Annotated in this window: 51 protein-coding genes; 30 read left to right on the top strand and 21 right to left on the bottom strand. The window is 68.5% G+C overall.

Annotation, left to right across the window (positions count from 1 at the left end; genetic code table 11):
- Window positions 1–99: 99 nt before the first annotated feature.
- Window positions 100–741: a DUF4360 domain-containing protein gene (locus ACZ5IK_RS27540; RefSeq protein ID WP_168214328.1), complete on the bottom strand. Its 642-nt coding sequence runs from the start codon at window positions 739–741 to the stop codon at window positions 100–102.
- Window positions 742–1,211: 470 nt separating this feature from the next.
- Here ACZ5IK_RS27540 and ACZ5IK_RS27535 point away from each other — a divergent pair, with 470 nt between their 5' ends.
- Window positions 1,212–2,201: a malate dehydrogenase gene (locus ACZ5IK_RS27535; RefSeq protein ID WP_465490330.1), complete on the top strand. Its 990-nt coding sequence runs from the start codon at window positions 1,212–1,214 to the stop codon at window positions 2,199–2,201.
- Between the two features lie 59 nt (window positions 2,202–2,260).
- On the opposite strand, the gene ACZ5IK_RS27530 is transcribed toward ACZ5IK_RS27535, so the two are convergent.
- Both ACZ5IK_RS27530 and ACZ5IK_RS27525 read right to left on the bottom strand, forming a co-directional pair.
- The gene (locus ACZ5IK_RS27530) at window positions 2,261–2,689 is read right to left on the bottom strand and encodes a hypothetical protein (RefSeq protein ID WP_465490329.1); all 429 of its coding nucleotides are present in this window, start codon (window positions 2,687–2,689) and stop codon (window positions 2,261–2,263) included.
- The gene (locus tag ACZ5IK_RS27525; protein ID WP_465490328.1) at window positions 2,686–3,051 is read right to left on the bottom strand and encodes a MerR family transcriptional regulator; all 366 of its coding nucleotides are present in this window, start codon (window positions 3,049–3,051) and stop codon (window positions 2,686–2,688) included. The genes ACZ5IK_RS27530 and ACZ5IK_RS27525 overlap by 4 nt, the downstream gene beginning before the upstream one ends.
- Window positions 3,052–3,103: 52 nt before the next feature.
- On the opposite strand from ACZ5IK_RS27525, the gene ACZ5IK_RS27520 reads away from it, so the two are divergent.
- Entirely contained in the window at window positions 3,104–3,940 is an 837-nt protein-coding gene (locus tag ACZ5IK_RS27520) for an NAD(P)-dependent oxidoreductase (protein WP_465490327.1), read from the top strand.
- A 35-nt stretch (window positions 3,941–3,975) separates the two neighbouring features.
- Window positions 3,976–6,423 (top strand): DUF6493 family protein, encoded by a 2,448-nt coding sequence (locus tag ACZ5IK_RS27515; RefSeq protein WP_465490326.1) that lies wholly within the window; start codon window positions 3,976–3,978, stop codon window positions 6,421–6,423.
- Here the strand turns inward: ACZ5IK_RS27515 and ACZ5IK_RS27510 are convergent.
- Window positions 6,406–7,539, bottom strand: coding sequence for an SWIM zinc finger family protein (locus ACZ5IK_RS27510; protein ID WP_465490325.1), 1,134 nt, complete (start codon window positions 7,537–7,539; stop codon window positions 6,406–6,408). The genes ACZ5IK_RS27515 and ACZ5IK_RS27510 overlap by 18 nt on opposite strands.
- A gap of 559 nt (window positions 7,540–8,098) precedes the next feature.
- Between ACZ5IK_RS27510 and ACZ5IK_RS27505 the strand changes: the two genes are divergently transcribed.
- Window positions 8,099–8,971, top strand: coding sequence for a helix-turn-helix domain-containing protein (locus tag ACZ5IK_RS27505; RefSeq protein WP_465490324.1), 873 nt, complete (start codon window positions 8,099–8,101; stop codon window positions 8,969–8,971).
- On the opposite strand, the gene ACZ5IK_RS27500 is transcribed toward ACZ5IK_RS27505, so the two are convergent.
- Window positions 8,972–10,069, bottom strand: a complete 1,098-nt coding sequence (locus ACZ5IK_RS27500; RefSeq protein ID WP_465490323.1) for a HesA/MoeB/ThiF family protein — start codon at window positions 10,067–10,069, stop codon at window positions 8,972–8,974.
- 296 nt (window positions 10,070–10,365) lie between these two features.
- Between ACZ5IK_RS27500 and ACZ5IK_RS27495 the strand changes: the two genes are divergently transcribed.
- Together ACZ5IK_RS27495 and ACZ5IK_RS27490 are read left to right on the top strand one after the other, a co-directional pair.
- Window positions 10,366–11,235 carry a DUF5753 domain-containing protein gene (locus ACZ5IK_RS27495; protein WP_465490322.1) on the top strand — a complete coding sequence of 290 codons (870 nt, stop codon included), beginning with the start codon at window positions 10,366–10,368 and terminating at the stop codon, window positions 11,233–11,235.
- Window positions 11,225–11,458, top strand: coding sequence for a DUF397 domain-containing protein (locus tag ACZ5IK_RS27490; protein ID WP_465490321.1), 234 nt, complete (start codon window positions 11,225–11,227; stop codon window positions 11,456–11,458). Before ACZ5IK_RS27495 ends, ACZ5IK_RS27490 begins: the two co-directional genes overlap by 11 nt.
- A gap of 158 nt (window positions 11,459–11,616) precedes the next feature.
- On the opposite strand, the gene ACZ5IK_RS27485 is transcribed toward ACZ5IK_RS27490, so the two are convergent.
- Window positions 11,617–12,483: a TetR/AcrR family transcriptional regulator gene (locus tag ACZ5IK_RS27485; RefSeq protein WP_465490320.1), complete on the bottom strand. Its 867-nt coding sequence runs from the start codon at window positions 12,481–12,483 to the stop codon at window positions 11,617–11,619.
- 87 nt (window positions 12,484–12,570) lie between these two features.
- Here ACZ5IK_RS27485 and ACZ5IK_RS27480 point away from each other — a divergent pair, with 87 nt between their 5' ends.
- Window positions 12,571–14,364 (top strand): right-handed parallel beta-helix repeat-containing protein, encoded by a 1,794-nt coding sequence (locus ACZ5IK_RS27480; protein WP_465490319.1) that lies wholly within the window; start codon window positions 12,571–12,573, stop codon window positions 14,362–14,364.
- 71 nt (window positions 14,365–14,435) lie between these two features.
- Window positions 14,436–15,065: a hypothetical protein gene (locus ACZ5IK_RS27475; protein ID WP_465490318.1), complete on the top strand. Its 630-nt coding sequence runs from the start codon at window positions 14,436–14,438 to the stop codon at window positions 15,063–15,065.
- 18 nt (window positions 15,066–15,083) lie between these two features.
- On the opposite strand, the gene ACZ5IK_RS27470 is transcribed toward ACZ5IK_RS27475, so the two are convergent.
- Window positions 15,084–16,463, bottom strand: a complete 1,380-nt coding sequence (locus ACZ5IK_RS27470; RefSeq protein ID WP_465490317.1) for an aminotransferase-like domain-containing protein — start codon at window positions 16,461–16,463, stop codon at window positions 15,084–15,086.
- On the opposite strand from ACZ5IK_RS27470, the gene ACZ5IK_RS27465 reads away from it, so the two are divergent.
- A complete protein-coding gene (locus ACZ5IK_RS27465) occupies window positions 16,462–17,685 on the top strand; it encodes an aminotransferase class V-fold PLP-dependent enzyme (RefSeq protein WP_465490316.1) in 1,224 nt (407 codons plus the stop codon). The genes ACZ5IK_RS27470 and ACZ5IK_RS27465 overlap by 2 nt on opposite strands.
- Before the next feature lie 56 nt (window positions 17,686–17,741).
- Here ACZ5IK_RS27465 and ACZ5IK_RS27460 read toward each other — a convergent pair whose 3' ends face one another.
- From ACZ5IK_RS27460 to ACZ5IK_RS27445, 4 genes are all read right to left on the bottom strand, one after another.
- Complete coding sequence (locus tag ACZ5IK_RS27460; protein WP_465490315.1) at window positions 17,742–19,784, bottom strand: M3 family metallopeptidase; 2,043 nt, start codon at window positions 19,782–19,784, stop codon at window positions 17,742–17,744.
- 102 nt (window positions 19,785–19,886) lie between these two features.
- Window positions 19,887–20,597 (bottom strand): histidine phosphatase family protein, encoded by a 711-nt coding sequence (locus tag ACZ5IK_RS27455; protein ID WP_465490314.1) that lies wholly within the window; start codon window positions 20,595–20,597, stop codon window positions 19,887–19,889.
- A 105-nt stretch (window positions 20,598–20,702) separates the two neighbouring features.
- A complete protein-coding gene (locus tag ACZ5IK_RS27450; protein ID WP_465490313.1) occupies window positions 20,703–21,542 on the bottom strand; it encodes an undecaprenyl-diphosphate phosphatase in 840 nt (279 codons plus the stop codon).
- Window positions 21,542–22,588 carry an LLM class F420-dependent oxidoreductase gene (locus ACZ5IK_RS27445; protein WP_465490312.1) on the bottom strand — a complete coding sequence of 349 codons (1,047 nt, stop codon included), beginning with the start codon at window positions 22,586–22,588 and terminating at the stop codon, window positions 21,542–21,544. Before ACZ5IK_RS27445 ends, ACZ5IK_RS27450 begins: the two co-directional genes overlap by 1 nt.
- Window positions 22,589–22,725: 137 nt before the next feature.
- Between ACZ5IK_RS27445 and ACZ5IK_RS27440 the strand changes: the two genes are divergently transcribed.
- The 3 genes from ACZ5IK_RS27440 to ACZ5IK_RS27430 all read left to right on the top strand — a co-directional run bounded on the left by ACZ5IK_RS27440 (window position 22,726) and on the right by ACZ5IK_RS27430 (window position 25,036).
- Complete coding sequence (locus ACZ5IK_RS27440) at window positions 22,726–23,691, top strand: aldo/keto reductase (protein WP_465490311.1); 966 nt, start codon at window positions 22,726–22,728, stop codon at window positions 23,689–23,691.
- 113 nt (window positions 23,692–23,804) lie between these two features.
- On the top strand, window positions 23,805–24,818 hold the full coding sequence (locus tag ACZ5IK_RS27435) for a YncE family protein (RefSeq protein WP_465490310.1): 1,014 nt from the start codon (window positions 23,805–23,807) through the stop codon (window positions 24,816–24,818).
- Window positions 24,815–25,036 carry a DUF5703 family protein gene (locus tag ACZ5IK_RS27430; protein ID WP_016334446.1) on the top strand — a complete coding sequence of 74 codons (222 nt, stop codon included), beginning with the start codon at window positions 24,815–24,817 and terminating at the stop codon, window positions 25,034–25,036. The genes ACZ5IK_RS27435 and ACZ5IK_RS27430 overlap by 4 nt, the downstream gene beginning before the upstream one ends.
- Here the strand turns inward: ACZ5IK_RS27430 and ACZ5IK_RS27425 are convergent.
- The 4 genes from ACZ5IK_RS27425 to ACZ5IK_RS27410 are packed head-to-tail and all read right to left on the bottom strand — an operon-like array spanning window position 25,029 to window position 28,610.
- Window positions 25,029–25,772: an SRPBCC family protein gene (locus ACZ5IK_RS27425; RefSeq protein WP_465490309.1), complete on the bottom strand. Its 744-nt coding sequence runs from the start codon at window positions 25,770–25,772 to the stop codon at window positions 25,029–25,031. The genes ACZ5IK_RS27430 and ACZ5IK_RS27425 overlap by 8 nt on opposite strands.
- The gene (locus tag ACZ5IK_RS27420; RefSeq protein WP_465490308.1) at window positions 25,773–26,369 is read right to left on the bottom strand and encodes a winged helix-turn-helix domain-containing protein; all 597 of its coding nucleotides are present in this window, start codon (window positions 26,367–26,369) and stop codon (window positions 25,773–25,775) included.
- Window positions 26,370–26,409: 40 nt separating this feature from the next.
- A complete protein-coding gene (locus tag ACZ5IK_RS27415) occupies window positions 26,410–27,288 on the bottom strand; it encodes an alpha/beta fold hydrolase (protein WP_465490307.1) in 879 nt (292 codons plus the stop codon).
- On the bottom strand, window positions 27,288–28,610 hold the full coding sequence (locus tag ACZ5IK_RS27410; protein WP_465490306.1) for a M20/M25/M40 family metallo-hydrolase: 1,323 nt from the start codon (window positions 28,608–28,610) through the stop codon (window positions 27,288–27,290). Before ACZ5IK_RS27410 ends, ACZ5IK_RS27415 begins: the two co-directional genes overlap by 1 nt.
- 266 nt (window positions 28,611–28,876) lie before the next feature.
- On the opposite strand from ACZ5IK_RS27410, the gene ACZ5IK_RS27405 reads away from it, so the two are divergent.
- Window positions 28,877–30,523, top strand: a complete 1,647-nt coding sequence (locus tag ACZ5IK_RS27405) for an ArnT family glycosyltransferase (RefSeq protein WP_465490305.1) — start codon at window positions 28,877–28,879, stop codon at window positions 30,521–30,523.
- Window positions 30,520–31,248: a hypothetical protein gene (locus ACZ5IK_RS27400; protein WP_465490304.1), complete on the top strand. Its 729-nt coding sequence runs from the start codon at window positions 30,520–30,522 to the stop codon at window positions 31,246–31,248. Before ACZ5IK_RS27405 ends, ACZ5IK_RS27400 begins: the two co-directional genes overlap by 4 nt.
- A gap of 40 nt (window positions 31,249–31,288) precedes the next feature.
- Here ACZ5IK_RS27400 and ACZ5IK_RS27395 read toward each other — a convergent pair whose 3' ends face one another.
- Window positions 31,289–31,528 (bottom strand): hypothetical protein, encoded by a 240-nt coding sequence (locus tag ACZ5IK_RS27395; RefSeq protein WP_465490303.1) that lies wholly within the window; start codon window positions 31,526–31,528, stop codon window positions 31,289–31,291.
- Here ACZ5IK_RS27395 and ACZ5IK_RS27390 point away from each other — a divergent pair.
- Window positions 31,509–33,491, top strand: a complete 1,983-nt coding sequence (locus ACZ5IK_RS27390; RefSeq protein WP_465490302.1) for a P-loop NTPase fold protein — start codon at window positions 31,509–31,511, stop codon at window positions 33,489–33,491. The genes ACZ5IK_RS27395 and ACZ5IK_RS27390 overlap by 20 nt on opposite strands.
- Before the next feature lie 187 nt (window positions 33,492–33,678).
- On the opposite strand, the gene ACZ5IK_RS27385 is transcribed toward ACZ5IK_RS27390, so the two are convergent.
- Both ACZ5IK_RS27385 and ACZ5IK_RS27380 read right to left on the bottom strand, forming a co-directional pair.
- Window positions 33,679–34,275, bottom strand: coding sequence for an NAD(P)H oxidoreductase (locus tag ACZ5IK_RS27385; protein ID WP_465490301.1), 597 nt, complete (start codon window positions 34,273–34,275; stop codon window positions 33,679–33,681).
- On the bottom strand, window positions 34,275–34,652 hold the full coding sequence (locus tag ACZ5IK_RS27380; protein WP_465490300.1) for a hypothetical protein: 378 nt from the start codon (window positions 34,650–34,652) through the stop codon (window positions 34,275–34,277). Before ACZ5IK_RS27380 ends, ACZ5IK_RS27385 begins: the two co-directional genes overlap by 1 nt.
- A gap of 126 nt (window positions 34,653–34,778) precedes the next feature.
- Here ACZ5IK_RS27380 and ACZ5IK_RS27375 point away from each other — a divergent pair, with 126 nt between their 5' ends.
- Complete coding sequence (locus ACZ5IK_RS27375) at window positions 34,779–38,597, top strand: P-loop domain-containing protein (protein WP_465490299.1); 3,819 nt, start codon at window positions 34,779–34,781, stop codon at window positions 38,595–38,597.
- A 122-nt stretch (window positions 38,598–38,719) separates the two neighbouring features.
- Here ACZ5IK_RS27375 and ACZ5IK_RS27370 read toward each other — a convergent pair whose 3' ends face one another.
- A complete protein-coding gene (locus tag ACZ5IK_RS27370) occupies window positions 38,720–39,466 on the bottom strand; it encodes a DUF4037 domain-containing protein (protein ID WP_465490298.1) in 747 nt (248 codons plus the stop codon).
- On the opposite strand from ACZ5IK_RS27370, the gene ACZ5IK_RS27365 reads away from it, so the two are divergent.
- Both ACZ5IK_RS27365 and ACZ5IK_RS27360 read left to right on the top strand, forming a co-directional pair.
- The gene (locus ACZ5IK_RS27365; protein ID WP_465490297.1) at window positions 39,465–40,166 is read left to right on the top strand and encodes a hypothetical protein; all 702 of its coding nucleotides are present in this window, start codon (window positions 39,465–39,467) and stop codon (window positions 40,164–40,166) included. The two genes, ACZ5IK_RS27370 and ACZ5IK_RS27365, sit on opposite strands and share 2 nt — an antisense overlap.
- Before the next feature lie 22 nt (window positions 40,167–40,188).
- Window positions 40,189–40,896: a hypothetical protein gene (locus ACZ5IK_RS27360; protein WP_465490296.1), complete on the top strand. Its 708-nt coding sequence runs from the start codon at window positions 40,189–40,191 to the stop codon at window positions 40,894–40,896.
- Between the two features lie 350 nt (window positions 40,897–41,246).
- On the opposite strand, the gene ACZ5IK_RS27355 is transcribed toward ACZ5IK_RS27360, so the two are convergent.
- Entirely contained in the window at window positions 41,247–41,711 is a 465-nt protein-coding gene (locus ACZ5IK_RS27355) for a MarR family winged helix-turn-helix transcriptional regulator (protein WP_465490295.1), read from the bottom strand.
- Between the two features lie 123 nt (window positions 41,712–41,834).
- Here ACZ5IK_RS27355 and ACZ5IK_RS27350 point away from each other — a divergent pair, with 123 nt between their 5' ends.
- Both ACZ5IK_RS27350 and ACZ5IK_RS27345 read left to right on the top strand, forming a co-directional pair.
- On the top strand, window positions 41,835–42,482 hold the full coding sequence (locus ACZ5IK_RS27350) for a hydrolase (RefSeq protein WP_465490294.1): 648 nt from the start codon (window positions 41,835–41,837) through the stop codon (window positions 42,480–42,482).
- A gap of 29 nt (window positions 42,483–42,511) precedes the next feature.
- Window positions 42,512–43,441: a DUF5996 family protein gene (locus ACZ5IK_RS27345; protein WP_465490293.1), complete on the top strand. Its 930-nt coding sequence runs from the start codon at window positions 42,512–42,514 to the stop codon at window positions 43,439–43,441.
- Window positions 43,442–43,469: 28 nt separating this feature from the next.
- Here the strand turns inward: ACZ5IK_RS27345 and ACZ5IK_RS27340 are convergent, their stop codons facing one another.
- Window positions 43,470–44,327 (bottom strand): hypothetical protein, encoded by an 858-nt coding sequence (locus tag ACZ5IK_RS27340; RefSeq protein ID WP_465490292.1) that lies wholly within the window; start codon window positions 44,325–44,327, stop codon window positions 43,470–43,472.
- A gap of 137 nt (window positions 44,328–44,464) precedes the next feature.
- Between ACZ5IK_RS27340 and ACZ5IK_RS27335 the strand changes: the two genes are divergently transcribed.
- From ACZ5IK_RS27335 to ACZ5IK_RS27290, 10 genes are all read left to right on the top strand, one after another.
- Window positions 44,465–46,510: an MDR family MFS transporter gene (locus ACZ5IK_RS27335; protein WP_465490291.1), complete on the top strand. Its 2,046-nt coding sequence runs from the start codon at window positions 44,465–44,467 to the stop codon at window positions 46,508–46,510.
- Window positions 46,511–46,662: 152 nt separating this feature from the next.
- Entirely contained in the window at window positions 46,663–47,487 is an 825-nt protein-coding gene (locus tag ACZ5IK_RS27330) for a S1 family peptidase (RefSeq protein ID WP_465490290.1), read from the top strand.
- A 263-nt stretch (window positions 47,488–47,750) separates the two neighbouring features.
- Window positions 47,751–48,701, top strand: coding sequence for a hypothetical protein (locus ACZ5IK_RS27325; protein ID WP_465490289.1), 951 nt, complete (start codon window positions 47,751–47,753; stop codon window positions 48,699–48,701).
- A gap of 101 nt (window positions 48,702–48,802) precedes the next feature.
- Window positions 48,803–49,147 (top strand): hypothetical protein, encoded by a 345-nt coding sequence (locus ACZ5IK_RS27320; protein WP_465490288.1) that lies wholly within the window; start codon window positions 48,803–48,805, stop codon window positions 49,145–49,147.
- A complete protein-coding gene (locus ACZ5IK_RS27315) occupies window positions 49,144–49,374 on the top strand; it encodes a hypothetical protein (protein WP_410601112.1) in 231 nt (76 codons plus the stop codon). The genes ACZ5IK_RS27320 and ACZ5IK_RS27315 overlap by 4 nt, the downstream gene beginning before the upstream one ends.
- 254 nt (window positions 49,375–49,628) lie before the next feature.
- Window positions 49,629–52,508 carry a type 2 lanthipeptide synthetase LanM family protein gene (locus ACZ5IK_RS27310; protein WP_465490287.1) on the top strand — a complete coding sequence of 960 codons (2,880 nt, stop codon included), beginning with the start codon at window positions 49,629–49,631 and terminating at the stop codon, window positions 52,506–52,508.
- Window positions 52,509–52,521: 13 nt separating this feature from the next.
- Window positions 52,522–52,716, top strand: a complete 195-nt coding sequence (locus tag ACZ5IK_RS27305; protein WP_101608033.1) for a hypothetical protein — start codon at window positions 52,522–52,524, stop codon at window positions 52,714–52,716.
- An 89-nt stretch (window positions 52,717–52,805) separates the two neighbouring features.
- Window positions 52,806–55,694 (top strand): ATP-binding protein, encoded by a 2,889-nt coding sequence (locus ACZ5IK_RS27300; protein ID WP_465490286.1) that lies wholly within the window; start codon window positions 52,806–52,808, stop codon window positions 55,692–55,694.
- A 3-nt stretch (window positions 55,695–55,697) separates the two neighbouring features.
- On the top strand, window positions 55,698–55,937 hold the full coding sequence (locus ACZ5IK_RS27295) for a glutaredoxin family protein (protein WP_465490285.1): 240 nt from the start codon (window positions 55,698–55,700) through the stop codon (window positions 55,935–55,937).
- Window positions 55,934–56,143, top strand: coding sequence for a putative acetyltransferase (locus tag ACZ5IK_RS27290; RefSeq protein ID WP_465490284.1), 210 nt, complete (start codon window positions 55,934–55,936; stop codon window positions 56,141–56,143). Before ACZ5IK_RS27295 ends, ACZ5IK_RS27290 begins: the two co-directional genes overlap by 4 nt.
- Window positions 56,144–56,770: the final 627 nt, after the last annotated feature.

The raw sequence follows: 56,770 nt of genomic DNA, 5'->3' as shown, positions 1-56,770 counted from the left end.
GCCGCGAAGTCCTCGTCAGGGCGGCCAAGGCCCTGACCAGGCATGGGTGGGACGGCCTTCTTCCGGGCGGGGAAGCAGGCCGTCACCCTGGAGACGATGTCAGGCGGTCGGGCAGGTCTTCCACGAGAAGTGATAGGTGGTCCTGAACCCGCCGTCGGTCGAGTCCATCGTGATGAAACTGGTGGTCTTCTTCGGATCCGAAGTTCCGGCCCCGACCCGCAGTTCCGTGTTCACGTTGAGATTGCGGTCCTCGCCGCACGGCTTGTAGATGATGACGCCGCCCTCGGCCTCGTCGCGGAACTGCCAGTTGTCCGACAGCGGCCCGTTGACGGGGTGACTCACCTGCGCTGTCGGCGAATTTCCCTGGAAGTAGTAATTCGCCCGCTGCAGCGCCTTGGAGCCCGATTCGAGCGAGGCGAAACCGCGGTAGTCGGCACTGGCGATACCGTAGGTGAATCCCTGCGGCACGTGGATGTTGAGGTTGAGCTGGCAATTCTTTCGGAAGTCGGTGGGCTTCGCGCCGACACCGACCTGGGCGGTGTATTCACTGTAGGTCACCGTGAAAGCACTGTTGTCCTTGGCGACGGCGACCGCGGACGAACCGGGCGGGCAGCCGGAACCATTGACGGTGATCACGTCGATGGTGACGCGGTCCGGCGGCGGTCCAGGAGGAGGCGCCAAGCTATTCGGTGTTATTATCGATGAGAAAAGCGATACGGCGGCAACCACTGCGGTGAGCATGGGGTCCTTCCCAAAACTTCCACACGGGGGGCGGGGAACTGGGCGGACTCATGTTAGCGAAACGATCATCATGGTGCCGCCCGCCGATCGGACGCAACCGTACTGGCAATTGGTTCATGAAATTGCCTTATGGGCATGTAACCGTTTTCCGAGGTCGATGAAAACACCATCGGCCCGGAAAACACCATTCGGTTCGCACGATATGGAAATGTGTTCCCCGGAGTCGGTGTTGACGATTCCGGAGAGACAAACCGCGATCAGCCGGCGGTGAGGGTCGCGGCCGTCGACGCGAGCTCCCGGCCACCCCGACCAACGCGGTTCCGGCGCATGGCCTGTGTCACGCCTCACCGCGAACGTGACCGGTAGCGGCATCGATCAAGACAAAGGTGACTGGACGCACCCGAACGGCGACTCGGGACAGGACTAGCATCGCGGTACAAGTCGATGTCGCCTCAAGCTGGAGAACCGCAATGACCCAAGCCCCTGTCAACGTCACCGTCACCGGTGCGGCCGGCCAGATCGGCTACGCGCTGCTCTTCCGCATCGCGTCCGGTCAGCTGCTCGGCCCGGACACCCCGGTGAAGCTGCGGCTCCTGGAGATCCCGCAGGCGGTCAAGGCGGCTGAGGGCACCGCGATGGAGCTCGAAGACGGCGCGTTCTCGCTGCTGGCGGGCATCGACATCTTCGACGACCCGAAGCAGGCCTTCGAGGGCGCGAACGTCGCCCTGCTGGTCGGCGCCCGTCCCCGCGCCAAGGGCATGGAGCGCGGCGACCTGCTCGAGGCCAACGGTGGCATCTTCAAGCCGCAGGGTGAGGCCATCAACGCCGGCGCGGCGAGCGACATCAAGGTCCTCGTCGTCGGCAACCCCGCCAACACCAACGCCCTCATCGCGCAGGCGCACGCGCCCGACGTCCCGGCCGACCGCTTCACCGCGATGACCCGCCTCGACCACAACCGCGCCCTCGCGCAGCTGTCGAAGAAGCTGGGCGTACCGGTGACCGAGCTGAAGAAGGTCGCAATCTGGGGCAACCACTCCGCGACCCAGTACCCGTCGATCGCGCACGCCGAGGTGTCCGGCAAGGCCGCGACCGAGGTCATCACCGACCAGGAGTGGCTGACCGAGAACTTCATCCCGACCGTCGCCAAGCGCGGCGCGGCGATCATCGAGGCCCGCGGCCTGTCCTCCGCGGCGTCGGCCGCCTCCGCGGCGATCGACCACGTCCACACCTGGGTCAACGGCACCCCCGAGAGTGACTGGACCTCGGCGGCGGTCGTGTCCGACGGCTCCTACGGTGTCCCGGAGGGCCTGATCTCCTCGTTCCCGGTCACCGCCGCGAACGGCGAGTACAAGATCGTCCAGGGCCTGGAGATCGACGACTTCTCGCGCGCCCGCATCGACGCTTCGGTCAACGAGCTGGCCGAAGAGCGCGACGCGGTGAAGAAGCTCGGCCTCATCTGAGCCTGAACAACCCGCGAAAGGCGGCCGTGTCCCGAGGGGCACGGCCGCCTTTTCGTTCGTCAGGCGAAGAAGTCCCGCGCGGGCCGGGGCACCCACAACAGCGCGACCAGCACCACCTGGGCGAGGACGACGACCGGGATCACCGCGTGGAACATCGACGAAGACGTCCACGAGAACACGCTGAACACCACCGAAAGCAGTTGCGTGGCCGTGGTCAGTCGCCGCGTCCAGCGCCGTCCCGTCGCGAGCTTCCACGCCGGAACCACGCACAGCACCAGCAGGATCCCGTGGAACACGGCCCCGGACTCGATCGCGACCGCGGCCGAGCGGCCGACCTCGGCCTGCCCGAAACCCGGGTACCGCGCCGCGATCTCCGCGCGCAACGCCGCCTCGTTCGCCCACATCACCAGCGGAACCACCAGGTGGCTCACCGCCACCGCGAACAGCAACGCCCGGGACGACCGGACCACACCCGGCACCGTGCTCATGTCACCTCACCCGCCTGATCCGCGCCGATGATCGTGTCGAGGTTCGCACGAGTGATCTCCAGCTCGCCGATCGCCTCGTCGATCCGGTTCCGCTGCTGCCGCAAAGCGTCGACGAGCTCCGGGCAATCCGGCGTCAGCCAGCCGTCCTCGTCGACGATGCACGGCAGGATCTCCAGGATCTGCGCGGTGTTCAACCCGGCCGCGAGCAGGATCCTGATCCGCCGCACCGCCGCCACGTCGGCCTCGCCGTACACGCGATAACCGCTCGGCCGCCGCTCCGGCGTCAGCAATCCTTGTGCCTCGTAGTACCGCAGCGCGCGTTCGCTGACGCCACTCCGCCGCGCGAGTTCCCCGATCCGCATCCGCACCCCAGACTTGACTCTGACGTCAATGTCAAGGTTTAGCTTAGCCGCCATGACCTTCGTGACCGTCCTCGGACTCGGCCCCATGGGCCACGCTCTCGCCGCCGCCTTCATCGCCGCCGGCCACCCCACCACCGTGTGGAATCGCACCCCTGGCAAGGAAAACGGGCTCGACGCAGCCGTCGCCGCGACCGCCGGCCAGGCGATCGCAGCCAGTCCTCTTGTCGTCGTCTGCGTCCGGGACTACGCGGTGGCCGAGTCCATCCTCGACACCGACGCGCTCAAAGGCCGGACTCTGGTCAACGTCAGCGGCGGCTCACCGCGGCAAGCCCGCGAGATGGCCTCCTGGGCGGCGGACCACGGGATCAACTACCTCGACGGTGTGATCGTCGCGACCACCGAAGCCATCGGAGGCCCGGAAGCCACCCTGTTCTACAGCGGCCCGGCCGACGTCTACGAGAAGCACCGCGGCACACTGGCCGCGCTCGGCGAGAACGCGAACCACCTCGGCGAGGACCCCGGCCGCGCGGCCGCGTTCGACGCCTCCCTGCAGGACATGCTCTGGACCTCGATGAGCGGGGTGATCCACATGTTCGCGCTCGCCAAAGCGGAGCACATCGGCGCCGACGCCATCGCCGGACACGCCAAGGCGATGCTCGGCTTCTTCCCCGACATGATCGACCTGCTCGCCGCCCAGGTCACCGCGGACCACTACCCCGGCGACGCGGGCACACTCGAGTCCACGGCCGCGACGATGGACCACATCCTCGAGGCGATCCGGGCACGAAATCTCGACAACGGCGTTCTCACCGCGGCCCGAACCCAAGTGGGCCAAGCGATCGACGCCGGCCACGGGTCCGAGGGATTCGGCAGGCTCGCCGCACTCTAGGACGGCACGGCACCAACGAACGCTAAATTGACCAAGTGCAGCTCAACGCGCTCCTCACCGGCCAACCGTCGGAAGTCCTCACCCGGACCCTCGAGCTCTCCCAAGCCGAGCGGAAGGCCCTGCTCCCCGACCTCCTGGCCGCGTTCAAGGGCAGCAGCGAGTTCATCGAGATCAAGCCCGACACCTACGGCGCCCGAGACCCGCTCAAGGGACAGCAAGCCGCGACCGCCCTCTGGGCCATCCTCCCCGCGAGCGACCCCCTGCTGCGCAGACTCTGGATCGCCTCACCCACGATCCTCGAACGCGTCCTCCAAGACCGGTCACTCGCTGAACGCAAGACGATCGCCCTCCGCATGATCGGTCACCAAACCGCCTGGGAAGCGATCCGCCGCATGATCCTCGACGGCGACCTCGAACCCATCAAGACCGCCGACTACCACGCCGGCTGGTTCCGCTGGGCCGGACGCTTCCGCGGACAGTCCTTGGCCGAACGCCTCCGCACCGAACCCGAAGCACTCACCGAACTCTGGGAACTGCTCGCGACCGAAGGCAACGGCGACGCCAGCTTCGCCGCCTTCGACAAATACGTCCGCGACGAGGACAAGTGGTCCACCGCGCTGCTCGAACTGATCGGAACTGGCGAACTCGACCGCACCCGACTCTTCGACCTCACCCTCGACATCCTCGCCCGCGACTTCGCAGCCTTCCGCGCCCAGTGGTACGCGGCGCTCCACGAGGCCCTCGAGCCCACTCCCGACGAGCGCACGACAGCGCAGAACCGCTACGCCCGGCTGTGCGGAAGCGGCCTCCCCCGCACCGTCTCCTTCGCCGTCAAGGCACTGTCCCTAGTGGACAAACAAGGCACGCTCGACGACGAAGTCGCCCTCCGGCATCTCCCCGCGGCAGCGGCCGGACGCGGCGCCGCCACCGCCAAACTCGCACTCAAACTCGCCGACCGCATCGCCGACCGGCGACCCGAACTGACCGACCTCGCCGACGAAGTCTTCGAAGCGGCGCTCACCCACGAAGCCTCCGACGTCCGCGCCCTCGCCACCGCCAGACTCGGCGTCACCCCGGACACCCCGGCCGTCATCGAGACCGTCGAGTACCCGGAACCCGTGCGACCGCCCTGGCACCAGCGCGAGACGCTCACCATCCCGCTCCAAATCCCGGACACCCCGGCCGCGGTCGCGGAAGCCCTCTCCTCCCTCCTGGCCGACCCAGACCAGGCCGACCTTCTCCTGGCCGTCCTCGACGGCACCCACCGCGTCGCCGCCGAACTCAAGGACGCCCTCAAACCGCTCGTCAAACGCGCCACCAAAATCACGAACGAGAAATACAGCGCGGCCGTCCCCAAACTGCTCGCCACCCTCATCCTCGGCCTCAGCGGCCGCGACGTCGCCCACCCGCCCCAGGTCGACGGCTGGCGCCGACCACTCCACCACCGGGTCACCGCCCTGCTCGAGGGCACCGCCGTGCCCGTCTCCGCGGCCACCCACCAAGGCGGCTGGCTCGACCCGGTCGTCTTCGTCTCCCGCATGCTCGAACACCCCGAAGCAGCCGAGGACGACGTCGCCGACGCACTGCTCCGGCTCGCCCCGGACACCCGGACCGAAGCACTCACGCACGCCGACGCGCTCACCGGACCGCACGCCGACCACATCCGCTACGCCCTCGGCGGACCTCCGATCTCCGAAACCGGCTGGACCGCCCTCGCCGCGGCCCGCGCACGGCACCCGGAATCCGCAGACCCCGCCGCCGCCTTGCGCGGTGAACCCGGACCGCCGATGACCTGGTCGGCGAAGGTCGGCCCCAACGCATACGGCCTGAACTCACTGGACCTCGACGAAACCCCGGAAGCCGTCTCACCGAAGGCTCCCTGGCTAGGCGTGCTCTACGACGGCCCGGATCCCGAGTGGCTCGGCTTCACCGAATGCCACGAGGCGGTGTCCTCGCCGTACGACCGCGACTACCTGGAAGCCGCGGTCGCCGGGAACCTGTTCTTCAACGACGTCGAGGTCGGCTATCCCGTCGAGAAGGCCGTACTGCCCCCATTCCTCGAGAGTCCGTCGATACCGGGATTCCCCGGCACGATGCTCATCGCCACCACGCTCGTGCTGAAACGACCGACAGCCTCCCAGCTGGGCACGGACGCCGCGCTGACCCTGTTGGACCAGCGGCTGCTCGGCCCTCGCGCGCTCGGCGAAGCACTGGGAGTGCTCGGTCCTCATCTCATTCCGACGAGGCTGGCACCCCGGCTCTCGATCATCGCGAACGAACACCCGATCGCCGTACTGTCCACTCTGGACACCTTGCTGCCTGCCTTGGAACCTTCCCACCGGGGCCTCTTCGCGCTGTTGGAACTCGCCGCGGACCTGGTGGAACGTGGAGCAGGCGCGATCAGCGCCGAAACGAAGGAATGGCTGGCGGGGTTCAAGGGCAGTTCGAAGGCAGCGAAGGCGGCATCACGCCTCAACCGCTGACATCCGGGCCGCCAGCACGTGTGAACACGGACCTCGGTTCTCCTGGTGCTTGGCCCACCAGGCACAGGTGCACCCGGGCGGCGAGAGCCGCACACGCTGCACCGACCCGGCGCGAGCGATCTCGTAGCCGCCGTCCGGCAACGACCGGACGGCTCCGGCGGCGACGAGCTCACGGGCCTTCGCCAGCCGCCGGTTCTCCGGGCCACGCCCGCTCAGGAGCTCGCGCGAGAACCACGTGCCGTCGACGACGTCGTGGCCGGCGCGGCCCACGACGAGTTCCGTCGCTTCGAGGCCGGCCGCCAGCGAGTTCAGCCAGCCGCCCTCACCGGAGAAGCCGCGAGACGGTTCAGGGGACAGCGTCACGATCAGCCGCGCGCGCTCCAGCTCGAGCACCCAGCTCGCGACCTCACTGCCCGGCCGTGTGTAGACGGTCAGGCCTCGGGCGAACCGGATCAGCGGCTCGACGATCCGGAGCCGATGCAGCCCGGACGCCGGTATCGAGTCCTGGCCCGCTCGTGCGGTCAACCGGAGTCCACGGCCGGACGCCACCGCCCACGACTTCCCGACGGCGGTGGGAAGCCTCCGCAGAAAGGCGCGTGCTTCGAGCTTGTCCAGCTCCGCCTTCTTCACCGCGCCCGCCGTGACAGCGGCGACTTCAGCGAAGCCCGCCACCCAGCGATCCGGCAGTGGCACGAGCGACTCGTCGTTCTGCCCGTCGAGAGTGCGGAGGTGGATTCCGTCCCCACGAACGGTCAGGTGCAACGGATCTTGCGCCACCACCCCGGCCAGCACCGTCCTCGTCGCCTCGGACAGGTCCACATTGGTGCATCCCTCACCGAGCTCGCCCGCTTCCAGCAGATCGAGCCTGGCGTAGACGCCGCAGCACGGCGAAAACGCCTCCGCGCGCAGCGTCGTCCGGTCCGCGGTGAACACCGGATCGGACTCGGCGATGAGCCGGTTCACCATCGACGGTGGCATCCAGAACCGCGTGCGCGCGACTTTCCCCAGGAGCAGCAGAGCCTGCGCCGCCTGCGCCCCGGGTTCGACGAAACCGTCGAAAAGCACTGGTACCCGGACGTCTTCTTCAACCGGCTCCAGCAAGATCTCGGTGATCACCGGGCCACCCTAGCCAGAGCCCCTGACACTCTTTGCGGGTTTTGGCCAGTCGTGTTTGAAGTTGATCTTGTTTTTTGCCAGGATGTATAGGGCGTTATACATTCAAGTCAACGGCAGACCCCGGGATTGCCATCCGAGGCCTGCCGCCGCCCTCCCCCCGGTCGTTGGCCTACCGGGCCGATCTTCTCGAAACGACCGGGTCCGACTCCCCTGTCACGAAAAAGGCGTCGCGAGAGCGTTCCTGAACCAGGCCGCGATGCCCCATCGCGACCCCTCCCCCAAAGGACGCACGTTCGTCCCGACGGGAAACCCGCCCGGCCCCGAAGCCGATTGCCAGCCCCAGTGGCAACAACGCGAGTTCGGCGATCTGTATCCAGTTGGCGAACATCGGACTCCCTCTGCTCAGCTTGACCCTCTCCCGATCGCCTCATGCTATTCGCAAACTATTCGCACTTGAAGCGGCTATCCGTGTACTATTCGCGATCTAGTGCTATCTGGGGGTAGCATGATCATGCTTCGAGCAACAGCTCCGCCCGCCTCGACCCTGCGAAAGAAGCTCATGCCCACGTCGTCGCCCCACCCTGGTTCCGACCGCGCCCGGCTCGCCACGAAGCTTCGCGAGATCCGGGCCGCCACCGGACTGTCCGGCAACCAGTTCGCCAAGACCTTGGGCTGGCCCCAATCGCGGGTGTCCAAGATAGAGACCGCGGCGCAATTCCCGACCGGCGAAGACGTCATGAGATGGCTCGCCGCTGCCGACGCCGTCACCGAGGAAGACGTCGTCACCGAGCTACTCAAGCGTGCCCGCGTGGAATCAGTGTCGTTTCGCCAAGAGTTCCGGAAGTCCGGCGGGGCTACCGCACGACAACGATCGGTCCGCGAGCTGGAGCGGCAGGCGTCCCGCGTCGCCACGTTTCAGCCGGCCTTGCTTCCCGGTCTCGTGCAGACGCCGGGTTTCATGCGTGAGCTGCTCGCACTCCCCTCTGGCCCCGCGAGCACCGGCGGCGCCTCCGACGCTGATGTCGAGCACATGGTGGCCGTCCGGATAGAACGACAGTCTCAGCTGTACGAACCGGGCAGAGCCATGCCGATAGTCATCGGTGAGGCCGCTTTGTGGATCCGGATAGGCGATCTCGAGACACAACTCGGCCAGCTGGACAGACTTCGCTCACTAGTCGGCCTTCGCACGGTCGACCTGCGGATCATGCCCTTCAGCGCCGCCATGCCGATCGCTCCGCTGCACGGCTTCAGAATCCATGATTCCGACTTCGTCATCGTGGAGATGTTCGCCAGTGAGCACCTGATCATGGATCCGCACGAGATCTCCGTGTACGAGCACATGTTCAGCCGGCTACAAGCCGAAGCCGTGGCCGGTGACGAAGCGGCCCGGCTGATCCAGAGCGTGTCCCGGCGTCTGACAGGCGAGCCCTGATCACACCGCGGTCCGGCACGTCCGGCACTCCGCGTGCGACTCTTCCAAGCTGGTGATGAAACTGTGGTCCATGGTGGCGAGACTGAAACCGTACTGACTGTTCAGCGCGAGCTTCGGCGCGTTCGTGATCAAGCGCATCACCGCGTGCGCGACCAAGTTGCCCGAGACGCCGGCCGTCACCGCGTTGGCCGCGTGCGCCGGAAGGGTCGCCGCGGGTCTCCACGTTGCCAACGGCGGCCGCTGAGCGTCCCGATCCTGCTCGGCGAGACGCGCGCACTCGTAGCACGGTCCCGCCCCGGGACGGTAGATGCCCAGATTGACCTGCGGGCCGTGATATCCCCCGTACACCCAGGGCGTTCCGGTCGACGCGCACGCTTGGTTCGTCCACGTCCGGAGTTCCGGAGGGTGGTCGGCGGTCATGATCAAGACGTCACAATCGGCGGCAAGTCTCCGCAGCGACGCGACGCTCTCGATCCGCGTCGGCTCCCCCGTGACTTCGACGTCCGAATTGGCCGCACGCAGCCTGTCCACTGCCACGTCCACCTTCAGCAGGCCGAGATGCTGCTCGGTATAGAGAATCTGCCTGCTGAGGTTCGAGAGCTCGACCACGTCCGGTTCGACGCAATGCAACCGCCCCACCCCTGACATGACCAGGCCCAGGGCGGCCGTGCACCCGACGCCACCCACGCCGACCAGCACCACCCGCGCCCGGGCCAGGGAAACCTGGAAGTCCCAGCTCGAACTTCTTCGCGTCAGATCGATCCACCGGTACAGCGACCGGCCTCTCGAGTGACGCTCGAGTTGTCGCGCGGTCAACGCGATACACACCGGCTCGTCGGCGTCTTCGACGTAGCCGTGTTCGATCAACGTCTCGATGGCGGCAGTGGCCTTTTCAGGACAGGAAGCCGGGATTCGATCAGCCAGGTCGGCGACGACCTGGCTGATCGTTCGCGTTCCGTCGAGAAGGTCCAGCAACGCCCACACGGCACCATCGGTGTCTCTCATTTCGGCGGCTATGCCGAAGACTTCCCCGCCGATCCGGATCCAGCCGTCGCCGAAGCGGACCGGTCGATGCTCGTCTTTGATACGTGGACGCACCGGAACCCCTCCTCGGTCAGCCGTTGTCTCCGCTGTAAACGTGGCGAATCGCGTCAACGCGCTCCACCATCACGATCTCGATCATCACCAACCACCCCCTCTCCCCCGACAGAGCCGCATCTCCCGCCGACCCGCCGCCCCACCTATCGGCGGTCCCACCTCCACAATGTAAACTCGGCGTTTGTAGATGACCCAAATGTAGAACTCTACATTGTGGTCGTCTATAGTCGTTTCTAGACTAAGCGGGTGATCCTGGGGGTCACCCTCCGTGTTGAGGCTGGGGAGGTGGCGACTTCGTGGGCACGCTGAACCCCACTGCGGTCAAGCGCTGGATCGCGCTCGAGATGAAGCGCCTCCGGGAAGCCGCCGGCTACGACAGAGCGGCTGCGGCCGAGCGCATCGGCAAGGCCACGACGGTCATCGCGCACATCGAGACCTCGCGGAACCTACCGGCGCCTGCCGACCTCGAAATTCTGCTCGATTTCTACGGAGTACCAGAACGGGCGTCGTTTTTCCGCGATCTCACGAGGCGGGCGAAACGCGGCCGGGACTGGTGGATCAAGTTCGACCAGGGGGTATACGAATGGTTCAACCTGTACCTGGGCCTGGAGACCGGCGCCGCGCGGATCAGCACGGTTGACCTGGTCGTTCTGCCCGGACTGTTCCAGACTCGCGGTTACGCCCACGCGGTCATCCGAGAGGGTCGCCGATGGAGCAGCGAGGCCGAACTCGACACCATGGTCGAACTGCGGATGGCGCGACAAGAGATAGTGAATCGCCCCGAAGACGCGCCGCATATCTGGTCGATACTGGACGAGAGTGTCCTACACCGCCAGACAGGCGGCCCGAAGGTCATGCGTGACCAGTTGCACCACTTGATGGATTTGTCCGAACGACCGAATATCGACATCCAGATTCTCCCCTTCGCCGCAGGGGCCCACGGCGCCTCGGACGGCATGTTCGTGCTCTTGGACTATCCTCCCGAATTTGGCGGGGATCCCGGAACTGTTTATGTCGAGAATCGACGTGAAGGTCTTTATTACGAGGACAGGGAAGACCTGCTTCGATTTCGGAAAACGTTCGAACGCCTCCAGGCACAAGCAGAAAACCCTGGGCGGACACGGGATTTCATCCAAAACTTGACAAGGGAAGTCAATGATCAATGATACGTCTCGACCCACTCTCGTCGGCCTGACCGGCTGGTGGAAGTCGAGCTACAGTGCGGGCACGTCCGGCTGCGTCGAGGTCAACAATACCGTCCCCGGCTTTGTGGGCGTGCGAGACTCGAAACTCGGCGAGCAGAGCCCGATCCTCGTATTCGAACGACATGAAATGCGAGCGTTCGTACTTGGCGCCAAGAGCGGCGAATTCGACAACCTGCTCACCTGACCGCTAGGTGGTCCGCTCCGGCCGGAGCGGACCACCTTTCTTTGCGGGGATACGGCAAAGATGGTGTGGCGCTCACGATCCACCAGATCACCCGATCCGCCACACACCCCGCACATCACTCCGGCCGTCCCGACTGGGCCCAGCCGCGCGGAACAGCGTCAAGACCGTGCCTGACGTTGGCGATACGCACGTTGCTGACAAGCCCTCGAGCAGTAGTCCCGCGGCCTGCCTCGCACTCCCCCGTCCAGGGGCTTACCGCACATGACACACTCCCCTCCCCTGGTTTCGTCACGCGTTACCTCACTCGCCCTGCCTTCGACCAGCGCTTGGACGCCGTCGAGAGTGCTGCGCAGCCCGAACTCGAAGGGATCGAGCGGGGTATCCATCCCCCCGCTTTTCCACAGCCGCTCCAAGGCCGGGTAGCCGTTGAGGCGCTCGAACAGGGACTCGCGCTCGCTCCACCAGCGCTCATGGGACACACCCGTGCTCCGCTGGAGCTCCACGGTGTCCGCTGCCTGCCGAGCGACGGACTCGACGAATCCGCCCACCAGATTCACCACCGCGATCACCTCCGCGGGCGCCAGACCACTGCGTGACGCGACGTCGAGGGCGTGGTCGTAGCCAGCCATGATGTTCGGACCGGGCAGCCGCCTGGTCCCGGCGCTGTGAACCAGCCACGGGTGCCGCTGGTGGATTCCCCACGCTCGCCGCGACCAGCGTTCGAGACCCTCACGCCAGCCGAGCCCGTCCGAAGGCTCCATCGGGAACTCGCCGTACACGGCGTCCCGCATGAGTTCCACCAGTTCCGCCTTGCCGGGAACGTACCGGTAGAGCGACATCGTGGTGGTACCGAACCGTTCCGCGACCTTGCGCATCGACAGCGCGGCAAGCCCTTCGGCGTCCGCGACCTCGACCGCCGCCGTGACGATCCGGCCGAGGCTCAATCCCGGCCGATCCGGCTCGGGCGCTCCCCACAGCAGCTCGATCGCGCGCTCCGGATCCGGCTGCGCGTCGTCTTTCGCCACCACTACTCCCTTGACGCTCGACGCTCTCGCGTGTTTAGCTGATAAACCTCAGTATATCTCATAAACAACTCCCAGGAGCGCTTCAGCATGCCTGAAATCAGGTTGTACGTGTCCCCCGACGGCCAGGACGACTGGCCTGGCACCGTCGACCAGCCCTTCGCCACCCCGAGAGCGGCGCAAGAAGCCGTCCGCGCCGCCACCGCCGGGATGACCGGGGACATCGTCGTCGCCTTCACTGCCGGTGTCCATCACTTGCGAGAACCCCTGGTTTTCGACGACAAGCTGGCGGATTCCGGCACGAACGGCTTCCGCGTGATCTACCAGGCAGACGGCTACGGAACGCCCGCACAGGCGAAGGTCGAACTGAGCGGCGGCCGCGAGATCTCCGGCTGGTCGGCAGGCGACGACGGCGTCTGGACGGCGCCGGTCGGCGAACTGGCACCACGACGGCTCACCGTGGACGGCCGGCCCGCGGCACGAGCGGCCCGCGTGACCGGATTGCCGGGTTCCGTGACGAAAACCGGGACTGGTTACGTCACGGACAGCGTCGAACCCCAGTCCTGGCCGGATCCCTCCGGGCTGGAGTTCGTCTATCCCGGCGTCTACCCGTGGTCCGAAGCCCGGCTCGCGGTCGCATCGGTTTCCGGCGACGCCTCGTCGACGACCATCACCATGGTCCAGCCCGCCTTCGACAACGCCAAGTCCCTCTACGACTCGAAGTGGTACGCAGCAGGCGGAGACGGGACGTGGGACGGTCTCGCCGCCCCTTCCGTACTCGAGAACAACGTGGCGTTCCTGACCGAGCCGGGCACCTTCGCCGTCAGCCGCGGCGAGCAGGGCGAACACGTCCTGCATTACCGCCCACGCCCCGGCGAAGAAATCGGCAAGACCACCGTCCTCGCGCCGGTGCTCGAAACGCTCGTCAGCGGGAAGGGTGTGCACGACCTCGTGCTCCGCGGCTTCACTCTCGCCGACGCGGCCTGGTCGGGCCCCGCGCACACCGGTGGCTACCTGCACTATCACGGGAACTCCCGCTACGAGCAGGGCGAGTTCCGGAAGATCGACATGGGCGCGGACGTGGGCTACGTCCATGTTCCGGCCAGTCCGGTTCAGCTGCCCGCCAACGTCAGCCTCGCGTCGGTCAGGCGAGTCACGCTGGAGGGCAACCACTTCACCCGGCTCGGCGCGGGCGGGCTGCTGATCGAGGACGGCACCGACGTCGAGATCCGGGGATGTGTCTTCGACGAGATCTCGGGCAGCGGGATCGCCGTCCACGAGAGCACCCAGGTCTCGCTCGAGGACAACCTCGTCCACCACATCGGCACCGAGTACCGCGGCTCGTCCGCCGTCATCGTGGTCGAGTCCGAAGAAACGACCGTGGCGCACAACGAGATCCACGACGTCCCGCACAACGGCATCGTGATCACCGGCGGCGAGCGGGCCAAGGGCACCCAGGTGATCGCGAACCTCGTCGAACGCAGCATGGGGAAGCTCATGGACGGTGGCGGGATCTACCTCTCCGCGCCGCAGGGGTCCTCGTTCGCCGGCGGCGCGGTCGTCCGCGGCAACGTGATCCGGGATGTCCTCACCTCGTTCAACTTCGGGCTCTACACCGACTACGGCGCCGCGTGGATCACCGTCGTCGGCAACATCGTCCACGGCGCCGACACGCCGATCGTGCTCCAGGTCGGCCCGCCGCTGGAGAACGTCGCCTTTCTCGGCAACTTCTGGGACGTCCAGCCGGACGGCGAAGCGCCCGAGACGGTGACGATGGCCGGGAACACCTTGCTCTCCAAGGAGAACTTCGACAAGGAAGTACAGGCCGATCCGGCGGGCGCCGACATCCTCGCGCGGGCGGGCCGACGGGGTCTGGAACGATGATCACCGCTCCTGCCGGGCGCTCGCCCGGCAGGAGCCGTTCCGCCCACGATCCCCCGAGGAGACCACCCGCCATGCCGACCCAGTCCACGGACTCCCCCGGGACACGCCATCGCCTCGCGAGGATCGCGACCGAGGTGCTCGCCCCCTGGGTCTGGGTGCTCGGCCTGCCGCTGATCGTCGCTTGGAAGGTCACCGGCTACCACCTCGGCGAGACGGTGTTGTGGGGACTCATCGTCGGCGTCACCGGCTCACTGATTCCGATGGCCGTGATCGTGCGGGGCGCGCGGAAGGGCAAGTGGGACAGCCACCATGTGACCGACCGGGCCGGACGACTCGTCCCGTTCGCGGTCTGCATCGGCTCGCTGGCCGCCGGATTCGTCATCCTGATCGCCGGTGGCGCTCCGCACGAGATGATCGCGCTCGCGGCCGCCGAGCTCGTCTGCCTGATCGCCGCGCTGGCGATCACCTTCGGCTTCAAGTTCAAGATCTCCATGCACGCGATGGTGGCGGCGGGTGCGGCCGTCATGCTGATCCGGGTCTACGGCCCCTGGCTCGCCCTGGTCTTCCTCGGCGTCGGCTGGGTCTGCTGGTCTCGCGTCGAACTCGGCGACCACACGAAGGCCGAGGTCACGGTGGGGACGATCGCCGGTGTCGTCCTCGGCGGTGGTGTTTATCTGGTCCTCGAAGCTTTTTTGGCCTGAGCGACGCCGTATAGGTCGTTATACATCTCTCAAGCGCCGGATGCCTTCGGTGAGTTCGGCGAGGTCGGCCGTCGCGGCGAAGCCCAGGCGCAGGAACGGCCCGGACGGCTCGGTGGCGAAGAACCGCTCCCCTGCCCCGACGACGACTCCCCGCTCTCTCGCGGCGCGGGCGAGCGCGTTCGCGTCGCTCCCCGCCGGTAGCCGCACCCACAGGTGCAGCCCGCCCGCGGGAAGGCGTGCGACAGTCCATTCAGGACACTCCCCCGCCAGCGCCGCGGCCGCTTTCACGCACCGTTCCCGCAGTTCGGCGCCCAGTTTCCGCACGTGACGTTCCCAGGACGGCGCGCTGAGGAGTTCGAGCGCCGCTTCCTGCAGTGGACGGGAGACGAAGAAGTCGTCGACCCGCCGGATCGCCTTCATCCGGTCGAGTACCGGTCCTCGCGCGATCAGCGCCCCGATCCGCAGGCTCGGCGCCGCCGCTTTCGTCACCGACGTCAGGTGGACGACCGTGCCGTCGCGGTCGTCGGCGATCAGCGGACGCGGTGCCGTGGATTCGTGCGACAGGTAACGGGCGAAGTCGTCCTCGAGCACGAACGCGCCCGCCGCCCGCGCCACCTCCAGCACCTGAACGCGACGTTCGGCGGCCAGCACGGTCCCGGTCGGATTGTGGAAGGTGGGCTGACAGTAGAAGAGCCGGGCGCCGGTCATCGCGAACGCCTCGGCGAGCAGGTCCGGACGGACACCGTCCTCGTCGATCGGGACCGGCACCGGACGGAGTCCCGCCGCTCGGGCCGCGGCGAGCGCGCCCGGATAGGTCGGCGACTCGACCAGCACAGGACTTCCCGGAGCGGCGATGGCCCGGAACGCCATCGACAGCCCGCTCTGTCCGCCGGACGTGATCAGGACGTCGTCCGGCGACGCTGAAGCCGGTCCCGCGAACACCGACCTCAGCGCGGCCAGCCCGGTGGCGGGCGCGCGATCCCAGGCGTCCGGACGACGGCCCGCCCGCGCGAGCGCCGCGCTCAAGAACCGGGCCGCCTGCAGTGATCGGTGCGGATAGCCGCCGTCGAGCAGGATCGCGCCGTCCGGCGGCGGGCCCAGGGTGCCGGTGAGGGACCGGGTGTCGACGCTGCGATCGGTCAGCGCGACGGTCTGCCAGGCCGTGTCGAGCGGCTCTCCCGCCGTCCTCGGCTTCGTCGCCACGTACGTCCCACTGCCGGGACGGGTCACGACAGCGCCTTCCGCGGCCAGCAGGGCGATCGCGCGCGAGACCGTCACCGGGCCGACCCGGTAGCGCTCGATCAGCTCCCGGCTACTGGGCAACCGGTCCCCCGGCGCCGCCGCACGGACCAAGGAACGCAGCTGGGCCACGAGCGCGGAAGTGCTACTATCCGACATGAAAGAACATGATAGTGCTACTGGAAACCGCGCGGAATCACTACTGGACATTCCAGCGCTGCGAGCCGATACCCCCGGTAGCGAGAAGGTCGTCCACTTCAACAACGCGGGCTGCGGTCTCGTCGCCAAACCGGTGCTGGCCACGATGCTCGACCACCTGAATCTCGAAGCCGAGATCGGCGGCTACGAGGCCGCCGCCGTACGGGCCGACGAGGTCGCCGGGTTCTACCGTGAGATCGCCGCGTTGATCAACGCGGCGCCGCGCAACATCGCCTTCGCGGCCAGTGCCACTCACGCCTATTCCACAGCGCTGTCCTCGATCCGGTTCGAAACCGGCGACGTCGTCCTCACCACCCGCAACGACTTCATCTCCAACCAGATCGCGTTCCTGTCACTGCGAAAGCGGTTCGGTGTCCAGGTCGTGCACGCACCGGACACGCCGGAAGGCGGTGTCGACGTCGAGGCCATGGCGGCGCTCATGCGCAGCAGGAAGCCGAAACTGGTGGCGGCCACGCATATCCCGACCAATTCGGGACTGGTCCAGCCGGTCGCCGAGATCGGGCGGCACTGCCGGGAACTCGGTCTGCTGTACCTGGTCGACGCCTGCCAATCGATCGGCCAGTACCCCGTCGACGTCGAGGAGATCGGCGCCGACCTGCTCACCTCGACGTGCCGCAAGTTCCTGCGCGGTCCCCGCGGCTCCGGCTTCCTGTTCGTCTCCGATCGCTTCCTCGCGGACGGCCACGAGCCGCTGTTCATCGACATGCACGGCGCCCGCTGGTCCGCGCCGAGGAAGTACGAGCCCGCGGAATCGGCCGTCCGGTTCGAAGAATGGGAATTCCCGTACGCCACGGTGCTCGGCTGTGCGCGAGCGGCGCGCTACGCCCGAGAGGTCGGCCTGGAGGCGATCTCACGGCGGACGCCCGCGCTCGCGTCGAGACTGCGTGACGGGCTCGCCGCCCTTCCCGGCGTCGAGGTGCTCGACCGGGGCCGGAAACTGGGCGCGCTGGTGACGTTCTCGATCAAAGGCTGGGAGGCCGTCCCGTTCAAGGCGGTGATGGACGCCCGGCGGATCAACTCGGCGCTCAGCTACCGGGAGTTCGCCCAGTTCGACTTCGGCGACAAGAACGTCGACTGGTGCCTGCGGCTGAGCCCGCACTACTACAACACCGAACAAGAGGTGGACGACGTGACCGCGGCCGTCGCCGAACTCGCCGCCTGATCGCGGTTTCCCTGCCTGGGCACTGGGGGTGCCCGGGCAGGGAGACCGTCAGAGTGTCAGGCGCCGGCGAGACCGCGGCGCTGCAGCAGCGGCTCGATCTCCGGGTCACGGCCGCGGAACGCGCGGAAGGCGTCCATCGGGTCGATGCTGCCACCGCGCCCGAGCAGCTCGCGGCGGAAGTGGTCGCCGTTCTCCCTGGTGAGCCCGCCGTTCTCGCGGAACCACTGGACGGTGTCGGCGTCGAGGACCTCGCTCCAGATGTAGGAGTAGTACCCGGCGCTGTAGCCACCGCTGAAAACGTGCGCGAAGTAGGTGGTGCGATACCGCGGCGGCACGGCTTCCAGCGCGACTCCGGCCTTGGTCAGCGCCTCGGCCTCGAACCGCTGGACGTCTTCGACGTGGTCCTCGGTGCCGAGCGCGTGCCACGCCTGGTCCAAGAGGGCCGCGGCGAGGTACTCGGTCGTGGAGAAGCCTTCGCCGTACTGCTGCGACGCCAGGAGCTTGTCGATCTGCTCCTGCGGAAGCGGCTCCCCGGTCACGTGGTGCTTGGCGTAGTTGGCCAGGACCTCGGGCCAGAGCATCCACATCTCGTTGACCTGCGAGGGGTACTCGACGAAGTCACGCGGGACGCTGGTGCCGGAGAACGTCGGGTACTGCACGTCCGAAAGCAGCGAGTGGAGCGCGTGCCCGAACTCGTGGAACGCGGTGACGACCTCGTCGAAGGTCAGCAGGGTCGGCTCGCCCGCCGGAGGCTTGGCGACGTTGAGCACGTTCACCACGACCGTCTTGGTGCCCAGCACTGTCGTCTGGTCGACGAAGTTGTTCATCCAGGCGCCGCCGCGCTTCGAGTCGCGGGCGTAGTAGTCGAGCAGGAACAGGCCGAGTGCCGTGCCGTCGGTGTCGAAGACCTCGAAGATGCGGACCTCGGGGTGGTACTTCGGCAGGTCTTCCCGCTCGGTGAAGCTCAAGCCGTACAGCTTGGACGCGGCGAAGAAGACCCCGTCGGTCAGCACCCGGTTCAGCTCGAAGTACGGGCGGAGCGCCGCGGTGTCGACCTCGAACCGGTCCTTGCGGACGCGCTCGGCGTAGAACGCCCAGTCCCACGGCCGCAGGACGGCGCCGGGGATGTCGGCTTCGAGGTAGCGCTGCAGTTCTTCGGCCTCCGCCTTGGCGTTGGCCACGGCGACCGGCGCGAGGCGTTCCAGCAGCCCGGCAGCGGCGGCGGCCGTCTTCGCGGTCTCGTCTTCGATGACGTAGGAGGCGTGGTCGGGGAAGCCGAGCACGGCGGCCCGCTCGGCGCGCAACCGGACCAGCCGGGCGACGATCTCGTTGTTGTCGAACTCGTTGCCCCGGTTGCCCCGCGACACCGACGCGGTGAAGATCCGCTCGCGCAGCGCGCGGTCCTCCAGCGTGGCCAGCGCCGCCTGCGCTGTCGGCAGGGTCAGCTTGAGGACGTACTTGCCCTCCTCGCCCGCTGTCTCGGCGGCGGTCGCGATCTCGTCCCCGCCCAACCCGGTGAGTTCCGCGACGTCCTCGACGACGACGGCGAGTTCGTTGGTGTCCTTCAGCAGGTTCTGCTGGAACCTGGTCGACAGGGTCGAAAGCTGCTCGTTCAGCTCGCGCAGGCGCTTCTGGTCGGCTTCGGGAAGCCCCGCGCCGGCACGGCGGACGTCGGTGTGGTGACGCTCGAGGAGGCGGAGCGACTCGGTGTCGAGGCCGAGCTCGTCCTTGCGCTCGAACAGCGTGTTGATCCGGGCGAACAACGCCGGGTTCAGGTTGACGGCATCGGCGTGCGCCGCCAGCCGCGGCGCCATTTCGGCCTGCACTCGCTGGATCTCGTCGTTCGCGTTCGATCCGGAGAGGTTGTAGAACACGCTGGAGACGCGGGACAGCAGCCTGCCGGACTTCTCCAGCGCGGCGATGGTGTTCTCGAACGTCGGCGGCTCGGCGGAACCGGCGATCGCGTCGATTTCGGCGGCGTGCTCGGCCAGGCCCGCTTCGAAGGCCGGCAGGAAGTGTTCGTCGGCGATTCGGTCGAACGGCGGAAGGGCGTAGGGCAGCTCACTCGGCGCGGCGAACGGGTTGTCCTGCGAAATCATCGGTGTTGCTCCCGGGTCGTCGAATCTGCTGTTCAGGCCACCTTACGGGCAGTCAGGGGCCGGTGGATGCCGTCCGTGGCGTGACGCCGCAGGCGGCGACGGTCACGCTCCGGTGGTACCGCCCACCACCGCGTCGGAGCTCTGCTTTCCCTTGCCGCGCTTGGCTTTGGCCTTGGGCGCCGGTGGGGCGATCCCGGCCAGGTCACCGCCGTTGTCGTTGACGCGCAACACGAACGGACGAGTCTCGGTGTAGCGGACCACCGAAACCGACGCCGGGTCGACCACGATCCGCTGGAACGCGTCGAGATGCTGGCCGAGCGCGTCGGCGAGGATCGACTTGATCACGTCGCCGTGGCTGCACAGGAGCCAGACCGCGTTCTCGCCGTGTTTCGCGGTGATCCGGGCGTCGTGCGCGCGAACGGCCGCGACCGAACGCGCCTGCATCGCGGCCAGTCCTTCCCCGCCGGGGAAGACCGCGGCCGAGGGGTGCGCCTGCACGACCCGCCACAAGGGTTCCTTGAACAGATCCTTGAGCGCGCGACCGGTCCATTCGCCGTAGTCCACTTCGGACAATCCGGGCTCTTTGACCTTGTCGAGACCGCGTGCCTCGGCCAGCTTCGCGACCGTCTGGCGGCAGCGGAGCATCGGCGAGACCACCAGCTCGGCGAGAGGAACCGGCGCCAAGCGCTCGACGAGCGCCGCCGCCTGTGCCCGGCCGGTGTCGTCAAGCCCGACCTTGGGCGTGCGGCCGGCCAGGACGCCCGAACCGTTCGCCGTGGACTTGCCATGGCGCAGAAGGATCACAGTACTCACGTGGCCCACCCTACGTGTCCGTGCTTTGCCCGCTCCCGCGTTTCGTCCTCTGGATGCGGTGGTTGCGTGTGCAAGGACCGCATCCAGAGGACTGGATGCGGGGGTTTACAGGTGCGGGCCCGCGCCGGGGTCGAGGACGCCGGTGAAGATCAGCACGAACAGCAGGACCCCGAGCACGAGCCGGTAGATCACGAACGGCACGAAGCTCTTGGTCTTGATGTAGGACATCAGCCAGGCGATGACGGCGTAGCCGACGCCGAACGCGACCAGGGTCGCCAGGATCGTCGGCCCCCACTGGGCCGGGGCGCCGTCCTTGCCGATGTCGGTCAGCTTGTACAGGCCCGAGCCGAACACCGCCGGCAGCGCCAGCAGGAAGGAGTACTCCGCCGCCTCCGCGCGGGTGTAGCCGAGCAGCAGCCCGGCGCTGGTGGTGCCGCCGGAGCGGGAGACGCCCGGGATCAGCGCCAGCGCCTGCGCGAACCCGAACCCGAGGCCGTGCGGCACGGTCAGGTGGTCCAGCGTCCGTTCCTGCCGCACGATCCGGTCGGCCAGCAGGAGGATGAGGCCGAACACGATCAGCGTGGTCGCGGTGATCCGCAGATCGCGGAAGGTCTCGTCGATCGCGTCCTGCAGCAGCAGGCCCAGCACCACGATCGGCAGCGAGCCGATGATGATCAGCCAGCCGAGGCGCGCGTCCGGGTCTTGCCGCCAGTCCTTCTTGTAGATCGAGAAGAACCAGGCGCGGAGGATCTTCCCGATCTTGCTCGAGAAGTACAGGATGACGGCGAGTTCGGTGCCGATCTGGGTCACCGCGGTGAAGGCGGCGCCCGGGTCGTCCCAGCCGGCGAGCGCCGCGGTGATCCGCAGGTGCGCGCTGGAGGAGATCGGCAGGAACTCCGTGAGGCCCTGGACGAGTCCCAGGACCAGTGCTTCGAACCATCCCATCAGGCGACACCGGCCAGTTCGATCGCCTCGGCCGCGACTTCGAGAGCGTGTGCGGAGCTCTCGGGGTCCGGCATGGAGAGCGCGACGGTCAGCGTCGTGACCCCCGCACCGGCGAAGGCCTGCATCCGTTCGGCGATCCGCTCCTTGGGCCCCAGCAGCGACGTCGCGTCGATGAACTCCAGCGGGACGGCCGCCATCGCGCCTTCGTAGTCCTTGCCCAGGTACTTCTGCTGGACGTCGGCGGCTTCGCGCTCGAAGCCCATCCGACAGGCGAGCTGGTTGTAGAAGTTCTTCTCCCGGCTGCCCATCCCGCCGAGGTACAGCGCCGCGTACCCGCGGACCGCGTCGGCGCAGTCCTTCCAGTCGTCACCGATCACGAGCGGGACGGTGGGGACGACGTCGAAGCCGTCGAGGGACCGTTCGGCCTTCTCCGCGCCCGCCTGGATCAGCTTCAGCTGCTCTCCGGCGTGCTCGGGCGAGAAGAACACGGGCAGCCAGCCGTTCGCGATCTCGCCGGTCAGTTCGAGGTTCTTCGGGCCGATGGCGGCCAGGTACACGGGGATCTCTTCGCGCACGGGGTGCACGGTCAGCGTCAGTGCCTTGCCGGGCCCGCCGGGCAGCGGGAGCTCGAAGTGCTCGCCTTCGTACTTCAGCCGCTCACGGGACAGCGCCTTGCGGACGATCTCGACGTATTCGCGCGTCCGGCCGAGGGGTGACGCGAACTTCACGCCGTGCCAGCCTTCGGAGACCTGCGGGCCGGAGACGCCGAGGCCGAGGCGGAACCGGCCACCCGACAGCGTGTCCAGGGTCGCGGCGGTCATCGCGGTCATCGCGGGCGTCCTCGCCGGGATCTGCAGCACCGCGCTGCCCACGTCGATCCGTGAGGTCTGCGCCGCCACCCACGCCAGCACCGTCGGCGCGTCCGAGCCGTACGCCTCCGCCGCCCAGACGACCGCGTAGTCCAGTTCGTCCGCCTTCTTCGCCAATGCCAGGTTGGCCGCGTCGTTGCCCGCGCCCCAATAGCCCAAGTTCAGTCCGAGTCGCACGGCGTGAATGTATCCATCGGAGTGTCACTCCTCCGTTCAGGGTGTTGACACCGCGGTGACCCGGCCGGTGGTACTCGATCACGACACGCTCACCTGCTCCGCGTCCCGCACCGGCCTTCCGGCTAGGCTCGCCCGTCGTGGAAAAACGACAGCTCGGCCGGTCGGGACTGCGGGTCTCGCGGATGGCCCTCGGGACCATGACGTGGGGTGGCGACACCGACTCGGAGGAGGCGGCCAGCCAGCTGGTCGCGTTCGTCGACGCCGGGGGCACCCTGGTCGACACCGCCGACATCTACAGCGAGGGCGAGAGCGAACGCGTTCTCGGCGCGCTGCTCGGCGACCTCGTCCCGCGTGACGACATCGTGCTCGCCACCAAGGCGGTCGCCCGCCGCACCGACGGCCCGTTCGGTGGTGGTGCCTCTCGCGGCGCTCTGCTGAGTGCGCTCGAAGGTTCGCTGCGCCGCCTCGGCACCGACCACATCGACCTCTGGCAGCTGCACGCCTGGGACACCACCGTGCCGGTCGACGAGACCCTCGCGGCCCTCGACTACGCCGTGACCAGCGGAAAGGCCCGCTACGTCGGCGTCTCCAACTACTCCGGCTGGCAGCTCGCGACCGCCGCGGCCCGCAGTTCCGCCGTCGCCCCGCTGGTCTCGACGCAGGTCGAGTACTCGCTGCTGGAGCGCGGAGTGGACCGCGAGGTCGTGCCCGCCTCGGAGCACCACGGCATCGGGATCCTGCCCTGGGCCCCGCTCGGCCGGGGCGTGCTCACCGGCAAGTACCGCACCGGGACACCCGCCGATTCCCGTGGCGCTTCGAGTGTTTTCGCGGGCTATGTCGAACATCACCGGACCGATCGCGCGGCCAGGATCGTGCAGGCGGTCGCGACCGCCGCCGACGGGCTGGGCACCTCGCCGCTGGCCGTCGCGCTGGCCTGGGTCCGCGACCGGCCGGGAGTGGTCGCGCCCGTGGTCGGAGCCCGTGACACCGGCCAGCTCACCGGATCGCTCACGGCCGAGGAGATCATGCTCCCGCCCGCCATCCGATCGGCGCTCGACGACGTCAGCGCGATCGAGGTCGGGTACCCCGAACGCGGCCTTTGAGCCGTCTCGATTACTGGATTAGGTGACTGTTAGGTGACACAGACGTGACGCGGTGGGGTTCCTGGGGGATGCTGGACAGGTCCGTTCGACGAGTAGCAGGTGGAGGCACCAAGGTGGGTCGGCTGTCCGCCGTTTCCCGGATCGCGATCCCGCTCGCCGGTGCCCTGGTGCTCTCGTCCTGCGGTACGGACGACACCCCGAACGACACGCTCCAGATCGTGCAGAACCCCGTCGCGGTGACGGCTGCCGTCTCCCCCGCGGTGACGGCCAAGCCCGCCGGTTCGGTGTTCGCCGGGCCCGGGGTGAAGGCGCTGGCCACCGACGAGGCGAGCAAGACGCTGATCGTCGCCGTCTCGGAGCCGCCTTCGCTGCGCATCTACGATCTCTCGGCCCTGGAGGCCCCGAAGACGACCGTGGCCTTGCCCGGCCCCGCCGAGCGGCTCACGGTCTCGGGTGGCCAGGTGCTCGCCAGCGTCCCCGGCAAGAGCCTGCTGGCGAAGGTCTCCCTGCCCGGCGGCGCGCTGGAGACCGTCCCTGTCGCGGGGCAGCCTTCCGCCGGTCTCGCCGACGGAAACTCGACGCTGGTCTCGGTCCGTGATCGCAAGGTCGTCGAGGTGCTGTCCGCCAACGCGGGCCCGAAGACCATCACCGGCCAGATCTACAGCGCCGACGACGTGCTGAACACCGGCGACGGCGTGGTCGTCCTGGACAAACTGCGCACCGCCTTGTTCTCGGTCGACCTCGCGGAGGGCAAGGTCGGCGAGGGCCTGCGGGCAGGCGACGGCGCGGCCAACGCGGTCACCGACGATCTCGGGCGCGTTTTCGTCACCGACGCGCGAGCGGGCGCGCTGCTGGCGTTCTCCACGACGCCGCTGCTGCTGCGCCAGCGGTACCCCGTCCCCGGCGGGGCGTACGGCATCGCCTACGACCGCGCCCGGGGCCTCGCCTGGGTCACCCTCACCGAGCGCAACGAGGTCGTCGGCTTCGACGTCCGCGGCGGAGAGCCGATCGAGAAGCACCGGTTCCCCACCCTGCGGCAGCCAGATTCGGTCACCGTCGACGAGCAGGGCGGCCGTGTGGTCGTCGGCTCGGCCATCGGAGAAGGGATCCAGGTGATCACGCCATGACAGTTGTGGACGAGGCGGTGGTCGAAGGGGATTGGGAGTACCGGCGGCTGCAGTTGCCTCCCGGTGTTTCCCGGCGGGCGGCGGCGACACAGTTGTCGATCCACGCCGAGTTCGCCGGCTGGGAGCTCTCGACCGTCCGGCTCTACTCCGACGGGACCCGGAGGGTGTGGTTGCGCCGCAAGCGCACCGCCACACCCCTGCCCGGCCTGATCACCTGAAGACCCGGCCGAGCCAGTCCGCCCAGAGCTCGTCCTGTTCCGCGGGGTCGACGTCGCCGAACAGGTGATGCATCGCGAGCATCGGCCCGCGGAAACCACGGACGAAGCGCAGAAGCGCGTCCGCGGTCCGGATCCCGACCGTCTGCTCGTTCGCCAGATAGACCTCTCCGTCCACTGTGGACATCGACCCCGTGCTCAGCCGGACCCGGTCGCCCGTGTCCGGCCGCCCGGCGAGACCCAGTTCCCGGCCCAGCGCCAGCCACGCGCGGTCCCAGTCGTCGATCGCCGGCCCGAACACCGTCACCGGCACCGCTTTCCGGCCCGCGAACCCGTTGAGGTACTCGACCAGGGTGCGGAGGAACAGCTCGCCGCCACCGCGCATCGCCTCGAACTCTTCTTCCCAGTCGTCGCCGGGCAGGAAGCCGCTCGTCACGGTCCGCAGCACGGTGCTGCCGCCGGCACGGCCCTCGATGAGGAACTCGTAGGCCACGAACCGCCCGTCCGGATCGGGCTCCTCGCCGTAGACGAGGCGCTCCAGCGGATCCCACGCGGTGATCGCGGACGCGGGTTCGTAGCCGCCGAACGCGGTCTTCACCGTGCCGCCGACGCCACCGTCCACCTCACTGCGTCCCATGAACCATGACGTGATCCCCGGCCCGGTCGCGATGGCGTCCCAGACCTGCTCCGGCGTCGCGTCGACCTCGACGCGTTCGGCGATCTCGAATTCGTGCCCCACTCAGCGCTCCTCGGTCTCGGTTTCGACGCTCGGGTGGACGGCGACGACGATCCGGTGATCGCGGCCCTGTTCGGCGCCTTCGTCGTGGTACTTGCTCACCAGGTTCGTGATGGCGACGGTGAGTTCTTCGGCGAACGCGGCCCTGTCGGCCGCGTTCGAGAACCGCACCTCGCCGTCGATCGCGAAGGTCGCGACCCGCTTGCGCGCCTTGGTGGAGCCGGTGATCAGCAGGCCGACGTCGCGCACCAGCCTGCCCGCGACCGCGAGCAGCCAGCGCGCGGACAGGCGGTCCGGCGACTCGGCAGGGTCGGGCTGGACCGCGGAGAGCGCGGTCGGCGAGATGACGTAGGACGCCGCTGTCGCGCGCATCATGCGTTCGGTGACGTTGCCCTTGCGCCGCTCTTCGACGAGCTCGACCAGGCCGTGCTTTTCCAGCGCGCGCAGGTGATAGTTCACCTTCTGCCGCGGCAGATCCACCCGCGCGGCCAGCATCGTGGCCGACGCGGGCTCCGCGAGTTCGGACAGCAGCCGGGCCCGGACCGGGTCCAGCGACACTTCGGCCGCTTCCGCGTCCTCGATCACCGCTACGGAGAACATGGCAAGAAGGTGCCACCGAAAAGAGAAATTGTCAAGGAAGTCAGTCTTGTCGGCGGGCTCTGGTCGCCAGGGCGAGCAGCCGGGGCACCACCTGCGGGGCCGCCTCCAGCGGGACGACGTGCCCCACCCCGGGCAGTACCACCGACGTCCCGTTCTCCACCGCGCCCGCCAGTTCTTCGACGTCGGCGGTGGGCACCAGTTTGTCGCGCTCCCCCACGATCGCCGTCACCGGCACCGCGCCGACCTGCGACAACGCCGATTCCCGCGTGTAGGCGTCCAGTGCCGGGCGGAACGCGGACACCGTCTGGGGCCAGTTGCCGCGGATCATCCGGACGGTCAGTTCGACGTCGCCGGGCACCGGGTCGTCCCCGAAGAGCCACCACCGCAGGCCCGCGGTCACCGCCTTGCTGGTGTGCTCCCGCACCAGGCCGATCAGCTTCGTCCCGAAGACCATTTCGAGGTCCCGGCCGAGTTTCCCGAGCGCGTTCGGCCAGATCGCGTCCGGGGTGACGCCGCCGGCGGACATGGCGAGCAACCCGATCCCCGCCACCCTGTCCGCGAAGACGTCGGGGTGGCGCTGGGCGAGCGAAAGGATCGCGAGCCCGCCCATGTCGTGACCGACCAGGACGACCCGGCCCTCGGGAATCACCTTCTCCAGCACCTCCGCGAGATCGTCGGCGAGATGCCCCATCGTCGCCGACGCGGCCCGGACCTCACCGGATTCGCCGTGCCCGCGCTGGTCGTAGGCCAGCACCGCGATCGGCTCCTCCGCGGCCTCGGCCAGCACCGGCGCGACGGCGCGCCAGCTCCGCCTGTCGAGGGCGTACCCGTGAAGGAGCACCACGGTCACCGGCGCCGACGGATCACCCCAGCGTTCGAAATGCAGGGGTGTTCCGTCGGCGGCCAGCAGACCGGACATCAGGCGGAGCGGAGGAAACGGTCGAGCACCCGCACACCGAACTTCAGCGCGTCGACCGGGACACGCTCGTCGACGCCGTGGAACAGCGCCGAGAAATCGAGGTCCGCGGGCAGCTGCAGCGGGGCGAACCCGAAGTTGCGGATCCCGAGGGACTGGAACGACTTCGCGTCCGTGCCACCGGAGAGCATGTACGGCAGCGTGCGGGCGCCCGGGTCTTCGGCGAGGACCGCCGCGGTCATCGCGTCGACGAGAGCGCCGTCGAAGGTCGTCTCGACCGGCGGCAGCTCCATCCACTCCTTCTCGATGTCCGGGCCGAGGATCTCCTCCAGCTCGGCGTTGAACGCCTCGAGACGGCCAGGAAGGATCCGGCAGTCGACGGAAGCCTCCGCGACCGAGGGGATGACGTTGGACTTGTAGCCCGCGGTGAGCATCGTCGGGTTCGCCGTGTCGCGCAGGGTCGCGCCGATCATCCGGGAAATGTTGCCGAGCTTGGCGACGGAACCCTCGATGTCGTCCTCGGGGAAGTCCCAGCCGGTGATCTCGGTGACGCCGTCCAGGAATTCGCGGACGGAGTCGGTCATGACCAGCGGGAAGCGGTGGTTGCCGAGCCTCGCGACGGCCTCGGACAGCTTGGTGACGGCGTTGTCGCGGTGGATCATCGAACCGTGGCCCGCGGTGCCGCGCACCCGCAGCTTCATCCAGCGGATGCCCTTTTCCGCCGTCTCGATGAGGTACGCGCGGACGTTGTCCTTGAGCGTGATCGAGAAGCCGCCGACCTCGCTGATGGCCTCGGTCACCCCCTCGAACAGCTCGGGCCGGTTCTCCACCAGCCACTGCGCGCCGTACTTCCCGCCCGCCTCCTCGTCGGCGAGGAACGCGAAGACGAGGTCACGCGGCGGCACGATGTTGTTGATCTTGTAGTGGCGGGCCAGCGCGAGCGTCATCGCGCACATGTCTTTCATGTCCACTGCACCGCGGCCCCAGACGTAGTCGTCCTGGATCGCGCCGGAGAACGGGTGCACCGACCACTCCGAGGCGTCGGCCGGGACGGCGTCGAGGTGACCGTGGATCAGGAGCGCGCCCCGCGACGGGTCGGCGCCCGCCAGCCGGACGATCACGTTGTGGCGGTTCTTGCCCCCGGACTCGACGTAGGTGATCTCGTAGCCCGCGTCGGTGAGCTTCTCGGCGACGTACTCCGCCGCGGCGCGTTCACCGACGAGCGTGTCGGGATCACCCGTGTTGGTGGTGTCGATGCGGATCAGTTCACTGGTGAGGGTGACTGCCTCTTCGGCGGCGGCTTCGATCAGATTCGGTTCGGTCACCAGGCATTCCTACCATTGGTGGAGCGTGCCGACCCGTCACGACCGCCGCGTGGACACGTGTGAAGACCCACTCCCGCGGCCGGCGGCACCACCAGGCATGTCCGGCGGCCTGCGAGTCCGATCGGCGGTATGGGTGCCGACCGGTCGTGGATAACGTCGGAGTCCGCGAGAGTTCCGGCCGTAGCGCGCGTGCGGGGGGCGAATTCACGCACTGGGGAATGCACTGAAATGACTCGGCCGGTTTGCCCGCGCCTGGAGGTATCGGAGTGTCCGGAACACTTGCCCGTCTTCCGTCGTCCCAGGACGTCGTGTCCGAAAGCAGGCCCCCTCGCTGGGCGGTGTGGCGTTCGCCGTCCGATCAGCCGCGCTGGGCCCGGCCGGTGTTGCTGGGCATCGCGGCGGTGGCAGCGGTGCTGTACGCGTGGAATCTGCCGTCGGTGGACTTCGCGCCGCTGTATTCGGACGCCGTGAAGAGCATGTCCGGGAGCTGGAAGGCGTTCCTGTTCGGGGCCGTGGACGCGGAGGCGACGTCCACTTTGGACAAGCTGGCCGGGTCGTTCGTGCCACAGGTGGTCTCCGCGAAGATCTTCGGGTTCCATGCCTGGTCGCTGGCGTTGCCGCAGGTGATCGAGGGCGTGATCTCGGTGCTGGTGATGTACCGGGTGGTGCGGCGCTGGGCCGGTGTGGTGCCCGGTCTGCTGGCGGCCGGGATCTTCACGTTGACTCCGGTCGCCGCGTCGATGTTCGGGCACAGCATGCAGGACGGCGCGCTGGTGATGTGCCTGGTGCTGGCCGTCGACGCCTATCAGCGCGCGGTGCTGGAGGGGCGGTTGCGGTCGCTGGTGTGGGCCGGGGTCTGGGTGGGGCTGGGTTTCCAGGCGAAGATGCTGCAGGCGTGGATGGTCTTGCCCGCGCTGGCGATCGGTTACCTGCTGACCGCTCCGGTCGAACTGCGCCGCCGGGTGAAGCACGTGGTGGTCGCCGGTGCGGTGACATTGGCGGTGTCGCTGTCGTGGATCGCGCTGTACACCTTCACCCCGGCCGATGCCCGGCCCTACGTCGACGGCTCCACGAACAACAGCGCCGTCGCCATGGTGTTCGGCTACAACGGCCTCGGGCACCTGGGCATTCAGCTGCCCGGCGCCAGGAAGTTCGACAACGACGGCGGCGCGATCGACCCGCAGCAGCTGGCCGGGCAGCGTGACATCCTTCCCGCCACGCGGGGAAATACCGAGGAGGACCCGACGAAGGCGACGAGCAGGCCGGTCCAGAAGGGCGGGGCCAAGCTGTTCGACGGCCACCTCGCCGTCGCGGTCGGCTGGCTGTACCCGCTCTCGCTGCTGGCCCTGCTGTGCGGACTGTGGTGGCGGCGCAGGGCCGGGCGCGCCGATCCGGTGCGCGGCGGACTGGTGATGTGGGGGGTGTGGCTGCTGACCTTCGGTCTGGTCTTCAGCGTCGCCGAGGTCCCGCACACCGCGTACGTGGCCTCGCTCGCGCCAGCGGTCGCCGCGCTCTCCGCCCTGGGCATCGTGCTGTTCTGGCGCGCGTACCGGGAGGGCGGCAAGCAGGCTTGGCTGTTGCCACTCGCGGTGGCGGCCGAGGTGGCCTGGGCCGCGTGGCTGTGGTCGCACTACCCGAATTTCCTGCCGTGGGCGAAATGGGGCGCGCTCGCGCTGGGCGTGGCCGCTGTCGTCGCCTTGGTCCTGGCGCGCGTGGTCAAGACCACCTCGCCCCGCCTGGTCACCGCCGGGCTCGCCGTCGGGGTCGCGGCCGTGGTGGCCGCGCCCGCCACGTACGCGATCTCCGTGCTGGACCCCGATTACTCCGGCATGTCCTTCGACGCCAACGCCGGCCCGGAGTCGGGCCGGATTCCCGCCGCGCCGCCCACCCCGGCCAACGGGGCGGGTGGGTGAGCCGGGTCGCGATTTCCAGGTTGCTCCTATTCCAGGCCCACGGTGACGCGACTCCGGTGACGATCTCTCATTCCTCCTGGATCGGGCACGATCCTCGAGGCGTCCCGTGTGACGTAAAGTGGGCCGCTGTGCTCAACACAAGACTTTCGGTCGGCCTCTTCGTAGCGGCCGGCGCCCTCGTACTGGCCGCGTGCGACGACTCTGCCGGGCCGGACGCTGCCGGCCTCGACCCCGCGAAGTGCGCTGACCCGAATTTCGCCAGTGCTCACAAGGATTTTTGCGTCGACAACGCCTCCGTGCCGGAGACGCCGGCAGCCGAAGCCGCCACGTTGTCCAACGGCTTGAAGGTCAGGATCGTCTCCGCGAAGTCCGAGACCGTGGATTCGAACGCCTACGACTCCGGCCCGACCGAGAACGTCGTGGTGACAATAGCCACCGAGATCACGAATACCGGCAACGCGACGCTCGTCCTCCCAACGGCGAAGAGCAACGTCCGCACGGAGTTGTTGTACGGCGCCAACCACGCCAAGGCGACGAACTCCGCCGTTCAGAAGAGCGGCCCCACCGACCTTCCGGAGCAGCTCGTTGCGGGCGGATCGGTGACGATGATGTCGACCTTCACGATGCGCGCCGGGGGCGCGGACAACGTCGTCTTCCGGTTCAACCCTGACAGCACCACCACGGACGACATCACCTTCACGAACGTCCAGACCTTGTACAAATAGCGCTCGCGCGCCTTCTCCGCCGGCTACCTGCCGCGGGACGTCACCGCCAGAAGGAAACCAACCAGCACCACCACAGGTGGAACCGCGCTCGGGATTTCTTCATCCGCACGCCGTGATGCCATAGCACCATCACGACTATGGCGCCCGCGCTGAGCAGAGTCAGCACACTGCCCATGACGATCACACCGGTGTGCTTGTCACCTTCGTCGAATTCCGCGCGTCGCTCGTCCGGCCACACCCGGATGTGTACCCGGCCGCCGGTGAAGACGTTCACCGGCACGGCCTATCTCCGGCTGATCGGCGAACTCGCCACCCGGACTCCTCATACCGCGTCCGTGGCGGACGACTCCGTTCCGGAACTGTTTCCCGCTTCAGCCCTGCGTGCGCTACGCAGCCATCTTCTCCCGCTGGAGGTCCCGAACCTGCCGGACCTGATCCGTCGCGCGCTCGGGCCGTCCATTCCCGTGCCCGCGATCGATCACATCACCGATCCATGGAACGCCGTCCAGTTCCTTACGGACTTCAACGCCGGCCCGGACGGAATCCCGCCAGCCATCGCGTTCCTTCGTCTTCTGGCCGAGGAACTCGATGGTCCGACCGGCGTCGTCATCACCGACTGGGTCAGCGAGCAAGCCCATCGCCTTCGTCTGGACCCCAGATTGGTATCGCCGCCCTCACGTCAGGCTGCGACCTCTGAGCAACCAGTCCCGGTTCCTCCCACCACCGAGACCAAAGTCGACTGGGCCAGCGATGCTCCAGCCCTCGACGATCACCTCAGCCGAACGTCACTGGCCGATGTCCTCGCCGCCCAGTTGCACGACGTCCGCGGCAGGGCCCCCTCGACCTCGTTCCTCATCCACCTGGACGGGGCCTGGGGCACAGGCAAAAGCACCTTGCTGAACTTCCTGCAGCTCCGACTCGAGGACGAGTTCACGATCGTGCGGTTTGATGCCTGGCGCCAATCACGTCTCGGACCGCCGTGGTGGGCGCTGCTCTGCGCGACCCGCGGAGCGGTCGCTCGTGAACGCGGCGCCGTCTCAAGGGCCGCGCTCCGTGCCGCCGAAGGAGTCGTGCGTGCCCGGCGAGTCGGCGCGGGCGTCACACTCGCGCTCTTCCTTGTCGCCCTCCTGGTCGCGGGGCTCGCGGTCTTCCTGTTACCCCGTATCGCGGGAGGAGACGCACTCTCCACCCTCGCCAAAGCCGTCACCGCCGTAGTCGTCACCTTGGCGACGCTGTGGGCCGGCGCCCGCGTCGTAGGCCGGACGCTCCTGTGGGACACCGTCCGCGGCGCCCGCCTGTTCGAGCAATCCACTCCCAATCCCATGGATCAGGTCGCCGCCCACTTCGACTGGATGCTGAGCAAAGCCCGCAAACCCGTCGTGTTCTTCATCGACGACCTCGACCGCTGCCCTGGCAGCTACGTGGTGGACCTTCTCGACGCGGTCCAGACCCTGATCCGCGACACCCCGACGCCGACGACGACCGAGCACGCAGCCGCGTACTTCGTCGCCGCCGCCGACGGCGCCTGGCTCCGCAAAAGTTACGAAGACGCCTTCCCGACCTTCCTCGGCTCGGTCTCCACTCCCGGCTACTCCCTGGGCTACCTGTTCTTGGACAAACTGTTCCAGTTGACCGTCCCCGTTCCGATGCCCAGCACCAGAGCGCGCACGACCTACCTCGGGCACCTGCTCAACATCACCGATCCCCACCGCGACGAAGCTCTCGACCAGGAGATCACGGCCGGCAAAACCGCCCTCGCCGACGCCGACGACGAATCCGAGATCCTGGAGATCTTCGACGCCGCCACCCCCGCCGCGCGAGACCAGCTCGCCAGGGACGCCGCCCTCGCCCTCGCCTCACCACAGAACCGCGCCCACACCGAACACAGCCTGGGCAGATTTCTCCCGCTGCTGCACCCCAACCCACGCAACATCAAGAAATTTCTCAACACCTACAGCATTCTGCGGTCGGTCCGCACCCTCGAGCAGAACACCGTCCCCTCCGACGTCCTCGCCCTCTGGACCATCATCCGCGTGCGATGGCCATCCATCGCCGACCACCTCGAAACAAACCCTGACGCGATCCGCGGACTCATCGAACCCCTGTGGGCCTCGGAATGCCTTCCAGCAGAACTCTGCGAACTGGCCACCGACACCGAGCTCCGCGCCGTGATCCTGCACTCCCATGGCGGACCACTGAACGCCGACCTCATCCGGCAATGCGCCGGAACCGAATGGCAATAGGCCTCTTCACCACCCAGTCTCCTGCGGCACACCGGCATCCCCGCCATTCAGCCAAGCTCGCGGAAGACATCTCCGGCAGGTGCGGCCTGCAAAGCTGACCGGCGTCGTCGGCAACTCCGGCGCCAACCTGCCGAGAGACGCCCTGGGAATCCACTCGAGCCGGATTCCGGCCTGGAAGAGCCGACGGTCAGCAAGCACTCCCGATGATCTCGTGGATCACCCCGTCCACCGTGCGCCAGATGTCGGCGCGCACATGGGGATCCGCGGCGTCGACGCTGTCGTAGACGAACCGGGTGCGTGCTTCGGGGATCCGGCAGAACGCCGAGATCTCCACGCGTAGCTGGCGATCGAGGTGTTCGTCTAAACCGGCTTCGACAAAGTCCGCCCGGGAGGTGCCAGCCAGGCCCAGCCACGTCATGGTGCGGACCGTCAGGTCGGAACCAGCTTGGGTGTAGGCGAAGCCATGGGTCCAGGTCCGCTCGATCCAGCCCTTGAGCATCGCGGGCGGCGCCGACCACCAGACCGGGAAGACCGCGACTATGTGGTCGGCGCCACCGATGCGACACATGTGCCTTCGCACCTCGGGCGAATGCACCTTGCCCGGGTCTGCCCAGTCCGGCTCGTCAGCAATCCGCATCCGCGGGTCGAAGTCCTCGGCGTACAGGTCGAGGAAGTCCACCGCGAACCGGGCCGCCACGAGCCGCGCGCGCACGCGTGCCGCGACCTGCGCGGTCAGCGACGTGGCGCGCGGGTGGGCGAGCACCAGCAACACGTTGCGTGCCATCACCGGTTGATGTGGACCTGCTTGTGCCGGGGCATGGTGAAGGTGGCCGGCCGACAGGCGGACGTACAGCGCGCCATCGCGGTCGGGTCGTCCAGGCGCCACGAGGTTTCCACGCTGGTGTACTCGCCGAGATCGGCGATCTTCTCCGGGCGGGAGGTCAACGTGCGGGAGTCCGCGTCGATGGTCTCGACCAGGATCTCGTCGTCGCCGACCGCGAAGTGCTCGTGCAGCAACGTGACGCCGAACCGCAGCAGGGCGCCGTGTTTCGCCAACACGGCGCGGACCTCCGTGAGACACGGCTCGTCCGTCGTCGACAGCGGGGCGACGTCGTCGATGTCGGGGAGCACGGGAAGCGTGGTGCCGCCGATTGTGTTCACTGGTTCCTCCTCGGTCGAAACGTGTGTGTCTGGTCACCGAGTGAAGCTGTTGGTAGCGTCGATCGACGGCGATCCAGAACGTTTCCGAACAGACCAGAACGGCTACGGGGAAGCGAAAGGGAGCGGATGAAGGTCGGCGGACCGGATCCACGGCGAGTCCGGAAGCTGGCGGATCTGGCCGCGGAACTCTCCCTGCTCCTGGTGCGCGCCACGCCCGGCACCGGCCGGTCCAGGGTCAGCCTCGCCGAACTGGCCCGGCGGCTGGGGCTGCCCGCGTCGAGCAAGTCGAGTATGCACAGCTACGTCACCGGCAAGACGCTCGCACCTGCGGACGTGCTGGACGCGATGGTCATCGCGCTCGGCGCCTCCCCTGCCGAGCAGCGGGAGTGGAGCGAGGCCTGGTTCCGGGTCGCAGCGGACAGGCAGCAGGTCCGGCGCCCGGCCGTTCCGCGACGGGAGACCGCACCTGCCGTTGCGGAGTTCGTCGGCCGCACCTGGACGTTCGACCGGATCGCCGCCTGGTTGGCCGGCACTGAACCCATCCTGTTGATCACCGGCGAACCCGGGGCGGGCAAGTCGACGCTGATCGGCAACCTCGTCGCGGTGAGCGATGGCGAGACCGCGCCGTACGGCGCTCTCGGCCCGGGGTGCCTCGCCGCCACGCACTTCTGCCGCCAGCAGGTGGCGGAGTCGGTGGACGCTTTGGCCGTAATCCGATTGCTGGCGGCCAGGCTGTGCGAGTCGGTGCCGGGGTTCACGGATGCACTACGCGTCGGCGGGCCGTCCACTCTGCACATCGAGGAGTTCCTGCGCGCGGAGTCGGTGCCACGTCAGGCTTACGACAAGTACATCCGGCAGCCACTGCGCCTGCTGGCGGCGCCGACGGTCCTCGTCGCCATCGACGGCCTGGACGAGGCGGTCGAGGGCGGCGCCGGGTACCGGCTGGTGACCATGCTGGCCAGGGAGTCCCAGCTCCACACGCCAGGTCTACGGCTTCTGTTGACGAGCCGTCCCGGCCGGGCGATCCAGCACCTGACCGCCGCGTCCCGGCTCGACCTCATCGACGACGAACCCCTGGTAGGCGAGGACGTCCGCGCCTACATCGAAGGCAAGCTGCTGGCCGGTGACGTGCCATCGGCGAGCGTGCTCGCCCGGAGGATCGCGGCGACCGGGCGCGGCAACTTCCTCTACGCGCGGTTCGTGGTGGACGACCTGCTGTCCAGCCCTCGGCCGATCATCCCGTCGAAGGTGCGGCTGCCCGCCGGGCTAGCGGGACTGTACCGCGAGTTCCTCGACCGGGAGATCGCCGCGATCGAACCGGAGTGGCGGGAGCGCCACCGCCCGGTGCTCGGGCTGCTCGCCCAGGCGCGCGGCGACGGGTTCACCGTCGAGCAGTTGAGCGGGCTCACCGGGCTGCCACGCTCGGCGGTGGCGGACTCGATCACGTTGTGCGCGCCCTACCTGCGAGAACACCCGGAGTCCTTCGCGCAGCGGCTGTTCCATCAGTCGTTCCGGGACTATCTGCGTGCGGGCGGCCCGCACCACGTCTACCCCGACGAGGCGAACGGGCGCATCGTAGCGGCGCTGGCCGGCGCGATGACCACGGTGTCCCCGCTCAGCGCGTACGCTACGCGCCACCTCCTCCGTCATCTGGCCGAGCCGACCAACCGGGACGGTGGGGAGGGCGCGGTCCTTGACCGGGCACTGCGACACGTGCCGTTCGTGTCGGCGAAGGCCTCGATCCACGGTGTGGACACGTTGGTCACCGAGGCCGAGCGGGCGGCAGCGGCGTGCGGTGCCCTGGCCGGTCCCGCCGCACGCCTGCTCACCACTCTCCGCCACCAGGCCTTCAACCTCCGCACCTGGCAACCGGAACAGCATCCGGGCCTGCTGCTGCAGCAACTGCAGTACGAGGCCGCCAAGTCCGGGTTCGACGACGTCCACGCGCTGCTCGACGCCCACTTGGTCGCGCATCCGGTCCGCAGGCTGCGAGTGACATGGTCGTCGGCGACCGACGCCGAGCGGGCCGATCTCGGCCACAACGACACCATCTCGGCGGCAGCGACCAGCGGGGACGGACGGTTCGTCATCACCGGGTCCTATGACCACACCGTCCGGATTTGGGACGCGTCCGGCGTCGTGCGCCGCGTGCTGCGCCACCCCGGGCCGGTGCAGGAGGTGTTCCCGCTGCCCGACGGCCGCGTCGGCAGCACCTGCGAGGACCACGTCGTGTACCTGTGGTCATCCGATCCGGGAGGACCGGACCAGCGGCTCACACACAGCGCCGTCGTCGGCCCGGTCGCCGTTACACCGGACGGGCGGCTGATCGCCGGCTGCCACGACGGGATCGCGACCGTGTGGCGACCCGGCTGCCCCGCGGTCCAGCACACGTTCGTGCACGACGATCGGGTGCGTGCCATCGTGGTCCTCGACGGTGACCGCGCGGTCACCGGCTCGGACGACCACACCGCGTATGTCTGGGACCTCGCCACCGGCGCGCTGCTCCGGCACATGGAGCACGATAGGCCGGTCCGGCTGCTGGCCGCGTTCCCGGGCGGTGAGCGCCTGGTCTCGGTGTCCGGTGAGACCCTGCTGACCTGCTGGGGCCCCTCCGGCGAACAACACAGGCTGGACGTCCCGTACCCGGTGCGGCAGGTGAGTGTCGTCGGCGGGAGGGTGCTCGTGGCGTGCGGGCGGCAGGTGCTGCGATGGGACCTCGCGGGCAAGCTCGAGCCAGTGGCAACCCACGAGGAACTGGTCGACCGGTTCGTCGTGCACGACGGCGCGCTGATCACCGCGGGCCGGGACGACACGGCCCGGATCTGGACCGGTGGTCCGCAGCCGCGGCACGTGCTGCGGCACGACGATTGGGTGACCAAGGTCGTGCCCGCCGGCGCGGGCGAGGTGCTCACCGCGTCCGATGACCGGACTGCGTGCCGGTGGCGGATCGAGGACGGGGCATTACTGCGTCGCTTCGACGGCGACGCCGACTCGGTCCGCACGGTCGCGTTCGGCCCGCACGTGGTGGTGTCCGGCTCCGACGACCACACCGTGCGGGTACGGGACAGCGAGTCCGGCCGGGTCCGGCACACGTTCCGGCACGATCACCGGGTGCGTGAAGTGGCCGTGCTCGGCGATGCGGTGATCTCCTGCTCCGACGATGGCACCGCGTGCGTCCGCGACCTGCGTTCCGGCGAGGTCCGGCACCGGCTGGACCACGGTGCGCCGGTGCGCGGGCTCGCGGTCGCTCCCCTGCGCGGGCTGATCGTCACCGGCACCGACGACGGGCGCGTCCGCATCTGGCACACAGGGACCGGGCGGCTCGAACAAGTCCTTTATGGACACTCCGATGTGGTCAGGGCGGTAGCCACCACGCCCGACGCGGACCGCGTCGTCACTGGTTCCCGGGACGGCACCGCCGTGCTCTGGTCCGCGGCGAGCGCCGAGCCGCTGCACGTGCTGCCGCACGACGAGTGGGTGCGGGGCGTCGCGATCGCCGCGGACGGGCGGCACGTGGTGACCACGTGCCGGGACGGTGTACTGCGAGTATGGGACGTGGCGGACGGCCGGTTGCGGACCGAACTGACCGGGCACCGCGCCAAGCTGCGCGACGTGAGGCTCAGCGCGGACGCCCGGTTGGCGGTCACCGGGTCGAGCGACGGCACAATGGGCGTGTGGGACCTGTGGCGCGGCACGGGCCTGCATCTGCTCGCGCACAATGCGGGGGTGCGCTCGGCGCGGATCACGCCGGACGGCCGGTACGCGATCAGCACGTCTGATGACCGCACCGCGCGCGTGTGGGACGTGCGCACCGGCGCGGAGTTGTATCGTCTCAGCGCCGCAAACCGAATCGCGTGTAGCGCGGTGGATCCTGCCGATCCCGCGTGTTTCGCATTGGGGACGTCGAGCGGTGAGGTGCTGCGGGTCACGAGCGATCCCGGTTAGCGTCCAGAAAGAACCGTGTCTATGAAACTGCTCAAGCACGTCGATGCTGTGTTGTCTTCTGTGGCCCGGACTCCCTCGAGGACGTCATCCCCTGGTGACATCTTGGCTCGGCGTCTCGCCGGTCAGAGGCCGGGGCCGGTGATGTAGCGGCGGCGTAGGTCCGCGTGTGCCCGGTCGGTGAGGTCCGTGTTGTCGACGTACTGATCGATCGCGCCCACCAGGGGCAGGGCCCGCACGGCCGCGTCACTGATCGTCGAGACCAGGGCATCGGTGAACCGATAGGCGTCCAGGACCCGGAACGGCCGGTCGTGGAAGTAGCGGACCGTCACGTCCATCGGTTCGGTGAGACCGAGATCGTTGTGCAGCCGAGCGACGAACTCGTAGGCGAGGGAAAGGTGTTCCTCCCGTTCCCTCCAGCCTGGTGCGGACAGCGCGCCGGACAGGTGCGGAGTCAGCGCCTGAGCGCAGGGCAGCGCGGCGAAGGCGGTGCCCAGCCACTTGCTGTAGGGCGGATACACCCGGTTCATCAGCAGGCACAGCTTCATCAGGTCACGGACCTGCCGAGCGGCGACCACCGCGGAGCCCAGGTCATCGCCGACTTCGCCACAGCGACCGACGAACGGCTCCTCCTGCGACAAACGCATCCACTGGCAAGCCAGGACGTGGCGCCAGACGTCGTCCGGATACCAGGCGAGCAGCTTTCGGTAAGGCTCCAGCAGACCCAGCCCATCGTGGAAGACCACTCCACCGGTCAGCTCACGCAATACCTGCGTCGGAATCGCTAGCCAGGCCGAAGTCGACAGACCGTCGGCCGGGTCCGTACCGAGTTGCAGCGGTATCAACGGTGTCGCGGCGAAAGCCGGGGGCATGGCGCAGATGCTGCAGGTGAACAGCATGGTGATGACCTTCATCGAGGAGCTGATCAAGGCGATCCTCACCGAGGTCATCAGCTGGCTGATCACGCTGTGGGTGCCCGCGATCGCCGCGGCCGTCCCCACCTGCGGCGCCTCGACGGCCGCCGCCGGTGCCGCGACGCCGCCGAAGCTCGCGGCCACGGCCACGAAGACGACCGGGTTCGTCAACCGGCTCCGGAAGCTCCTGTCCGACGTGCTGGCGTGGCTGCGCAAGATGCAGGCCAAACTCGCCGACAGCAAGATGGGCAAGTTCCTGACCGACGGCAACCGGGCCACCGACCGGTTCGCCGACCGGATGAAGAACACCAAGTCCGGCAAGGGTTACGTCGACGCGCTGATGGGCGAGAAGGGCATGCTGGGCAAGCGGCTCGACACACCCCGTCCGGTGTTCAACGCGACGAAGGACGCCGTGGACGTCGACGCGACCCTGCGCGGCGAGATGCTCAGGGACGTGGGCAAAGCGGCGAAAGACGGCGTCGTCAAGGGCCTGACCGGTTCGACGACCGGGGACTGGCAGGACAAACGCGGCCGGGCGATCCTCGACGCCGGCGGCAAGGTGATCGGCTACGCCAAGGACGGCAAGAAGGCCGCGGACTACGGTGACCGCGGCCAGGAGCAGTCCGATGAAGAGACCAAGAACGACCTGGATTTCTGAACGACGACGGAAGGTATTCGGGATGGTCTCGGCGCTCGATGCCGATTCGCCGATCGCGACCGTGTTCGGCGCGATCCTCATGCTCGTGGTCGGGGTCGGACTCCTCGCCGTCGTGCTGATCGTCGCGTCCAAAATGAGCGGACGGCGGGAGCGCCGGCACTGGATGGCGGGCTTCGCCGCCGAGGTGTCGGGCACGTTCCACAGCGAGCACGACAAGACATCGCCGGGTTTCGGGGTGGATCCCGTGAGCCTCGAACGGCCGCTCGCGGAGGCGGCGATCGTCCGGTGCGTGGAGTTCAGGTACCGCGATCACGACTTCGTCGGCGTCGACTATCTGGACGACCGGCACCAGCCGGGCGGGGACAGCACGCCGCGGGCATTCCATTCGGTCCAGCTGCGGGTGCCGGAGTCGGCCCCGCTGTTCGTGTCCGCCGACGGCGCGTTCCCGACCCGCGTCATGCGGGAGTTCGAGCAGGTGAAGACGTTCGACCGGGACTTCGACGGGGCCGTGAAGGTCCGCGCGGCCGACCGCGAGCGGGCCGCGGAACTGCTCACCCAGGAGGTGCGTGACTGGCTGCGCGCGGAGACGCGCCTCACCCAGTGGCCCGTGTACCTGGAGCGGGCGACCCTCCGCACCGGCGGGCAACGGCCGCTGACCCGGGAGACGCTGCTCGCGGAGGCCGATTACCTGATCGACGTCTCCGGCCGGTTGCCCACCGATCGGTTTTAGGGCTTGAACACGAGCTATTGAGGGGAAGGGCGAAGGTGGCCGGGTCGGCGGCGGGAGCAGGCTCGCCCGGGAGGCCTGGAGCTCCTTGACTGTCCTCAAGGGACACACTTCACGATCCAGATGTCTAGTGTCCGCGATGACACGGTCGAGCGTGGAGGATTCAGGACGTTCAACGTCCCGAATCCTCCGTTGATCAAGACCGTGCCCACACACAACCTCACGACCGACAGCCGAGTGGGGAAGATTCCGGACGTTCAACGTCCCAAATCTTCCCCACTCGCCCACCTCGGCATCCAGGTTCCAGAACAGAGCCGTCGTGAGTGACGAAGACGGTCGTTCGAGCGTCCCGGCTATCCGTCGTCGTCGGGGAGCCGGTCGAGGACCCGTTCGAGTGCGGGGCCGATGACATCGAGCTCGGCATCGGTGAGCGCGCCGATGAAGTACAGCCGGACGGCGGCGACGTGTGCGGGAGCGGCGGCGACGATGGCCGTCCGGCCCGCTTCGGTGAGCCGGACCATCGAACCGCGCGCGTCCGCACTGCACTCCTCGCGGACGACGAGGCCGCGCTTCTCCATCCGGATGATCTGGTGGGAGATCCGGCTGCGCTCCCAGCCGACCATCCGGCCGAGGTCACGCGCCCGCAGCACCCCGTCCGGAGCCTCCGAAAGCGGCACCAGCAAGGTGTACTCCGCGGCGGACAGCCCCGCGTCCTGGACCAGCTGGCGCTCCAGCACCGCGGTCAGCCGCGGCAGCACGTCGATCATCCCGCGCCACGCGCGCGCCTCCCGCTCGTCGAGCCAGGGCGCCTCATCCATTGGTCTCAATCCCTACGTGTCGGTTTCCCGCACCGAGCCTATCAGCGTTGTTGACGCGTCACCGAAAACTCGGTAGATGTAGACGCGTCAACAAAACCGGGTGACGACAGAGGGAGATGCGCCGTGAGCGCCAAGAAGGCCGGCCTGACTGCTTTGTTGACTCCGGAGGAGAGCGTGCTCCTGCTGATCGACCACCAGCCGTTCCAGTTCGCCAACCTCAACAGCCACGAACCGACGATGGTCGTCAACAACGTCGTCGGACTCGCGAAGACCGCCAAGGCGTTCGACATCCCCACGATCCTGACCACGGTCGCGCAAGACCGCGGCGGCAACCTGATCCAGGGACTGCAGGACGTCTTCCCCGACCAGAAGCCGATCGACCGGACGTCCATCAACACCTGGGAGGACAGTCGCGTGGTGGACGCCGTCAGGGCGACCGGGCGCAGGAAGCTGATCATCGCGGGTCTCTGGACGGAGATCTGCGTGGCCATGCCGGCGATTCAGGCTCTCGAGGACGACTACGCCGTCTACGTCGTGACCGACGCTTCCGGCGGGGTGTCGGCCGAAGCGCATGACATGGCCGTACGGCGCATGATCCAGGCGGGTGTGGTGCCGATGACCTGGGTCGCCGTGCAGGGCGAGCTGCAGCGTGACTGGGCTCGCGAAGCGACCATCCCGGCGCTCGCCGAGATCGCCGCACAGCACCAAGGCGGGACCGGGGTCGCCTTCGCCTGGGAGACGCAGCTGCTCAACACGCCCGCTCGCGCCTAGCAGCGCCGAGAGAAGAGATGAGAGAACCGATGACCGACTCCACGACAACGAGTTGGCCGAGCCTGCGGGTCTCGGACTGGACCCCCACCCGCGAGACCCTGCACATGTGGACTCAGATCGTGGGCAAGATCCGCATGGCGCACACTCCCCTGCTCAACCACTGGTGGCAGGTGACGCTGTATGTCAGCCCACGCGGGTTGACGACGTCGGCGATCCCGTACCGCATGGGGGCCTTCGAGATCGAATTCGACTTCGTCGGCCACCGGCTCGAGATCCGCAGCAGCGACGGCGGCGCGGGAAGCCTCCCGCTCCGGCCGATGCCGGTCGCCGAGTTCTACACCCGGATCCTGGACCTGCTCGGCCGGCTCGGGATCGAGGCATCGATCCGGCCACACCCCAACGAGGTCGAGCCGGCGATTCCCTTCGCCGAGGACCACACCCACGCCTCCTACGACGGCGAGGCGGCCGCCCTGTTCTGGCGGCAGCTGCTGCAGGCGAACCGCGTGATCGGCGAGTTCCGGTCGCACTTCGTCGGCAAGGTCAGTCCCGTCCACTTCTTCTGGGGAGCCATGGACCTCGCCTGCACCCGGTTCTCCGGGCGGACGGCTCCGCCACACCCCGGCGGAGCGCCCAACTGCGGCGACTGGGTCATGGTCGAGGGCTATTCCCGGGAACTTTCCAGCTGCGGGTTCTGGCCCGGCGGCGGTGAGGAAGGCGCCTTCTACTCCTACGCCTACCCCGCACCCGAGGGGTTCGCCGACCAGCCGGTCGGCCCCGAAGGCGCGTACTACAGCACCGAATTCCAGCAGTTCCTCTTGCCCTACGAGGTCGCCCGCGCCGCACCCGATCCCGACCGCGCCGTCGCCGATTTCCTCCGCACCACCTACGAGGCCGCCGCGAACCTCGGGCACTGGGACCGCTCCGCGCTGGAAGACGACCCCTTCCGCTGGACTACCTGAGGCTTTCGTTCCTCGCTATTCGCACACGCTAACGATGTGCCGAGTCCCTTTCGGACCCACTGGGTTCCTTGGCCTGGCTGGCGTAGTGGGCGGTGACGATCGCGCCCGACATGGCCAGGATCAGGCCCACGACCGTGAAGGCGGTGAAGCCGTCTCGGACGCGGTCGTCGAGGAAGACCAGGCCGATGACCGAGGACAACGCCGTGTTCGTGGTGAACATGATCGCGTTGACCGCGGTCGCGCCGCCCTTCTGCAAGGCAAGGGCGAACGCGACCGCGGCGCCCAGGCCGTTGAGGATCATCCCCCACACGGCCGGTTCCACCAGCACGGCCCAGCCCGAGGACGGGAGTTCGAGGGTGCGCGCCGAGACACCGACCATGCTGAAGCCAACTCCCGTAGCGAAGCCGAGCACCTGCGCGGCCCAGGGACGGTCGAATCGCCTGAAGTACCAGGCGATCGCCCCCACGACCAGCGCCATCGCGGGCAGCACCCAGCGCCACTCCGACGGGAGCACCTTGGCGGGCCCCGGCTGCGCCGACAGGCCCAGCAAGACCAGGCCGACCGCCCCCACGCCCAGCGCGACCCAGCCCGCCGCCGCCAGGCGGGTGCCCATGAACGCGGAGATCGCGGCCGTCACACCCACGCTGAACGCCAGCACCGACTGGACGAGGAACAGCGGCAACCGCTGCAACGCGGCCGCCGCGCAGGCGAAGCCGACCAGGTCGACGCCGATGCCCAGGAAGTAGATCCCCTGGCGCCGCAGGTGCACCAGGTCCAGCGCGGTGCCGCCGAAAGCGCCCGCGCGGCGGACACCGATCGACTCCAGCACCGAGCCGCTGCCTGAGGCCAGCGCCGCCAGCAGCGCGAGGATGTATCCGACGATCACCCCCGCAGTCTGTCAGCCGGTCCCGAAGGCCCGAGCCCATACCGTGGCCCGACGTCGGTTACCGGATCGGGTGATCATCGAAATGCGGTGCCTCCGGCGCCTGTCTTACGTTGTCTTCCTGACGCGAGGGAGACTCGATGACCACGACCGCCGAGGTCAGCAGGCCGGACGTCACCCCTCCGGTACTGAGCCGCAAGCGCAGGAACGCGGTGTTCGGGGCGGTCATGCTCGGCATGTTGCTCGCCGCGCTGGACCAGACGATCGTCGGCACGGCGCTGCCGACGATCGTCGGGGATCTCGGCGGGGCGGGGCACCTGTCCTGGGTGATCACGTCCTACCTGCTCGCCGAGACGATCATGACCGTCGTCGTCGGGAAGCTCGGCGACCTGTTCGGCCGCAAACTCATGTTCCAGCTGTCGGTGATCGTGTTCACGGTGGGCTCGTTCTTCTGCGGGTTCGCCGACGACATGATCTGGCTCATCGTGGCCCGCGCGGTACAAGGGCTGGGGGCGGGCGGGCTGATGGTCACCGCGACCGCGCTCGTGGCCGACGTCGTGCCCCTGCGCGAGCGGGGCAAGTACCAGGGCGTGCTCGGTTCGGTCTTCGGTGTCGTCACGGTGCTCGGCCCGATGCTGGGCGGGCTGTTCGTGGACCACCTGTCTTGGCGGTGGGCCTTCTACGTCAACGTCCCGATCGCGGTCATCGTGCTGATCGTGGCGGCGAGCGCGATGCCGAAGGTGAAGGCCGCGGCGAAGCCGGTGATCGACTATCTGGGAATCCTGCTGATCGGGCTCGCCGCGACGGGGCTGACGCTGGTCACCAGCTGGGGCGGCACGCAGTACGCGTGGGATTCGCCGACGATCATCGGGATGGCGATCGGCTCGGTGATCCTGCTCGTGCTGTTCGTCTTCGTGGAGAAGCGCGCGAAGGAACCGACTCTTCCGATGAGGCTGTTCCGAAATCCCGTGTTCGCCGTTTCTGCGGTTCTGAGCTTCGTCGTCGGCTTCGCGATGCTCGGCGCCCTGTCGTACTTGCCGACGTATCTGCAGTACGTCCACGGCATCTCGGCGACCAGTTCGGGTGTGCGGATGCTGCCGATGGTGATCGCGCTGCTGGTGGCGGGCGTCTTCGCGGGCAACGTCGTCGGCAAGACGGGGCGGTACAAGATCTTCCCGATCGCCGGCGGGGTCGGGCTGACGCTGGGCCTGTACCTGCTCTCGCGGCTGACCCCGACGAGCGGATTCTGGGAGATGTCCCTCTACTTCGCCGTCCTCGGCCTGGGGATCGGCTTGAGCATGCAGGTCTTGGTCATCGTCGTGCAGAACACCGCCGACTACCGCGATCTCGGCGTGGCGACCTCCGGGGTGACCTTCCTCCGATCTTTGGGTTCTTCGTTCGGAGCGGCCATCTTCGGCACGATCTACGCCAATCAGCTGGCGCCGAACCTGGCCGCGGCGGGCGCGGAGCACCCCCTGCCACCCGGGATCGACCCCAAGGCCGTACAGGTTCCGAACGCGCTGCACGCTTTGCCGGATTCCGTGTCTGCGCCGTATGTGCAGGCGTACAGCGATTCCCTGCACACGGTGTTCCTGTACGCCGCGCCGGTCGGACTCGTGGCGCTGGTGCTGGCGTTCTTCCTGAAGGAGGTGCCGTTGCGGGACACCTCGCGGGCGGCCGCGCCGGACCTCGGCGAGGGGTTCGCGATGCCGGAGTCGGGCAACGGCGACCAGGACCTCGAACGCGTCGTCGGCCGCTTGCTGGCCCGCGAGGGGAAGGCGGCGTCCAGCGGTGTCCTCGCGAAGTCCGGATGCGAACTCGACAACGGCGGGCTGTGGTGCCTGGGGCAGATCCGGCTGCGGGAACGACGGAACAAACCGACGTCCCTGGCGGTGATCGGCAGCCGCTACGGCATCCCGCCCGAGGTGTTCGAAGCCGCCTTCGCACGACTCGAGTTCACCGGGCACCTGGCCTTCCGGTCCGGCGAATGGGTCACCACGGCGGCGGGACGCGCCGAACTCGAAAAGCTCATCCGGGCGTGGAAGAACTGGCTGGCCGAGCGGCTCCTGGATTGGGGCCTCGAAGGACACGAAGAACTCGACGCGGCTCTCGGCCGGGTCGCGAACCGGATCCTGGACCAGGCTGCCGAAGACCGGCCCAGCGGGAAGCACGCGGCGGCTGTCTGAGCCTGAGCACTACGGAAAGAAGATCACCCCCTCGCTACCCCCGGCGTAGTGCTCACGCCACCACGAACCGGCGGGCTGACCCGATGGTCCACGATGCCGCGGACGGCGATGCTGGATTCGATCGATCCGAAGTCGTCGAACGAAGGAAAAGCATGTCGCGAGTGGATTCCGTACGCCGCAACCTGATCCGGACGGTCAGTGTCGCGCTGGCAGGAGCGTTCTGCGCGATCGCGGCGGCCGGCAGTGCCGATGCCGTCGTGAACGGGAGGAACTCGACCGAGCGCTACGAGTTCATGGCATCGATCCCGGAGGTCGTGCCCGAGCTGAACAACGCCGAGGGTGTCTGCGGGGCGGTGCTGATCCACCCGCGGTGGGTGGTGACCGCCGCGCACTGTGTCGACCCTGGCAACAACCCGGCCGTTCCGGAGGGGACCGTGCGCATCGGCAGCCAGCGGCGGACCTCCGGCGGCACCGTGCGCCAGATCGACCGCATGGTGCGTCATCCCGGCTACCAGCCGGGCCGGCCGAACAAGAACGACATCGCGCTGGTTCGCCTGGACCGCCCGGTTTCCGAACGGCCGATCCGCGTCGCCGATCGCCCCGGCCGTCCCGGCACACCGACCCGCCTGCTGGGCTTCGGCACCACGGTCGACACCGGCGACCTCACCAAGGCGGTGTTCCCCGAACGACTTCAGGAGCTCGACACCCGCCGCGGGGCGGAGTCCGAGTGCTCGCCCGGATACGCGGATCCGACCCGGCTGTGCACGATCAGCCGCAAGCGCGACGCGATGGCGTGCATGGGCGATTCCGGTGGACCGCAGATCCAGTACGGGCGAGCGGGCCGGTGGGAGCTGATCGGCGTCACTTCGGGCCCCGGTGACGACGACGTCCCTTGCGCGAACGGCCCCGGCCTCTACACCAGCGTTCCCGCCTACGCCGACTGGATCCAGCGCACCATCCACGCGCGCGTACAGTGAATTCCACTTACCCTTTCCATTGCGCGAATCTGCGCGCAGCACAAGGGCACCGCACATTTCCGCGCATTCACGGACAATGACCGGATAATCACGTCGTGGTAATTCGCTGTCCAATAGAGCAGGAGCACTAAGACCCTATTCGGATGCACCTGGCCGGAGTACACCGGATAAGGGGGATGAAGTCTCACCTCCTTTCACGGACAAGCTCATGTCAAGGGCGAGGTGCAGCTGTGCTCGAAGTCGAACTCGACATCTTTTCAGGTATGCCCAATCCGACCTGGATCCTCTCGGAGCGAGAGGAACGGGAACTCATCGAAAGAATCTCGGCCGACCCGGCACAGGTGTCGCCGGCGGTCACTCCGGACGAGCAGTTCAGCCTGGGTTACCGGGGACTGCTCGTCCGGCTCGTCAAGACCGATGGCGGACCGCGGAGCGAACTCACGTCCGCCTGGGGCACTTCGCTCCCCACCGAATTCCGGATCGGCAGCAAACCCGCGACGGAACCCGTCGCCGACTGGCTTTTGGGGACGTCCGAGGCGTATCCGGACGCCGGAGTCGACGACGAACTGCGCGAAGTCGCCTCGAGCGGTGTCGATCTGATGCAGTCGTCCTTCGACGCCGTGGATCCCGCGAGCTTCGTCAGCCGCCACGCGGACGGTGCCACCATATCCGGGCTCGAAGGCGAGGGAGCGCACGCGCCCAACGAACCCGGGGGTGACGTGCATGTCGAAGGCGCGAGCTGGTGGGACTGCGATTCCAACTACTTCAACGCGAACGCGTCCCTGTTCAACCAGCCGGAGCATGTCGGCAGGAACAACTGTTACTGCTTCGCCAGCAACCATCTGGCGGGCGTGCGCTACGCGCTACCGGGCAAGCGCGGCGGACACCCCGCGACGTCCATCACCTGCGGTGGCGTGACCAACGGCCTCTACGCCGACGGCTGGAAAGACGGCTGCCAGACCAACGGACTGACGATCGTCCTGGTGATCTGGCCGAACCGCGACTACCACTTCTACCGGCTGGTCACCGACGCGCCGTACTGGTGGTGGGGCCACAAGCCGGGCGCGACACCCGCCAAGTACACCGATGACTGCGGTCACAGTATTTACCAGTACAACGGTCAGGGATACGCTCCCAACAACTGCTGCCGCGGGAATTACACGAACTTCTGCGGGTACTTCTACCAGAACAACAGCACAGCCCTCGTCGCCTAGGAGCCGCCATCACCGCGTATTCCGGTCTCCGGTGGATCCTCCTGGCGCTCGTCCTCTGTGCCTGCAGCACGGTGCCGACGACGTCAGGAGGAAACACCGCCGTGGCCGACAACGCAGCCGTCGAACTCGACATCCACTCCGGGATGCCGAACCCGGCTTGGACCCTTCGGCAGGCGGAAGCCGCCGAATTCCACCGCAGGCTCGAAGCCCTGCCACCGGCTGCGGCCGGCCGGATCGACAACAATCTGGGCTACCGGGGCTTCGTCGTGCGCAGCGGCGGGACCACCGTGCTGCTGCAGCGAGGGATCGCGCGGGTCACCCGGGAAGGCGGAACCTTGTTCCACACCGACTCCGGCCGTGAGCTGGAGCGATGGCTGCTCCGGACTGGCAAGCCGTTCATCGACACCGAGACCTTCGCGCTCGCGGAGCGGGAGCTCGGCAAGTGACCGACGAACAGCTGATCGTCGAATTCGCGCTCACCCGCCTGGACAATCCCGGCCTCGACCTCGAGGAAGTGGCCACGCTGACCGTCCGGCGGCTGGGAGAGGACCGGATGCTGGACTTCGCCGGGCGCACCCTCGTCAGCCGCGGCGAACTGCGCGGCGCCGCGTTCCCGGCCGCGGTCGAACACGTACTCCGGGTCGTTCTGACACTGCGCGGCCCGGACGAGTGATCCGCCGTCGGCGCGGGCCGGACCCCCAGTGAAACCGGCCCGCGCCCGAAACCACGGCGGGCCCCCTGCGCCCGCCGCGAGTTCCCCGCCACCAGACCATGGTGAGGCCGGGACCGGTCCCCGCGTATGGGTGCCGGGACCCCATATTCCGGCGGTGAGCGTGCCGTACCCCGTCGTCACTCTCCGGGCACCTTCGTGTGTGCGCTGAATGTGGGGGTCCCGCCCCCATGTGCGGGTCCCGCCGAACTGAAAGCATGAACGCCGTGACGCCCCAGCTCCCGGCGACGTCCCTGCCGCTGAAGTGGTGGGTGCACGGCCAGACCCCGCGCGAACGTACAGCGGACAAGCCCAGGTGGGCGGACTTCGCCGAACACGCCGTCACCACGCTTCTGCCGAAGCGCCCCCCAGTCGGTGATTGGTGTGTGGCGTTCGCCGGGGTCTTCAGGTCGTTCGTCGACGCCGCCAGCCGTGACGCGGTCCCCGGCGACCTCGCCGGTGCGGACGTCGACGCGCTCCGACGGGGCTTCGCGGCTCAACTCGACCAGCATCTTCTCAAGCTCTCGGTCCGCACGCTGGTCCTCGAACTCCACCGTGCCCGCAAGGCCGGGACCCTCCAGGGCGAGACGCCCGAAGAGCGCTTCTCGGACTTCGCGCGCCGGCAATCCACCCCTGACGGCCTCGTCCGGCTGTTCAGCGAGTACCCGGTCCTGGCCCGGCTCGTCGCGCAGGCCTGCCTCCACGCCGCCGAGGCCCACGCCGAAATGCTGACCCGCTTCTCCGCCGACGCCGCCGCGCTGCCCGGCTCGGTGGCGGACGGTGACCTCGGCACGCTGGTCGAGGTGGCGGGCGGGATCGGCGATTCGCACGCCCGTGGGCGTTCGGTCAAACTGCTCCGCTTCTCCAGCGGCGCCAAGGTGATCTACAAGCCTCGCCCGCTGATCCTGCACGAACGCTTCACCGACGTCGTCGAACGGCTCAACAAACGGCTGCCCGGCCTCGAACTGCGGACCGCCGACGCGATCCAGCGCGACGGTTACGGCTGGCTCCGGTTCGTCGAGCACCGGCCGTGCGCCGACATCGCCGACGTCGACCGCTTCTACCGCCGCCAGGGCATCCTCCTGGCACTCCTGCACGCGCTCGACGCCACCGACGTCCACTACGAAAACATTATCGCCAGCGGCGACCAGCCGGTGCTGATCGACATCGAGACACTGTTCCAGCCGTCGCCGCCCGATCAGCCGGACGGTGACCCCGCGGCGGCGATGCTGGCCAGGTCGGTCCAGCGCACGCTGCTGCTCCCCCAGCTCTTCGCCGGGGAGCACGGCGCCGTGGACATCTCCGGGCTGGCCGGCCGCGGCGGCAGGCTGCCCACCGACCGGGTCGACTGGGCCGATCCCGGCACCGACCACATGCGGCTGGTCCGCGTGCCCGGCGAACTCGCCGGAGGGAACAACCTCCCGCGCCTCGACGGCCGAGACGTCACCCCCGCCGAGCACAGCGCGGCACTGCTGGCCGGGTTCCGGCTCGGCTACGACGCGCTGTCCACCGTGCGGGACGAGCTCGCCGAGCACCTCCGGCGCTGCGCCGAGGACCCCATCCGGGTGCTCATCCGGCCGACGAACTTCTACTTCCGCCTCCTGGACGAGACCACCCATCCCGACCTCCTGCGCGACGCCGCCGACCGTGACCACGCGTTCGACCTGCTCGAAGAGGATTCGATGGGCGACGAGAAGCTGCTCCGGCTCGTTCCCCACGAGCGGGCCGACCTGTGGGCGGGCGACGTCCCGATGTTCACCTCGAACCCCGGTTCGACGTCGCTGCTGGATTCCTGTGGTGAGAGCATCGAAGGCGTGGTCGACCGGCCGTCGCTGGACACCGTGCTGGCGAAGGTCGCCGACATGGATCCGCTCGACCAGCGTGATCAGGAATGGCTGATCTCGGCCACCCTCGCCATCAGCACGGCGACCACCGGGCACCACGACGGTGGCGAGACGGTGGAAACGGCGGTGCCGAACCAGGCGCCCGACGCGGAACGGCTGCTGATCACCGCTTGCGGCATCGCCGATCACATCGTCGCCAACGCTTTCTCCGACGAGCGCCGCTCCAACTGGCTCGGCATCGAACTCGTCGACGACCGCTACTGGACCGTGCTGCCGATGGGCGCGGGGCTCGGCGAGGGCTACTGCGGTGTCGCGCTGTTCCTCGCCCAGCTCGCCGAGCTGACCGGGATCGCGCGCTACCGCGATCTGGCCGCGTACGCCATCGCCCCGCTCCCCGGTCTCTTCACCACCCTCCGGGCGGACCGTGAACTCGCGGCCACCGCCGGCTGTGGAGGGCTTCTGGGACTCGGCGGCGTCGCGTACACGATCGCCAGGCTCAGCACGCTGGTCGGCCTTCCCGCGGGCGACCTCATCGAGCAAGCCGTCGACCTGATGCCCGACGCCGGCCCCGAGACGCCGTCCGGGTTCACGACAGGCCTCGCCGGCGGTGTCGCCTCGATGCGGTCGGTGTATGTCCAAACAGGACTGGACGCGGCGCTCGCACGGGCCGACCGCTACACCGCGCAGCTGCTCGACCGCGAGTGTCCACACGAAACGGGTTTCGCCCGCGGTGCCGCCGGGATCGACTGGGTCCTGCGGGCACACGACCGGACAGGCGAAGAACCGTCCGGAAAGGCGGACGATCGGGCCGAAGGCACCGGCGGCTGGTGCGACGGCCTCGCGGGCGCCGCCCTCGGCGTCGCGGCCCACCTGCCCGATCCCGCCCCCGCGCTGGAGCTGGACCGGACGATCAAACGGCTGGCCGACGGGGCACCCCTGAAGGATCTCAGCCTTTGCCACGGCGAGTCCGGAGTGCTGGAAGTGTTGTGCGTGCTGGCGGAGAACGGGCACACTGGCGCCGCCGCCGCGGTGCGTCGCCGGACCGGTCATCTGCTCGCCGCCGTCGACCAGCGTGGTGCTCGCTGCGGGACTCCCGGCGCGGTCTCCGCGCCAGGGCTGCTGAGCGGCCTGGCGGGCATCGGCTACGGCCTGTTGCGGCTGGGATTCGGCGACCGGGTCCCGTCCGCGCTGCTGCTCCGCCCCGACCGCCCGCATCCGGCGGCCACCATCGTTCCGCCGTCAAACCGAGGATGAGGAGAAAAACCGAATGTACGAAAGAGATCTGCCCGCCACCGAAGACGCTCTCGGCGCCGTGAACCTGCCGCGCGCCCTCGAGGTCGGCTCGCGCAACCACGCGCTGGCGGGCAGCAAGCCGCGGCTGAGCGCCAACCCGCTCGCCACCCTGTCCGGCGACCCCGGTTCGCCGTCCGTGGTCAGCCTCTTCACTGGCGGCTGGATCTGAGAAAAGCTCACGAAGGCGGGCTCGCGCCGCCCGCCTTCGTGATCAACTCTTCGCCGTAGCAGGGGAATCAGCTCGCTATAGTCACGGCGGTGGGGATCCGTTCGTCGCGGGTGATCGGCCGCGATGCCGAACTGGCCGAGCTCTCGGGAGCTCTCGATCGCGCCATCGCCGGCCGCGGCGGCGCGCTCTTTCTCGTGGGCGAAGGCGGCGTCGGCAAGTCGCGGCTCGCGATCGAAGCCGCTTCGCGCGCGATCGCCGGGGACATCCCGGCACTGCAGGGCAGGGCCAGTTCGATCGGCCCGCTCGTCCCGTTCCGGCCACTCACCCAGGCGTTGTTGTCGCATTTCCGCGGCGGCGGCCCGCCGGAGGCGGCCGAACTGGACCCCTTCATCCCCGTGCTCGCCCAACTCGTCCCCGACTGGAGCCAAGGCGACCGGCCGCGGGAGTCAGGCTCCCTGATGGTGCTCGCCGAGGCCGTCTTCCGGCTGCTGGCCGTCACCAGCCGCGATCGCGGCGCACTCCTGGTCCTCGACGATCTCCAGGACGCTGACGCCGAAACGCTGTTCATCCTCGAATACCTCGTCGACAACCTGCCCGCGGCGCAGGCCCTCTTCGTCGGCACGCTCCGCAACGAGCCTTCCGACGCCCTCCGCCTGGCCACCTCCGGTGCCCAGCGGATGAGCTGCGCCGTCCTCGAACTCGGCAGGCTCGGCCTCGCCGACACCCGCGCCCTCGCCGCGGCCTGCCTGGAGACCGAGCCGGGGAACCTGCCGTCACCCGCGGCCGAACTGTTGTGGCGCAACAGCGCCGGCCTGCCGTTCATCGTCGAGGAACTGCTCCACGGCATGGTGAACGACGGCCTGCTGGTCGAGGGCCGCGAGGGCTGGCGCGTCATCGGCGAACTCCGCGCCCGCGTCCCCGCCGCGCTGGTCACCAGCATCGGTGTGCGGATGGAGCAACTCGGTGAGCAGGCGGAGGAGCTGCTGTCGGTCGCCGCGATCATCGGCCGCCGCTTCCCGCTTTCGGTGGTGCAGACGGTCACCGGCACCAACGACCGGACGCTGCACAACCACCTGAGCGCCGCGGTCTCGGCGAACCTGGTGACCACCGACGAGACGACGCCCGGCTGGTACGCCTTCCGGCATCCGCTGACCGCGGAAGCGCTGCTGGAGCGCCAGGCCCCGGTGCGGAAGGCCGCGCTCGCCCGTCAAGCGGCCGATGCCGTCGAGAAGCTGTACCCGGGCCTGCCCGGCGACCTGTGCGCGCTCGTCGCGTCGCTCCGGCTGACCGCACTGGACGAGCGCGCGGCGGGTCACCTGTTCGCGGAAACCGGTCGCCGCGCCCTCGACGCCGGTGCCGCGGACTCCGCGGTCACGATGCTCACCAAGGCCGTCGACCTGCTGGCCGGAGCCGACGCGGGTGACCGGGCCGAGGTGCTGGAGAGCCTGCTGTACGCGCTCGGCCAGACCGGTCAGTTCGACCGCGCCGTCGAACTCTCCGCGGGCTTCGGCGAGATCGGGACGCTCGAACGAGCCGCCAAACTGCACACCCAGCTGGCCTGGGCCGCCTACATCGCCGGGCGGCACGACGAATGCCTCGGCCAGATCGAACGCGCACGTGCTCCCCTCGGTTCGGCGATCTCACCCGCTCAGCAAGCCGCGCTCGACGCCGTCGAAGCGAACCTCTGGCTCGACGTCCCCGGCCGAACCGGCACGGCGGAACGCCTCGCGCGCCAGGCGTGGAAAGTGGCCGAGGAGACCGAACAGCCGTTCGTCGTCTGCCAGGCGCTCCAGGTGCTCGGCATGCTCGCGCTGCCGCGGGACCTCACCGAATCCGAGCACTACATGCAGCTCGCGCGGCGGACCGCCGAAGACAACCATCTGCATCACCTCCGCACCCAGGCGCTGGTCCGGCTCGGCGGGCACCGCGTACTGATGAACGGCGACGAGCAGACCCTGCTGCTCGCCCGCGCCGACGCCCAGCGGCTCGGGTCGATCACGCTGCACTGCGCCGTCGACGCCGTGCGCACCATGCACGCCGTCCTGCGCTGCGACTTCGGGACCGCGCACGCGCTGCTGGAGGAGAACCTCGCCGTGCTCGGCAGGCTCCGGCTGACCGCGTTGCTGCAGTACGCGCACATGACCAGGGCGATGTCGGCCGGGCACCGGGCGGACCGCCCGGCGATGGAACAGGCGCTCGAGGACTTCCGGGAGAGCGGCGGCGAGAACGCGCAGGAGAAGGTCCTCAGCATCGGACTGGCCCGCGTCTTCTGCTCACTGCTCGAAGAGGACTTCGACCGGGCGCGCCGGGAACTCGATCAGGTGACCGAACTGGAGGACCTGCGGCCGAGCCGATTCCACCTCGCCGGTCAGCACGGGCTCAGGACGCTCGTCGACACCCTCGGCGGCGCCGACTGCCCCGAGACCGGATCCGCCGTCAGCGGGATGCGGTGGAACCGGCAGTTCGTCGAGTTCGCGCACGCCGTCGAACACGGCAGGCGCGGCGACGCGGAGAAAGCCGCGCGGGCGGTGGCCGCCGCACTGGAGACGTCCGCGCCCTATCCCCTGGCCCGGCATCTCGGACTCCGGCTGATCGCCGAACCGGCCGCAGCCGATGGCTGGGGCGACCCGGCGGGCTGGCTCAAAGAGGCCGAAGAGTACTTCCACGGCAGGGACATCCCGGCCGTCGCGGCCGCCTGCCGGAGCCTGCTGCGCAAACTCGGCGCGACCGTCCGGCAGCGCCGGGCCGGAGTCGACCGGGTCCCCGGCGACCTGCGCGCGGCCGGCGTCACCGTGCGCGAATACGAGGTGCTGGTCCTGCTCGCCGAACGGATGGGCAACAAGGACATCGGCGCCCGGCTGCACATCTCCCCCAGGACGGTCGAGAAACACGTCGCGAGCCTGCTCGCCAAGACCGGCCTCGCCGACCGTTCGGCCCTCGCCGAACAGGCCGCCGGACGGCGACCTGGCATGCTGTGATCCATGAGCGACCTCACCGTGTACGGCGCCGGCTGGTGCCCCGACGTCAAACGCAGCCGCGCCCTGCTCGACGCCAAGGGTGTCGAGTACGACTACCTCGACGTCGAAGCGGACGCCGTCGCCGAGGAGACCGTGCGCGGACTGCAGAACGGTGAACGGCGGATCCCGACCATCGTCTGGCCGGACGGCACCCACCTGGTGGAACCGAGCGACGACGAGCTCACCGCGCACCTGAACCGATGACCCTTCCGGACGTCCCGATCGGCACGAGGGTCGTCGTGCGGTACCGGATCGAAGGCGGGTTCACCGACGCGCTCGGCTACCTGCGCTCCCGTGACGACGTGGAATGCACCGTGGAGACCAAACGGGGCCTCGCGACGATCCGGCTGGTGGACATCGTGCTGGCGAAGACGGTCCCGCCTCCGCCGGTGCGGCGATCCGCCTCGTGAGTGTGCGGCGGGCGTGTCCCGAAAGTGGCTTACGCGACACCCGGAGCCCCTTGACTGTCCTTAAGGGACACTTGTCACGACATAGATGTCCGGTTTAGACGCTTGGCGTGCTTTGCGACGGGGGTCGTGAGTGGCAATGCGGGTTCTATTGAGGGGTAAGTCAAATGTGGTGTGACCAGCCTCTGTGGTGAAGGACCCCTTCGCTGGTTTCAGATCGAGAGGCGGCCTTCACGGCGTGACTCTGGACTGGCCTGCGGGCGTCAGTCGTTCCCCGAGTGTCCACAGGGGACAGTCTCTGGCGGCGAAATGTCTGACTGAAGCTAGATGTGCGGTTTTCGAGGGGGTCGTGAGTGACAAAGAGGGTAGAACCCAATGCCACGTAGCTTAAGTTGATCCTGGAATGCGCCCTTCGATGACTGTCGCCCTGATCGATCAGACTGGATAAGTCGCCAGCACCGAACCCGAGCGCGACCGTCTACAGAGGACGCCAGCCAGGATCGAAGTGCCTGATTTGGGCGCTTTGCGTAGTCGTACCAGAGGGTCGGGGGGGGGGGGGGGGGGGGGGGGGGGGTGTTCCCCCCCCCCCCCCCCCCACCCGTCGGCTCTCTCTCCCCACCCCCACCACAC

Source organism: Amycolatopsis sp. NPDC031561, from assembly GCF_055580625.1.
This window is presented reverse-complemented; position numbering and strand designations above follow the sequence as displayed.

Excerpts from the sequence above, each read along its gene's own strand:
- ACZ5IK_RS27480 (WP_465490319.1), top strand. The coding sequence starts at position 12,571 with ATGCCTGAAATCAGGTTGTACGTGTCCCCCGACGGCCAGGACGACTGG.
- ACZ5IK_RS27305 (WP_101608033.1), top strand. The coding sequence starts at position 52,522 with ATGTACGAAAGAGATCTGCCCGCCACCGAAGACGCTCTCGGCGCCGTG.
- ACZ5IK_RS27525 (WP_465490328.1), bottom strand. The coding sequence starts at position 3,051 with ATGCGGATCGGGGAACTCGCGCGGCGGAGTGGCGTCAGCGAACGCGCG.
- ACZ5IK_RS27385 (WP_465490301.1), bottom strand. The coding sequence starts at position 34,275 with ATGGCACGCAACGTGTTGCTGGTGCTCGCCCACCCGCGCGCCACGTCG.
- ACZ5IK_RS27540 (WP_168214328.1), bottom strand. The coding sequence starts at position 741 with ATGCTCACCGCAGTGGTTGCCGCCGTATCGCTTTTCTCATCGATAATA.
- ACZ5IK_RS27360 (WP_465490296.1), top strand. The coding sequence starts at position 40,189 with ATGGTCTCGGCGCTCGATGCCGATTCGCCGATCGCGACCGTGTTCGGC.
- ACZ5IK_RS27505 (WP_465490324.1), top strand. The coding sequence starts at position 8,099 with ATGCCCACGTCGTCGCCCCACCCTGGTTCCGACCGCGCCCGGCTCGCC.
- ACZ5IK_RS27290 (WP_465490284.1), top strand. The coding sequence starts at position 55,934 with ATGACCCTTCCGGACGTCCCGATCGGCACGAGGGTCGTCGTGCGGTAC.
- ACZ5IK_RS27520 (WP_465490327.1), top strand. The coding sequence starts at position 3,104 with ATGACCTTCGTGACCGTCCTCGGACTCGGCCCCATGGGCCACGCTCTC.
- ACZ5IK_RS27325 (WP_465490289.1), top strand. The coding sequence starts at position 47,751 with ATGCCCAATCCGACCTGGATCCTCTCGGAGCGAGAGGAACGGGAACTC.
- ACZ5IK_RS27365 (WP_465490297.1), top strand. The coding sequence starts at position 39,465 with ATGGCGCAGATGCTGCAGGTGAACAGCATGGTGATGACCTTCATCGAG.
- ACZ5IK_RS27530 (WP_465490329.1), bottom strand. The coding sequence starts at position 2,689 with ATGAGCACGGTGCCGGGTGTGGTCCGGTCGTCCCGGGCGTTGCTGTTC.
- ACZ5IK_RS27375 (WP_465490299.1), top strand. The coding sequence starts at position 34,779 with ATGAAGGTCGGCGGACCGGATCCACGGCGAGTCCGGAAGCTGGCGGAT.
- ACZ5IK_RS27310 (WP_465490287.1), top strand. The coding sequence starts at position 49,629 with ATGAACGCCGTGACGCCCCAGCTCCCGGCGACGTCCCTGCCGCTGAAG.
- ACZ5IK_RS27535 (WP_465490330.1), top strand. The coding sequence starts at position 1,212 with ATGACCCAAGCCCCTGTCAACGTCACCGTCACCGGTGCGGCCGGCCAG.
- ACZ5IK_RS27415 (WP_465490307.1), bottom strand. The coding sequence starts at position 27,288 with ATGTCCGGTCTGCTGGCCGCCGACGGAACACCCCTGCATTTCGAACGC.
- ACZ5IK_RS27420 (WP_465490308.1), bottom strand. The coding sequence starts at position 26,369 with ATGTTCTCCGTAGCGGTGATCGAGGACGCGGAAGCGGCCGAAGTGTCG.
- ACZ5IK_RS27345 (WP_465490293.1), top strand. The coding sequence starts at position 42,512 with ATGACCGACTCCACGACAACGAGTTGGCCGAGCCTGCGGGTCTCGGAC.
- ACZ5IK_RS27370 (WP_465490298.1), bottom strand. The coding sequence starts at position 39,466 with ATGCCCCCGGCTTTCGCCGCGACACCGTTGATACCGCTGCAACTCGGT.
- ACZ5IK_RS27450 (WP_465490313.1), bottom strand. The coding sequence starts at position 21,542 with ATGGGATGGTTCGAAGCACTGGTCCTGGGACTCGTCCAGGGCCTCACG.
- ACZ5IK_RS27475 (WP_465490318.1), top strand. The coding sequence starts at position 14,436 with ATGCCGACCCAGTCCACGGACTCCCCCGGGACACGCCATCGCCTCGCG.
- ACZ5IK_RS27470 (WP_465490317.1), bottom strand. The coding sequence starts at position 16,463 with ATGTCGGATAGTAGCACTTCCGCGCTCGTGGCCCAGCTGCGTTCCTTG.
- ACZ5IK_RS27355 (WP_465490295.1), bottom strand. The coding sequence starts at position 41,711 with ATGGATGAGGCGCCCTGGCTCGACGAGCGGGAGGCGCGCGCGTGGCGC.
- ACZ5IK_RS27490 (WP_465490321.1), top strand. The coding sequence starts at position 11,225 with ATGATCAATGATACGTCTCGACCCACTCTCGTCGGCCTGACCGGCTGG.
- ACZ5IK_RS27330 (WP_465490290.1), top strand. The coding sequence starts at position 46,663 with ATGTCGCGAGTGGATTCCGTACGCCGCAACCTGATCCGGACGGTCAGT.
- ACZ5IK_RS27335 (WP_465490291.1), top strand. The coding sequence starts at position 44,465 with ATGACCACGACCGCCGAGGTCAGCAGGCCGGACGTCACCCCTCCGGTA.
- ACZ5IK_RS27465 (WP_465490316.1), top strand. The coding sequence starts at position 16,462 with ATGAAAGAACATGATAGTGCTACTGGAAACCGCGCGGAATCACTACTG.
- ACZ5IK_RS27460 (WP_465490315.1), bottom strand. The coding sequence starts at position 19,784 with ATGATTTCGCAGGACAACCCGTTCGCCGCGCCGAGTGAGCTGCCCTAC.
- ACZ5IK_RS27295 (WP_465490285.1), top strand. The coding sequence starts at position 55,698 with ATGAGCGACCTCACCGTGTACGGCGCCGGCTGGTGCCCCGACGTCAAA.
- ACZ5IK_RS27430 (WP_016334446.1), top strand. The coding sequence starts at position 24,815 with ATGACAGTTGTGGACGAGGCGGTGGTCGAAGGGGATTGGGAGTACCGG.